The organism is Nocardioides sp., assembly GCF_050246775.1.
Classification (GTDB): Bacteria; Actinomycetota; Actinomycetes; order Propionibacteriales; family Nocardioidaceae; genus Nocardioides.
Genome location: NZ_JBFWVK010000001.1, coordinates 56,763 through 112,638, shown reverse-complemented (window position 1 = coordinate 112,638; position 55,876 = coordinate 56,763). Strand labels below are relative to the sequence as shown.

The following is a 55,876-nucleotide window of genomic DNA, read 5'->3' as shown; positions in this document are numbered from 1 at the left end:
AGGAACAGCGTCGGGCAACTGCCTGCTCGCAGGGTTCGTGGGAAGGGAAGCCAGTGAACAAGACGCAACTCATCGACGCGCTCGCCGCACGTTACGAGGGCAACCGCAAGGCGGCCGCACACGCGCTCGACGCGGTGCTCGACACCATCACCCGCGAGGTCGCGAAGGGTGAGAAGGTCGCCATCACCGGTTTTGGCTCCTTCGAGAAGCGCATCCGCCCCGCCCGTTGGGTCCGCAATCCCCAGACCGGCGAGAAGCTCAAGGCCAAGAAGACCGCCGTCCCCAAGTTCAACCCGGGTGCGGACCTCAAGAACGTCATCTCCGGCGCGAAGAAGCTCCCCGCGCTCACCCTGGCCAGCCTGCCGGCCGTCCCCGGCATGACCCGCAAGCCAGCGGCGTCCGCCAAGCCGGCCGCCACGAAGGCAGCCCCGGCGACGAAGACCGCTGCGGCGCCCGCGAGCAAGCCGGCGGCCAAGAAGGCACCCGCCGCGAAGGCAACGGCCAAGGCGCCCGCCAAGAAGGCGCCCGCCAAGAGGGCGCCCGCCAAGACGGCCACGGCGAAGAAGACCACCGCCAAGACGGCCACCGCCAAGACGGCCACCGCCAAGACGGCCACCGCCAAGACGGCCACCGCCAAGACGGCCACGGCGAAGAAGACCACCGCCAAGAAGGCGCCGGCGAAGAAGACCACTGCGAAGAAGGCGGCTGGGACCGAGGGTTCCTGATCTAGCGGCCGGTGACGCTGCGCGTGTGCGCACCGACGCCCAGCACCAGAGCGCGCCCGAGGTCCCCGACCTCGTCCACATCCTGGCGCAATGAGGGCCAGTCGCCGTCGAGGGCGACTGCGCCACTGTCAAGGTGACGGTTGGCCGAGAGGTGCCCGAAGGTCGGGGCGAAGTCGGTGGCGCGGCGGGCGGCGTACAAGGTGGTGCCGGTGCCGCTGGCGTCTGCCACGAAGGCGGCCCCTGTCGCAGGCACTGCCTGGAGAGCGGATTCGAGCTCCGAGGCGCGCAGCGCAGGGAGGTCGGCGCACAGCGCGACCACACCTGCTTGCGGCCAACGCCGGGCGACCTCGAACGCGGCCTGCGTCAGGTTGGCGTTGAGGTCGTCACTGACCGCATCGGGCATCACCACACATCCCGTGGCCGCCAGCTCGGCGGCCAGCCTGAAGTCGTCAGTCAGGGCCAGCACGGCCACCACCGAGCCGACCTGCTGGGCCGCCATAGCCGTGTCCAGGGCGAACGCCCTGGCGAGCTCGATCCGCTCGGCGTCGGGCAACTGCACCAAGCGGCTCTTGCCTCGTGCGGGGGGCTTGATCGGCACCACGACGACGAACCTGCATCCGGAGTCGTCCATGACCGAGATCCTGCCAGAGAACCGGTAGCCTGCATTCGGTCGAGCAACCCACGAGAAGGCGAGACATGACAGCGTCGAAGGTCCGTCGCGAGAGGCGTGGCTGGGCCGTGCTCACGGCTGTCGCGATCCTCAAGCCGGCGCTGTTCGCCTTCACCAAGCGCGACTGGATCGACATCGACAAGATCCCCGCCACGGGTGGCTGCGTCGTGGTCTTCAACCACGTGTCCCACCTGGACCCGTTCACCTCCGCGCACCTGGTCAACGACGCCGGGCGTACGCCGCGCTACCTGGCGAAGTCCGGCCTCTTCACCAACAAGGCACTCGGCGGCTTCCTCCGCTCAGCTGGCCAGATCCCCGTCTCGCGCATGACCAGCGAGGCCGCAGGGGCCTACGAGGCGGCGGTCCAGGGCATCCGGGACGGCAAGGCCATCATCGTCTACCCCGAGGGCACGCTCACTCGGGATCCCGACGGCTGGCCGATGCGCGGCAAGTCGGGAGCCGCACGCATCGCCCTCGCGACCGGCTGCCCCGTGATCCCCGTGGGGCAGTGGGGAGTCCAGGAGATCCTCCCGGCCTACACCAAGAAGCCGCACCTGCTGCCCCGCAAGACCGTGCACCTCAAGGTCGGCGACCCGGTCGACCTCGAGGACCTGCTGGTCCGGGAGCCGACCCTCGCGGTGGTCCACGAGGCCACGGACCGGATCATGGCGGCGATCACTGGACTGGTCGAGGACCTGCGTCACGAACATGCTCCCGCGCTCCGCTTCGACCCCCGGGCCTCCGGCGTCACCGAGGTCGGCAACCCCCACCGCAAGAAGAAGGACGGATCATGACCAAGGTCGCCGTGTTCGGTGCAGGCTCCTGGGGTACGGCGTTCTCGCTCGTCCTGGCTGACGGGGGCGCCGACGTGACGTTGTGGGCTCGCCGTGAGGAGGTCTGTACGACGATCAACGAGCAGCACGAGAACACCGACTACCTCCCGGGGATCGCCCTGCCGCCAAGCATCTCCGCCACCCACGATCCGGAGCGTGCCCTCGCGGGTGCCGAAATGATGGTGCTCGCGGTGCCTTCCCAGACGCTGCGTGGCAATCTCGTCGACTGGGCGCAGTTCATCCCCGACGACGTCGTGATGGTCTCCCTCATGAAGGGTGTCGAGCTCGGCACCACCAAGCGGATGAGCGAGGTGATCGCCGAGGTCACCGGCGCCGGTCCCGAGCGGATCGCAGTGGTCAGCGGGCCGAACCTGTCCCACGAGATCGCGATGCGGGAGCCCGCCGCCTCGGTCATCGCCTGCACCGACGAGTCGGTCGCTCGGTGGGTGCAGGCGACCTGTCACTCCGCGGCGTTCCGCCCCTACACGTCGGTCGACGTACTCGGGTGCGAGCTCGGTGGGGCCTACAAGAACGTCGTGGCGCTCAGCGTGGGCATGGCGGTGGGCCTCGGATTCGGCGACAACACCACTGCTTCGGTGATCACGCGAGGTCTGGCCGAGACCGCCCGCCTGGCGATGGCTCTGGGGGCAAACCCGTTGACGCTGATGGGCTTGGCCGGCCTTGGCGACCTGGTCGCGACCTGCTCCTCGCCGCTGTCGCGCAACCGCACGTTCGGCGAGAAGCTGGGCAAGGGCATGACCACCGAGGAGATCTACGCCTCGACCCGACAGGTCGCCGAAGGCGCCAAGTCCTGCGCCTCCTTGCTCGACCTGGCAAACGCCACCGGCGTCGATGCGCCCATCGCTCAGCACGTGAAGGCTGTCGTCGACGGCACCATGACCGCACCAGAGATGATGAGTGCGTTCATCGCCCGCGACACCAAGGCCGAGACCGACTGACCCAGGGCTCCGAGGAGAACTCAGGCCAGGTCGTCCAGAGCCTTGCGCAGGTCGTCCCAGAGGTCTTCGACGTCTTCGATCCCGACCGACATCCGGACCAGCCCCTCGGGAATGGTTGCGGGCTCGGTCTTCCAACGCCGTCTGCGCTCGAAGGTGGACTCGACCCCGCCCAGAGACGTGGCGTGGACCCAGAGCTTCGTCTTGTGCGTGAGCAGATCGGCTGCGATCGCACCCTGGGCAAGCACGATGCTCACGATGCCGCCGAAGCCGGGGTAGCGCACCTCGCCCACCGCCGGGTGCTCCGCCAGGCGCCGGACGAGGGTCTGGGCGTTGGACTGGGCCCGCTCGACGCGCAGGTGCAGCGTGCGCAGGCCCCTCAGGGCGAGGAAGGACTCCATCGGCCCGGGCACCGCGCCGATGAGGTCGCGGCGCTTCTTGAGCACGTCGTAGAGCTCGTCATCGGAGGTCACGATCGCGCCCATGAGGACGTCGCTGTGCCCGGAGATGTATTTGGTCGCGGAGTGGACCACGAGGTCGGCGCCCAATGCCAGTGGTTGCTGCAGCAACGGGGTTGCGAAGGTGTTGTCGACCACCAGGTAGGCGCCGGCCTCGTGCGCCGCCGCGATGATCGGCGGAAGATCAGCGACCTCCAGAGCAGGGTTGGTCGGGGACTCGAGAAACACCAACGACGCGCCGTCGCAGGCCTTCACGACCGCATCGGTGTCGGTGAGGTCCACGAGCTCGACCACGATGCGGCCCCGCGCCTCGAGGTCGGCCAACTGGAGCACCGTGCCGTTGTAGGAGTGTCGCGGTGCGACCACCTTGTGGCCCTGCCCGACCAGATCCAGGATCGTGGCGACCGCGGCCAGGCCGGAGGCGAAGGACAGGCAGCGTCCGCCCTCGAGCGACCCGAGCGCGTCCTCGAACGCCGTCCACGTCGGATTGGCGTAGCGGCCGTATTCGAGGTCACCCCCGGCCACATAGGTGGAGGCGAAGGTGACCGGCGTGCTGAACGGATGGTCGGGGGTGTGGTCGGGGCGCCCGGCGTGCACCGCCACCGTGGCCGGCCTGGGTGACGTGGGGGAGTCGCTCATGCCCCCAGCCTAGATCGCGTCTAGGACACCACGTCGAGCTGGTAGCCCGCGATGGCCGGGTGGTGGTCGGAGAACTTCATGTCGAACGCCACGGTCGACGAGGTCGCCCTGGTCGTGGACCAGACCTGGTCGATCAGCGATTGCTGGTGGGTGCCGCGCTTGGTCGTGGGACGGTCAGTGGCCCACATCGAGGGCATGGTCTGGCGCTTGAACGACATGAAGGGCATCCGTGGCAACCGCTCACGCTCGTCGGCGACCCAGCCGATGTTGAAGTCACCCATCACGAAGGTCCGACCCCAGGCGCGCTCGGTCTTGGTGAGTACGGCGACGTTGTGGACCTGGGTGCGAAAGACCCGGTACAGCCGCGGCCGACCCGGCGTGGGGCGGCCCTTCGTCGTCGCTCCTGGCACGAGGTGCACGTTGACGATCGAGATCTTCTGACCCGACTGCAGGTCCTGGAGGTGCACCACCGTGGCGAACATCGACTTCACGTAGTGCTTGGGCATCTCCTTGCCGATGTAGGTGCCGTCGTTGAGCTTGACTGCGCGGCCGTCGAGGAACCGGAAGCGGTTGGTGTCCCAGATCACCGGATTCTGCACGGCGTTGGTCACCTTCGAGCGGAAGTAGTTCCAGCCCCTGCTGCTCAGCGAGGCCAAGACGGCCTCCTTGTCCTTGCTGTTGACCTCCTGCAGCCCGGCGACCTCGACCCGGGTGGTCAGTTCCTCGACCGCAGAGCGGAAGGTACCGACGCCGACGGTGCACAGAATGTTGTAGGAGCCGATCCGGACGCCGACCTGCTCCTTCGCGACGGGCAGAGCCGCGGCATTCATCGGCGTGGCGGGAGCAGGTGCTACCCCTGTCAGCGATAAACTTACGGCGGCAAGACTGCAGGCAAGGAGCGCAAAAGGACGCGTGAAAGGCATAGGACTACTCCGCGAAAGCTGGGGGACTTCTCTTCGGACAGCGCTACGACCACAGACCCGCCGTTGGGCCCGAGGATCGTCCGGTTGACAGTAGGTGTTGGGGGCCGGACGCGTGGCGGATTCGTCGGATTTTACTTTGCATGGCCCTGCCGGTCGAATCCTCGAGGACCCCTTTGGCATGATGACGGCCGTGACCTCAGACCTGGACCAGTTGACAGCGCTCGCCCGCGACATCGATGCCGCGTGCCGGTTGACAGGCGAATTCACGCTCAGATCGGGCCAGACGGCGAGCGAGTACTTCGACAAGTACCTGTTCGAGGCGGACCCGTTGCTGCTCGCACGAGTGGTCGACCAGATGGTCGGTCTGGTGCCCGCCGACACCGAGCTGCTGGGCGGTCTGGAGCTCGGCGGCGTCCCGATCGCCACGGTTCTGAGTGCCCGGACCGGCCTGCCTGGGCTGTTCGTTCGCAAGCAGGCCAAGGAGTACGGCACCTGCAAGCTCGCGGAGGGTGGTGTGGTCGAGGGTCGACGCGTGACTTTGATCGAGGACGTGATCACGACCGGGGGAGCGGTTCGCGACGCCACGCGGGCGCTGCGTGATGAGGGTGCCATCGTGGAGACGGTCATCTGCGCCATCGACCGGAGCCCGGTCGGTGGCAACCCGCTCGCCGACGTCGGCCTCGAGGTGCGCTCGGTGCTGACCAAGGCCCTGCTGGATGCCGTCAACGCCGAAGCGCGCGCGTGAACCATCGCAAACCGCGGGTGGCCGTCGTCTTCGGCGGTCGCTCGAGTGAACACTCGATCTCGTGCATCTCCGCAGGCAGTGTGCTGAAGGCGATCGACAGGGAAACCTACGAGGTGGTCCCGGTGGGGATCACCCGTGACGGTCGGTGGGTGCTGGAGAACCCTGCCACGAACGCGCTCGAGCTCGGTCCCCACGGTGAGCTCCCCGTCGTCACCGGGTCGACCGAGGTGGTCATCGGGTCCGGCCAGGAGATCGTGGTGCACGAACCTGGGGAGTTCCCCCGCACGCTCGGTGAGGTCGATGTGGTGTTCCCGGTGATGCACGGGCCCTGGGGGCAGGACGGCACTCTGCAGGGACTGCTCGAGATGGCCGGAGTTCGCTACGTCGGGGCCGGGGTCCTCTCCTCCGCGGTGGGCACCGACAAGGTGTTCATGAAGCGTCTCTTCGAGGCTCAGGACCTGCCGGTCCTGCCGTACGTCGTCGTGACCCAGCGTGGCTGGGCGACGGAGCAGGCCCGGATCCGGCAGGACATCGCGGCCCTCGGGCTCCCGGTCTTCGTGAAGCCCGCTCGGGCAGGTTCCTCGTTCGGCATCAGCAGGGTCGACACGCTGGACCGCCTGGACGCAGCCATCGACGAGGCGCGCAGGTTCGACCCCAAGGTCGTGGTCGAGGCTGCCGCCGTGGGCGCGCGCGAGATCGAGTGCGGAGTCCTGCAGGGACTCGGGACCGAACCGCATGCCACCAGCGAGCTCGCGGAGATCCGCGTCGACCCCCACCACGAGTTCTACGACTTCGAGGCGAAGTACCTGCCCGAGGAGAACACCGCGCTCGACGTACCCGCCGACGTGGAACCCGCGCTGGCCGCCCGGATCAAGACGACGGCAGTCCAGGCGTTCGAGGCACTCGACTGCGAAGGGCTGGCGCGGGTGGACTTCTTCGTCTTCCCCGACGGCCGGATCGTGCTCAACGAGGTCGAGACGATGCCGGGGTTCACGAGTCTGTCGATGTTCCCACGCATGTGGGCCGCCAGCGGTGTGGACTATCCCGAGCTCGTCGACCGCCTCATCCGGCTGGCTCTCGTGCGTGACACCGGGCTGCGCTGACTCAGCTGCAGGGAGTCGTTGCGCGCAGCGCCTTCTTGATCAGTGGGGCCAGCGCGACCATGACCCCTGCGGGGGGTCGGTAGTCCGCGGGCAGCTCGACCTGGACAGCAGGCGACCACCCGATCGACGTCATGACGACATCGGCGGACTGGTCGTCGAAGGCGGACTCCGGGACGTACCAGCCGACACCGTCGACCTCCTGGCAGGCAGCGACGTCAGGGACGGGCCAGTCGCCGCCACAGGTCAGCACGATGGGCGGGTCCCCCCAACCCGCACCGAGGGCGGCCGCAGGGGAGACGAGGCGCCGTTGCTCGCCGGAGAGCTTGTCGGGCAGAGCCTCGACCAGATCCCGGCAACGTGCCGCGTCGTCCGGGGCCGGGGCAGTGTGCTCGATCGCCACCGGCTCCTTGGCGCAGGCGCCCAACAGCAACAGGAGGGCACACACACTGACGCCCCGGGCCACCAGGGCTCCGGGGCGTCGAGGCGTGGGACCGCTCAGATGTGCACGACCGGGCAGGTCAGGGTGCGGGTGATCCCGTCGAGGTTCTGCACCTTCGAGACCACGAGCTTGCCGAGTTCGTCGACGTTGCGCGCCTCGGCGCGGACGATCACGTCATAGGGGCCGGTCACGTCTTCGGCCAGGGTGACGCCCTTGATCTGGGCAATCGCCTTGGCCACATCGGCTGCCTTGCCGACATCTGTCTGGATCAGGATGTAGGCCTGGACGACCATCGTGACTCCTCATGATTGTTTCGGAGATGTGACTTCCGGCTCAACCTATCGCGCCCGACCGCGAGCCGGTAGGCGCGGGGTCCACCTAGAGCAGCGGGCGTCTGGTGGGATGGGCTCATGCCCTTTCCGCCAGACGCCACGCTCGCCGATGTGGGGGAGTTCGGTCTCATCGACGCACTCACCTCGTTGTTCCCTCAGAGCGAGCAGGTGTTGATCGGTCCCGGGGACGATGCCGCGGTGCTGCGGATCCGCACCGGCCATGTGGTCGTCTCGACCGATCTCATGGTGGAAGGTCGGCACTTCCGGCGGGACTGGGCGACAGCCGAGGACGTCGGCCACCGGGCCGCCGCCCAGAACCTCTCCGACATCAACGCGATGGGCGGCCAGGGCACCGCCCTGACCATCGGACTCGCCGCCCCCGGTGAGCTTCCCGTTCAGTGGGCCCTCGACTTCGCCCGCGGGTTCGCTGACGAGTGCGCCCTGGTCGGGGCCAGCATCGTGGGCGGCGACCTGACCCGCGCCGACCAGGTGATGATCGCTGTCACCGTGCTGGGCGCCTGCACCATCGCCCCGGTCGTCCGCTCCGGGGCCAGACCAGGGGATGTCGTGGCGATCACGGGACGACAGGGCTGGGCGGCGGGCGGCCTCGCCGTACTGGGCCGGGGCTTTCGCTCGCCCCGCGTGCTCGTCGAGGCCTACCGGCGTCCCGAGCCGCCGTACGGCGCTGGGGCGATTGCCGCCGAGGCCGGCGCCACGTCGATGATCGACATCTCCGACGGACTGCTCGCTGAGGCCGGTCACCTGGCGGGAGGCTCGGGCGTGGCCATCGATATCCGCACCGACGCCTTCGAGATCGCCGAGCCGCTCCAGGCCGTCGGTGCGGCCCTGGGGGCGGACCCGATGCAGTTCATCCTGGGCGGCGGTGACGACCATGCCCTGCTCGCGACGTACCCCTCAGCCGACGACCTGCCCGCCGGCTGGCTGCGGATCGGCTCGGTGTCGGAGGGCGAGGGGGTCACGGTCGACGGTGAGGCCTACGAGGGCCCGACCGGCTGGACGCATTTCTGATCGAACGCCGTGAGGGGCCGCCACCTCACGGTGACGGCCCCTCACGGAACGGTTCAGGTCAGCGGCTGACCTTGCCGGCCTTGATGCAGCCGGTGCAGACGTTGAGGCGCTTGGGCGTGCCGTTCACGGTCGCGCGCACCCGCTGGATGTTGGGGTCGAAACGACGCTTCGTGATCTTGCGGGACCACGGACGGTTGTTGCCGAAGCCGGGCTTCTTCGCGCAGATGTCACAGACGGCAGCCACCGGGAACTCCTGGAATGATCGTTGATTCTGGTCTGGATGTGCCCGGGGACCGGTCCGACTGGTCGGAGGAGGTCCCGCAGCGGGCAACCGCACAAGAGTATCCGATGCCCGTCGTACGACGCGAATCGTGGTTCAGCCACTAGCCTGACACCTCCGACGACCGAGTGCACAGAGGACCAGGATGACCGACGAGCAGGTGGCGACGTTCGACCTCGCCGTCCTCCTGCGACTCGCTGATCTTGCCACGACCGAGCTGGGCGAGGCACGCGAGGAGATCGACGCCCTCAACGTCTACCCGGTGCCCGACGGTGACACCGGGACCAACATGTTCCTGACCATGTCCGCGGCCCGTGACGCGCTCCAGGAGGCCACCGGCGGCGACCCGGCTGCCGACCTGCGCAGCGCCCTGGCCGCTTTCGCGCGTGGAGCGCTGCTCGGGGCGCGAGGCAATTCCGGGGTGATCCTTTCCCAGTTGCTGGGGGCCATGGCGCTCCGGGTCGCCCGGTCCCGCCCCGACGACCGCAGCGCCCTGGTCTTCGCACAGGCATTGGCCGAGGCCACCGACGCGAGCTACGCCGCTGTGGGCGTGCCGGTCGAGGGAACGATCCTGACCGTCGCCCGCTCGGCCAGCAACGCGGCCCTCGCGGCAGCTGAGGAGGAGGACCGACGGCTCGGGTTCGTGGTGGAGAAGGCGGCCGCCGAAGCGCGGGCGGCACTGGAACGCACCCCTGACCAGCTGCCCATGCTCAAGCAGGCCGGGGTGGTGGACGCTGGCGGGCGCGGTCTCTGCGTCATCCTCGACGCCGCGGAGACGGTGCTCACCGGGCGGGTTGCCGTCGGCGGCAAGGGTGCCCGCCGTCCGATCCCCGTCCCGCTGCCGACCGGCGACCTGACCGAGGACGGACCCGCCTACGAGGTGATGTACCTCCTGGACGCCGAGGACGACAGCATCGCCGGGCTGCGGACCGATCTCGCCCGCCTGGGTGACTCCCTGGTCGTGGTGGGGGGCGGCGGCTTGTGGAACGTCCACGTGCACGTCGACGACGTCGGGGCAGCCATCGAGGCCGGGATCGAGGCCGGGCGGCCCCACCGGGTGCGGGTGACCCACTTCGCGGACCAACTGGCCGGTTCCCGGAGCAGACCGGCCAGCCGACGAGGACGCAAGGTCGTGGCCGTGGCTGCCGGCCCTGGCCTCCAGCAGCTCTTCGCGCAGGCAGGTGCCCTCGTGGTCGGGGCCGTCCCGGGTCAGCGCCCCAGCGTCGGCATGCTCCTCGAGGCCATCGTGGAGTCGGGCGCCGCCGAGGTGGTCGTCCTGCCCAACGATCCCGACACCCGGCGCAGCGCGGAGATCGCGGCGCGCACCGCCGAGGAGAGCGGCGAGGTCACCGTCGCGGTCATCGCCACTGAGGCGCAGGTGCAGGGCCTGGCTGCCCTGGCCGTCCATGAGCCCGGCCGGACGTTCGAGGCCGACGTACTCGAGATGACGGCCACGGCTCGCCATGCCCGACACGGCGCGGTGACGGTCGCTGCTCGCCGGGCGATCACCAGCGGCGGCCCGTGCGAGCCGGGCGACATCCTGGGGGTGGTGGACGGCGACTTCGTGGCCGTCGGGCATGACCACGACGCTGTCGCCACCGACATCATCGAGCGCCTCATCGGTGGTGGCGGGGAGCTCGTCACCCTCGTCCAGGGAGCCCAGAGCGCCGGACTGGCCGAACGCTGCGCCGCCTACCTCGAGCGCCAGCATCCGCTTGTCGACGTCGTGGTGTACGACGGTGGGCAGGAGCGCTATCCGCTCCTGGTTTCGGTCGAGTAGTCAGGAGAGGCGATGATCGGCCCGGACTCACCCATCGCCACCGTCCTGGGCGACAGCAAGAAGGCCGGGAAGGTGGACAAGCTCGGCCTGCGCACGGTCGGCGACCTGCTGGGCCACTTCCCCCGCCGTTATCTCAAGACCGGTGAGCTCACCGAGGTCAGCACGCTGGAGCCCGGACAGCAGCTCACGGTCGTGGGGCGGATCGCGCGGGTCGACACCCGCACCTATCTGGATCGGCGCACCAACAAGACGGCCTACCGCGTCGACGCGGTCCTGGCCACCAACGGGCCGTCCCTGCGGATGAGCTTCTTCGCCAAGCACGACGCCACGGCGACCTGGCACCGCAAGCGGTTGCCGGTCGGGGTGGAAGGAGTCTTCACCGGCAAGGTGACCCTGTTCCGCAATGAGTGGCAGCTCACCAACCCGGAGATGGTGATGTTCGACCGGTCCGGCGACGAGACCGACGCCGCCCGGGTGGCGGCGGAGCGACTGAAGGGACTGTTCCCGGTCTACCGGGCCACCAAGGGGCTCGAGTCGTGGGACCTGCAACAGGCGATCGGCTTCGCGCTCACGGTGCTCGACGAGGTCCCCGACCTGCTTCCGGAGTCCCTGCGTGAGCAGTGGTCACTGATCGACAGCCGCACGGCTCTGGACTGGATCCACAACCCCGACGACTACTCACAGGTCGGTGCCGCCCAGCGAAGGTTCCGGTTCGAGGAGGCTCTGGTCACCCAACTGGTCCTGGCCCGGCGGCGGGCCGCCACCCGACTGCTCGGCACCAGATCACGGGCCGGTGGAGGCGGGTTGCTGGCGGCGTTCGATGACCGGTTGCCCTTCGAACTGACCGCCGGCCAACGTGAGATCGGCGACCGGATCGAGGCCGACCTGGCCGAGCCCCACCCGATGAACCGGCTGCTGCAAGGTGAGGTCGGCTCCGGCAAGACGCTGGTGGCCCTCAGAGCGATGCTGCGCGTGATCGATTCCGGAGGGCAGGCCGCACTCCTGGCACCGACCGAGGTCCTGGCCCAACAGCATTTCCGATCGATCACCGCGATCCTCGGCGACCTGGCCTCAGGCGGGATGCTCGGGGGAGCCGAGGAAGGCACCAACGTCGCCCTGCTGACCGGCTCGATGGCCAAGCCGGCCCGGCAGGAGAGCATGTTGCGGATCGCCAGTGGTGAGGCGGGCATCGTCATCGGCACGCATGCACTGCTCGAGGATCGGGTCACCTTCGCCGACCTGGGCCTGGTGGTCGTCGACGAGCAGCACAGGTTCGGGGTGGAGCAGCGGGCCGCGCTGACCGGCAAGGCGACGTACCCACCGCACGTCCTGGTCATGACCGCGACCCCGATCCCCAGGACGGTGGCCATGACCGTCTTCGGTGACCTCGAGACGTCGGTGCTCACCGAGCTTCCCGCCGGACGGGCGCCGATCACCACCAACCTGGTGCCACTCCAGGCCCAGCCGCACTGGATCAGCCGGGTCTGGGCACGGGTGCGCGAGGAGGCCGAGAAGGGCCACCAGGTCTACGTCGTGTGTCCCCGGATCGGGGGGGACGTGCTGGAGGAGGGTGAGAGCGACCAGCTCGACTACGACGAGGACGGCCAGCAGGTCACCGTCGCCCCGGCGAGCCTCGCCGCGGTTGAGGAGGTGCTCCCGGAACTGGTCGACGGCCCTCTGGCAGGACTGTCAGTGGCCATGTTGCACGGGCGGATGGCCCCCGACGACAAGGACCGCACGATGCGCACCTTCGCCGCGGGTCAGATCGACGTGCTGGTCTCCACCACGGTGATCGAGGTGGGGGTCGACGTCGCCAACGCGACGATGATGGTGCTGCTCGACGCCGACCGGTTCGGCGTCTCCCAGCTGCACCAGTTGCGCGGCCGGGTGGGGCGAGGGGGCCTACCGGGGCTCTGCCTGCTCGTCACCCGGGCCGAGGAGGGCAGCCCGGCCCTCGAGCGCCTGGCCGCGGTCGCGGCCACCACCGATGGCTTCGAGCTCTCGCGCGTCGACCTCGAGACCAGGCGGGAGGGCGATGTCTTGGGGGCCTCGCAGTCAGGGTTCCGCTCCAGCCTCCAGCAGTTGCGTGTGCTGCGTGACGAGAAGACGATCGTGGCGGCGCGCGAGGCCGCAGAGGCCCTCCTCGTGACCGATCCCACCCTGGCATCGGCGCCTCTTCTGGCCGCAGCCGTAGACGCGCTCGAGGAATCCGGCAAGTCTGGGTTCATGGAGAAGGCATGACGCGGATCATCGGGGGCTCCGCCGGGGGACGTCGGATCAGCACACCGCGGGGGGTCACGACGCGCCCGACCAGTGACCGCGTGCGCGAGGCGCTCTTCTCCGCGGTCGAGTCGTGGTGTGGCTCGCTGGCCGGGCTGCGGGTGCTGGACCTCTACGCCGGGTCCGGCGCGGTCGGTCTGGAGGCGCGCTCTCGAGGCGCCGGAGTGGTGACCCTGGTCGAGCACGACCGCCGTACCGCCCGGCTGATCGCCGACAACATCCGGGCCCTCAACTTCCACAAGCAGGTCGAGGTCGTCATCGGCGCCGTCGCCGCGACTCTGGCGCGCGCCCCCCGGGCGCCCTACGACCTCGTCTTCTCAGATCCCCCCTACCCCCTGTCGACCCCGGAGGTGGACCGGGACCTGGCGGCGCTGGCCGAGCACGGCTGGCTGGTTCCCGGGGCCATGGTCGTGCTGGAGCGGGGCAGCCGAGGTGAGGACCCGACGTGGCCCGACGGGATCACCGGGGTCCGGCACAAGAAGTACGGCGAGAGCGTGCTTTGGTACGGTCACGCGGCTGGATCAGATCAGGACCCGAGCCCCCAGGAAGGGGACTGACCGTGCGCCGAGCCGTCTGCCCCGGATCCTTCGATCCGCCCACCAACGGACACCTCGACATCGTCCAGCGCGCCGCCTCGCTCTTCGACGAGGTCGTGGTCGGGGTCGGCGTCAACGCCTCGAAGAGTCGACTGTTCAGTGCCGACGAACGCATCGACATGCTGACCGAGGCCGTGGCCGACCTGCCCAACGTCACCGTCGCCGGCTTCAGCGGACTGCTCACGACCTTCTGCCAGGAGCGTGGCATCCACGCGATCGTGAAGGGGCTGCGGGCGGTCAGCGACTTCGACTACGAGCTGCAGATGGCTCAGATGAACTCCAGTCTCACCGATGTCGAGACCGTCTTCGTGCCCACCAGCCCCGAGTGGTCCTTCCTGGCCTCCAGCCTGGTCAAGGAGGTGGCCACCTTTGGTGGCGACGTCTCCGGGCTGGTCCCCGACTTCGTGCTCACCCGGCTCACCGCCCGGCTGGCGGAACGAGCCGGCTGACCACCGTGCCGGGTGGCCGGGTGACTCTGTTGTGAGGCTCAACTGGGCCGTTTTGCTCGCGGGGCACGCGCACGCGTAGTATTTCCGGCGATCAGTTGTGCCTGGATACGGAAGCGTGACCCCCTGAGCAGTTTGGACCCGAGAGCGCCGCTCGTGCTCGATACTCGCGAGCTCGGCCGCCGCCCGGGGTCCATGCGAGAGGTGTCGCGCGACGTACCCGCGCCAGTTGATCTTGGCATCGAAGTCCTTCGGGTCCCCGAGGGGTCGCCGGTCTCACTCGACCTGCGCCTCGAGGCGGTCATGGAGGGCGTTCTGGTCACGGGCACCGCCTTGGCGGAGCTCGAGGGCGAATGCGCACGGTGTCTGGAACCGATCTCGGAAGAACTCGAGACCCGGTTCCAGGAACTGTTCGTGTACGACGACGAGGGCGCCGGACATGACCTGGGAGACGAGGACGACGATGTCAGCCGGCTCGAGGGCGACCTGCTCGACCTCGAACCCCTGCTGCGGGATGCGGTGGTGTTGTCACTACCGTTCCAGCCGCTGTGTGAGGACGATTGTCAGGGCCTGTGCACCACGTGTGGTGCACGACTGGCCGATGACCCCGACCACACACATGAAGCGGTGATCGACCCGCGCTGGGCCCGGCTCACCACCTTGAAGCAGGACGAAGACTGAAACCGACCGGACAGCAGAGTCCGGTCGCAATGGAGGAGAGAACTGTGGCAGTCCCGAAGCGGAAGATGTCGCGCAGCAACACGCGCCACCGGCGTTCGCAGTGGAAGGCCGTTGCGCCGACCCTGGTGACCTGCGCCAACCCCGCCTGTGGTGCCAAGCACCTCCCGCACCGTGCGTGTGGCGAGTGCGGCCAGTACGGCGCCCGTGCCGACCGTCGCCAGGTCCTCTGACCTGAACGACTACGACGGGCTTCGTCGAGCGCTCGGTGGTCCGGTTCTGGACCCCGGGCTGCTTGACCGCGCCCTGACGCACCGGTCGTACGCCTACGAGAACGGTGGGCTCCCGACCAACGAGCGACTCGAGTTCCTCGGTGACTCCGTCCTCGGCGTCGTCGTCACCGAGACGCTCTACCTGACGCACCCCGACCTGTCCGAGGGGCGCCTGGCCAAGCTCCGGGCCGCGGTCGTGAACGCGCGAGCACTCGCCGGAGTGGCCCGGACCATCGGACTCGGCGAGCACATCAAGCTCGGCCGCGGCGAGGAGACCACGGGGGGACGCAACAAGTCCTCGATCCTCTCCGACACCGTCGAGGCCGTGATCGGGGCCGTGCACCTCAGTGGCGGTTTCGTCGCAGCCACCGAAGTCGTCCACCTCCTGTTCGACCCGTTGATGGAGGAGGCCGCCGGGCTCGGTGCGGGCCTGGACTGGAAGACCTCACTGCAGGAGCTCTCCGCCGAGAACCAGCTCGGCGTGCCGGACTACGTGATCCAGGACGACGGGCCGGATCACCTCAAGACGTTCACCGCGCAGGTGCGGGTGGGTGACAAGCTCTACGGTCACGGCGTCGGGCGTTCGAAGAAGGAAGCCGAGCAGCAGGCTGCCGAGACGGCGTACAACGAGATCGCCGCCGCCGTCGCCGAGGCCAAGCCCGGTCGCCGCTGACCCGTGCCGGAGCTGCCCGAGGTCGAGGTCGTGCGTGCCGGGATCGAACGGCACGTGGTGGGCCACACCATTGTCGGCGTCGAGGTGCTGCACCCGCGTCCGGTACGCCGCGAGCCCGGTGGTCCGACGTCGTTCGTCGCGACGCTGGTCGGGCGCACCGTCACCGCGGCCAGGAGGCGCGGGAAGTACCTCTGGCTGCCACTAGACAGCGGTGACGCGATCCTGGGTCATCTCGGCATGAGCGGGCAGATGCTGATCCAGCGGGTCGGCGCGCCGGACGAGCGTCACCTCCGGGTGCGCTTCGCGTTGCGTGCACCGACCGGCGGGCAGACCTCTGAGCTCCGATTCGTGGACCAGCGCATGTTCGGGGGGCTGTCGGTGTCGCTCGGCGGGGCAGAGCTGCCTTCCGAGATCAGCCACATCGCCCGTGACCCACTGGATCCGCTCTTCGACGACACGGCCTTCGTCCGTCGGGTGCGTGCTCGACACTCGGCGATCAAGCGCCAGCTGCTCGACCAGAACCTGATCTCCGGGGTCGGCAACATCTACGCCGACGAAGCCCTCTGGCGCTCCCGTATCCACGGCGAACGTCCGGGCGACCGGCTCACCGGGCCCCAGGTCGGCGTACTGCTGGCTCACGCGCGTCAGGTGATGCTGGAGGCTCTGGGGCAGGGCGGCACGAGCTTCGATGCGCTCTACGTGAACGTCAACGGGCAGAGTGGCTACTTCGACCGGTCGCTGAACGCCTACGGCCAGGAGCACCGGCCATGTCCCCGTTGCGGGACCCCCATCCGCCGGATCTCGTTCATGAACCGGTCGTCGTTCTTCTGCCCGGTCTGCCAGCGTGCACCTCGGCGGGTCGCGGTGCCAGATTGACCGGGCGGGATTCGGGTGGGACGCTTGGAGACGGCCCGGAAGCCCGGGCGAAACCAGCGATGACTGAAAGAAGGCCCGCATGGCCAAGGCGCTGATCGGCTACCTGAGCAGCGACCTGCAGACCACCGCTCGGCTGACCGCGGAGAACCGCCGTCTGCGCGAGCGAGTGCTCGACCTGGAGGCCATCGTCCTCCGGCTGAAGGAGGAGAACGACGCATTGACGGCCGCTCAGGCTGCCTCGATGCTCGACCTCGACTCGAGCGCCCTGCAGGAGATGCAGCCCGTCTGAGCTGCCCCCTCGCGCGCCATGTCGGCGCGGGTGTGTTGGTCGACCCCTGAGGTCGGTGCGCTGACCGACGGGTGCCGGTTTCGCGCCTCAGGTTTCACCGGTCGACCGGTGAAACTCGCGGTTGTCAGCCATTGCAATGCCTGACCAGCGCGAGTCTCCCCGGCCAACCGGTGAAACATGTGACTGGTGGGGTTCGCGCTGACCAGGACCGGCATGGGTCGCGATGGTGATCTGCTTCGTCTTCGGCGCCCACGCCTACATCTGGGGGGTTCGGCACTCCTCGTCATGCTGATCTGGAAGCGGTTGCGACACATCGCTCACGACGACGAACGACTACCATCTCGTTCGTGACCCGACGTTTCCGTGCGACCCCGGGCGGCCGCGGACCCCAGGACCCCTGGTTCCGCATCGGCTCCCTCGACGTCAACACCACGATGCTCGTGGTGCTGCTCAGCGTGGCCGCCTTCGTGGTGTTCGCGATCGAGCCGGTCACCAAGCCGATCATGTGGTCGCTGCTGCTCGACCCTGAGGCTGTCCTGCGCGGCCAGCTCTGGCGGGTGGTCACCTACCCGGTCGCGTATCCCACCATCAGCATCTGGTCGGTGCTGACCCTGTTCTTCTTCTGGTACTTCGGAAACGACCTCGAGACCAACGACCTCGGTCGCACCAAGATGCTGCGCTTCTTGATCGGGGTGACCCTGGTCCTCGGACTGTTGACCGTGGCGCTGGCCGCACTGTTGCCGATCTCGGGGCTTCTCTTCGGCCTGGACGAGGTGCAGATCATGGTGCTGCTCGCCTGGATCGCCGAGCACCCGCAGCGACGCTTCCTGTTCAACGTGCCTGCCTGGGGGTTCGGTGTCGTCATCGTCGGGATCCAGGTCCTGCAGCTGCTGGGCTACCGGATGTGGTTCGAGCTGCTCACGCTGCTGCTCGGCATCGTGCTGTGTGCGCTCGTGGCCCGCTCGGTGGGTCTGCTGTCGGCGTACTCATGGCTGCCGACGGCGCCTCGCGCGCGGCGTCCGCGTCGTGGGCGGGCCCAGCAGCAGGGCCGCTCCACCACGAACGGCCCCACCGTCGTTGTCGGCCCGTGGGGTCCACCGCCCTCGAAGCACCAGGCCCGCATGGACGCGCTCCTGGAGAAGATCCATGAGAGTGGGACCGAGTCGCTGAGCGACGCCGAGCGCCGTGAGCTCCTGGAACTGCGTGACCGCCTCCGGGGGAGCTGACCCACGCATGGTCGTCGTCGCGGACCTCGTCGCTGCCCTTCCTGAGGGGGTGGTGATCACCGATCCGGTCGCGATGGAGAAGTACCGCCATGACTGGTCGCGCGAGGCCTCAGCCGGTACGCCGGCCGCTGTGGTGCGCGCCGAGGACGCGGGGCAGGTCCAGACGGCCGTGCGATGGGCTGCCCAGCACGCGATCCCGGTCGTGCCCCGCGGTGCGGGCAGCGGTCTCTCGGGCGGTTCCAGCGCCCTCGACGGTGGGATCGTGCTCAGCCTCGAGCGGATGCGAGCAGTGCAGATCGACACCGATTGCCAGGTCGCGGTGGTCGAGCCCGGGGCACTCAACATCGAGGTCAAGGCAGCCGCAGCAGGACATGGGCTGTGGTACCCACCTGATCCGTCGTCCTACGAGATCTGCTCGATCGGCGGCAACATCGCCACCAACGCGGGCGGACTGTGCTGCGTGAAGTACGGCGTCACCACCGACTACGTCCTGGGCCTCGACGTGGTGCTGGCCGACGGCACCCTGATCACCCTGGGCGGAAAGCGGATCAAGGATGTCGCGGGGCTGAGCCTGCTGAAGTTGTTCGTCGGCAGTGAGGGCACCCTGGGCGTCGTCACCCGCGCGATCCTGCGGTTGGTGCCCGCCCAGGCTCCGCGCTCCACGCTGGTGGCCTCATTCCCCGACGTGGCCGCGGCAGCCCGAGCCGTCGTCGAGGTACGGCGGACCCGGCGGCCCTCGATGATGGAGCTCATGGACCGGGCTTCGATCAACGCGGTGGAGGACTACAAGTCCATGGGCCTGGACCGCAGTGCCGGCGCCCTGCTGGTCGTGCAGTCCGACGCTCCTGGCGCAGCCCGGGTCGAGGAGATCGACGCGATCCGGGTGACCTGTGCCGGTGCCGGCGCTGAGGAGGTGTTCATCACCGACGACCCGGACGAGGGCGAGCTGTTCGTGGAGGCCAGGCGCATCGCCTTCCCCGCGATCGAGGCGCGCGGCGCACTGTTGCTCGAGGACGTCGGCGCACCGATCCCCCTGCTGCCCGACCTGCTCGCCGCGATCGCCGGGATCGCCGTGCGGCACGACGTCGAGATCCCGGTGGTGGCGCACGCCGGCGACGGCAACACCCACCCGATCATCGTCTACGACGCCGGTGATCCGGCGGCCGAGAGGCGCGCCCGCCTGGCCTTCGCCGACGTCATGGCCGCGGCCATCGCGCTGGGTGGCACCATCACCGGCGAGCACGGCGTGGGCCGGGCCAAGAAGGCGGCGCTGCCCGACCAGCTGGGCCCTGACGTGATGGCGCTGACCCACCGCATCAAGAACGCGCTGGATCCCCAGGGGATCCTGAACCCGGGGGCGGTTCTGTAGCGTCGTCACCATGATCACCGAGCGCTTCCTCTTCGGTCCCGGCCCGTCGAACCCCTATCCGGAGGCAACCGCCGCCCTGGGGCTGCCGCTGCTCGGACACCTCGATCCCGCCTTCCTCGAGATCATGGACGAGACCTGCGAGATGTTGCGGACGGTCTGGGGGACCGACAACGCTCGCACACTGCCGATCTCCGCCACGGGGTCGGCCGGCATGGAGGCGGCGTTCGTCAACACCGTCCATCCCGGTGACGTGGCCGTGGTCGCGGTGAACGGACTGTTCGGCAAGCGGATGTGTGACGTCGCCTCCCGTGCTGGCGCGGAGGTCGTCGCGGTGGAGCACGACTGGGGCCAGCCGGTCGACGTCGAGAGGGTCCTCGCAGCCCATCCGGCGCCGGCGATCATCGCGGCCGTCCATGCCGAGACCTCCACGGGCGTGCGCTCCGACATCGCCGCCCTCGGCGCAGGCAAGGGCGATGCCCTGCTCATCACCGACGCGGTCACCAGCATCGCCGGCATCGAGCTCCGGGCCGACGATTGGGGCATCGACGTCGGTTACGCCGGCACCCAGAAGTGCCTGGGGGTGGCTCCGGGGCTCGCCCCCTTCACGATCAATGACCGGGCCTTCGCCCGACGGGTGGAGAGGCCGCAGTCCTGGTACCTCGACCTGGGCCTGCTGGGCGGCTACGTCGGCGAGGCCAGTGGGAGCGGTGGGCGCACCTACCACCACACCGCTCCGGTGGCGATGGTGGCCAGCCTGCACGGTGGCCTGACCCGTGTCCTCGAAGAAGGGCTGCCGGCGGTGTGGGCCCGCCACGAGGAGGCCGGCCGGTTGCTGCAGGACGGTCTCGAGGAGATCGGACTCGAGCTGTTCGCAGCCAAGGGCAGTCGGTTGCCCGAGCTGACGACGGTGAAGGTCCCCGAGGGCGTCGACTCCGCCGCCGTACGCCGACAGCTGCTGGAGCGTCACAACATCGAGATCGGCGCGGGTGCCGGCGCCTACGCGAGCACGGTGTGGAGGATCGGGCTGATGGGACACAACGCCCGGCCCGATGCCGCGATGCTCGTGCTCGCCGCGCTGAAGGAAGCACTGCGACGCTGAACCTCGAGATCCACCGATCGAGCCTGCGGTGCCGGTAGTCTGAGCGGCGCTGAACTTCCCCCCGACGGCGTCTGACAGGATGCCCCGGTCAGTGACAGGTGAGTCGTCCGCTGTCGCAGTGATCAGGGAGCCGCACGTTGTACCTCAAGAGCCTCACGCTCAAGGGCTTCAAGTCCTTCGCCTCCTCGACGACCCTTCAGCTCGAGCCCGGCATCACCTGCATCGTGGGCCCCAACGGCTCAGGCAAGTCCAACGTCGTCGACGCGCTCGCCTGGGTGATGGGGGAGCAGGGGGCCAAGTCCCTGCGCGGCGGCAAGATGGAGGACGTCATCTTCGCCGGCACATCGGGTCGCCCGCCGCTGGGCCGCGCCGAGGTCCAGCTCACGATCGACAACTCCGACGGCGCGCTTCCGATCGAGTACGCCGAGGTGACGATCAGCCGCACGATGTTCCGCAACGGCGGCTCCGAATACGCCATCAACTCCCAGACCTGTCGCCTGCTCGACGTCCAGGAGCTGCTGAGCGACTCCGGGATCGGCCGCGAGATGCACGTCATCGTGGGCCAGGGGCAGCTCGACACCATCCTGCACGCCACGCCGGAGGATCGGCGCGGGTTCATCGAAGAGGCTGCGGGGGTGCTCAAGCACCGCAAGCGCAAGGAGAAGGCGCTACGCAAGCTCGACTCCACCGACGGCAACCTGACCCGTCTCGGTGATCTGCTCAGTGAGATCCGGCGCCAGCTCAAGCCCCTGGGACGTCAGGCGGAGGTCGCCCGGCGGGCGGCCACGGTCCAGGCCGAGGTCCGTGACGCCCGGGCCCGACTGCTGGCCGACGACCTGGTGACCGTGCGCACCTCGCTGCACCAGGAACTGGCCGACGAGACCGTGCTGCTCGAGCGTCGTGCGGAGGTGGAGGCCGAGGTCGAGACCGCGCGGCTCCGCGAGGCCGAGCTGGAGGCAGCACTACGCGAGGACCTCCCGGCTCTGGCGAAGGCCCAGGAGACCTGGTTCGCCCTGTCCGGCCTACGTGAACGACTCCGGGGGACCCAGTCCCTGGCCGGTGAGCGGATCCGCAATGCCGCAGGCAGCGAGGAGTCCGTGGAGCAGGGTGGTCGCGACCCCGACCAGCTCGAGGCCGAGGCCGAGCGCGTCCGCACCCAGGAGGCGGAGATCTCAGCCGAGGTCGAGCGGCACCGGGCCGCCATGGACGCAGCAGTCACCGCCCGCAAGCAGGCCGAGGAGGCCGCGGCGGAGGAGGAACGTCGCATTGCTGGTCTCCAGCGGGCCGCGGCGGACCGGCGCGAGGGCCTCGCCCGTCTCCACGGACAGGTCAACGCGTTGAAGAGCCGGGCCGCGGCCGCCGAGGACGAGGTGGGTCGGCTCTCCCTGGCGCGCGAGGACGCCGTAGCCAGGGCCGACCGCGCCCAGCGCGACTTCACCGCACTCGAGACCCGGGTGGCTGGACTCGATGCCGGCGAAGAGGGACTGGATGCTGAGCATGAGGGCGCCACGGCCGCGCTCGACGATCTCGACGAGCGCTTGGCCAAGCTGCGCGACGAGGCCACCCAGGCCGACCGGGACCGCTCCAGTCTGGCTGCGCGCAAGGAGGCCCTCGAGCTCGGCCTCAGTCGCAAGGACGGTGCCGGCGCCCTGCTGGCTGCCTCGGAGCCGGTCTCGGGGCTCCTGGGGTCGGTCGCGGCGCTGCTGACGGTGCGCGCCGGTTACGAAGCAGCCGTTGCCGGTGCGCTCGGATCTGCCGCGGACGCGGTGGCCTTCTCCGGCGCTGACGGTGCGATCGATGCCATGGCACACCTGCGGTCCCAGGACCTGGGCCGAGCCGGGATGCTGATCGCCGGCGCACCCTCGGCTTCGCGCGACTGGCCGGACCTGCCAGGTGAGGCACGCTACGCAGCCGACGTCGTGGACTGTCCCGACGACCTGCGCGGCGCCCTGGACCGACTGCTCTTCAAGGTGGCGGTGGTCGATGACCTGGCGACGGCCCAGGGTCTGGTGGCGTCCCTGCCCGACGTCAGTGCGGTGACGCGTGAGGGCGACCTCCTGGGCGCTCACTTCGCCTCGGGCGGCTCCTCGGCGCAGCCGTCACTGATCGAGATCCAGGCGGCCGCCGACGAGGCGGCCCGAGCCCTCGACGAGGCCGTCGCCTCTGCGGAGCGCCTCGGCTTCGAGATGGCGCGCGTGGAGTCCGAACGGCTCGACGCCCGACACCGCGTCGACGTCGCACTGGCCCGGTTGCACGAGTCCGACGCCACGCTGGCGGCCGTGGCGGAGGAGCTGGGCCAGTACGGCTCCCAGAGTCGCTCGGCCCGCGGCGAGGCCGACCGGCTGGAGAAGGCCATCGCCGCTGCGCGCGAGGCCCGCGACAAGGACATGGCGGGCCTGGCCGACCTGGAGGCGCGGCTGGCCCAGGCCGAGGACTCCCCCGACGAGGAGCCGGACACCAGTCTCCGTGAGGAACTCGTCCAGGCCGCCCGCACCGCCCGCCAGGGTGAGATGGACACCCGGCTGGCCTTGCGCACCTCCGAGGAGCGCGCCCGAGCGCTGCACGGGCGTGCCGACTCCCTGCTGCGGGCCGCGCGCACCGAGCGTGAGGCCCGCGCCCGCGCGGCGGAACGACGCGAACGACTGATCCGCGAGGGCAGAGCCGCCCAGGCCGTTCTCACCGGCGTGGGCGTCGTACTCCCAAGGCTGGAGGTGTCGGTCCACCGCGCTGCCGAAGCCCGTGCGGAAGTCGAACGCTCCCGCCAGAGCAGGGAGAAGGACCTGCTCGACATCCGGGGACGGCTGCGCGATCTGGGTCGCCAGCACGACGAGCTCGTCAACTCGGTGCACCGCGACGAACTGGCACGCGCCCAACAGCGGATGCGCATCGAACAGCTCGAGGAACGCGCACTGGAGGAGCTCGGGCTCGACTCGGAGTCGCTGGTGTCCGACTACGGGCCCGAAGTGCTCGTGCCGTTCTTCGGCGAGGTCGCCGAGGGCGACGACACGCCCGAGCCGGTGCCGTTCGTGCGCGAGGACCAGCTCAAGCGGATGCGCAACGCCGAGCGTGCCCTGTCGATGCTGGGCAAGGTCAATCCGCTGGCGCTCGAGGAGTACTCCGCCATGGAGGAGCGACACACCTTCCTCGGTGAACAGCTCGAAGACCTCAAGCGCACCCGCAAGGATCTCCTCGACATCGTCAAGGAGGTCGACTCCCGGGTCGAGCAGGTCTTCACCGAGGCCTGGGAGGACGTCCGCGTCGCCTTCGACCACGTCTTCAAGCGGCTGTTCCCCGGCGGCGAAGGCAACCTGATCCTCACCGATCCCGCCGACATGCTCAACACCGGCATCGAGGTCGAGGCCCGCCCCGCCGGCAAGAAGGTCAAGCGGCTCTCCCTGCTCTCGGGCGGCGAACGCTCCTTGGTGGCGGTCTGCTTCCTCGTGGCGCTGTTCAAGGCCAGGCCCTCACCGTTCTACATCCTCGACGAGGTCGAGGCGGCCCTCGACGACACCAACCTCGGACGGCTGCTGGAGATCTACGAGGAGCTGCGGGAGAATTCGCAGCTGCTGGTGATCACCCACCAGAAGCGGACCATGGAGGTCGGCGATGCGCTCTACGGCGTGACGATGCGAGGTGACGGCGTGTCGGCCGTGATCAGCCAGCGGTTGCGCGACAGCGCCTGATGGACTCGACTGGCTCGAGCGACGAGCGCGGCACTGCGAGCCGGGGCGGCGCGCCCACCCGGGACGACTACGTGGCCTGGCGCACGGTCACCACCCGCTGGCGTGACGACGACGCCTACGGCCATCTCAACAACGCCACCTACTACGAGATCTTCGACACCGCCGTCAACGCGCACCTCTACGAGGCGACCGGCCTGGACATCCGCGGTCTCCCGCAGGTCGGGGTCGTGGCCGAGACCGGCTGCCGCTACTACCGCGAACTCGGCTTCCCGGCGCCCATCGAGACCGGACTGGTGGTCGACAAGGTCGGCACGTCGTCGGTGATCTACCGCATCGGGCTCTTCCAGGGCGAGTCCGCACAAGCGGCTGCCGAGGGGCGCTTCGTGCATGTGTACGTCGACAACACCCGCCCCGACGGTCAGCGGCCCGTCGTACCCCTCCCTCCGGAGATCCGGGCGGCCGCCGTACCCCTCCTGCGCCCCGCACGTGGCGAGCAGCCCCGCTGATCCGGGATACGATGGTGCTTCGTCTCTGAACACCGTTCTCGGGAGTGATCCACCGTGCTGGCCATCGTCCTGCTGATGATCTTCATCCTGCTCGTCGCCTCCACGATCGTGGTCTACGTCGCGTTTCCGCACCGCGGTGAAGAGATTCCGAACGCCGCCTGGCTGGGCGACGCCATGAGCAAGGCAGTCGAGTCCCTGCCCACGCTCGACGAGAGCGACTCGCCGCGCCGTTGAGGTCCACCAGCGTCTGGTTGGATTGACCCATGAGTTCTCTGGGTGACTGGCTGTTCCTGATCATCGGCATCGCCGTCGTCGGCCTGATCGCGGTCGTCGGTCTGGTCTCGAGCGGCCGCCGCAGATCCCTGCGTCAGGGCAGCACGGACGTCCTGGCCCCACCGCGGCCGCCGAGCGCCGACCCGACCGATGTCGAGCAGCTGGACGCCCCGATCCTGATCCCGGAGCCCGAGGCGCCGGCTCTGGAGCGGCCCGAGGGCACGGCGTCGCGACTGGTGCGCCTGCGTGAGCGGCTCGCGCGCTCCCAGGGCACGCTGGGGCGTGGCCTGCTCGCCCTGCTGAGTCGCGATCGCCTCGATGACGACACTTGGGAGGACATCGAGGACACGCTGATCACCGCCGACATCGGTGTCGGACCGACCCAGGAGCTTGTCGACAAGCTTCGGACCCGACTGCGAGTGGGGGGTCCCGATGCCGGTCACCCGCGCGACGTGCTGCGTGAGGAACTGATCAACCTGGTGGACCCGACCATGGACCGACGCCTGGCGATCAGCGGGGCTGACGGCAGTCCCGGGGTCGTCCTGGTGGTCGGGGTCAACGGCGCCGGCAAGACGACCACGGTCGGCAAGATCGCCCGCATCCTGGTGGCCGAGGACCGGTCCGTCGTGCTCGGTGCGGCGGACACCTTCCGCGCGGCCGCGGTCGAACAGCTGGCCACCTGGGGCGCTCGCGTCGGGGTGGAGGTCATCCGGGGTCCCGAGGGCACCGATCCGGCCAGTGTGGCCTTCGAGGCCGTCAAGGAGGGCGTGGACCGCGGAGTCGACACCGTGCTCGTCGATACCGCCGGCCGACTGCAGAACAAACAGGGTCTGATGGACGAGCTCGGCAAGGTCAAGCGGGTCATCGAGAAGCAGGTGCCCGTCACCGAGGTGCTCCTGGTCCTCGACGCCACGACCGGCCAGAACGGGCTCATCCAGGCACGGGTCTTCCGCGAGGCGGTCGACGTCACCGGGATCGTGCTCACCAAGCTCGACGGCTCCGCCAAGGGCGGGATCGTCGTCGCCGTCCAGCGCGAGCTCGGGGTGCCGGTCAAGCTCGTCGGCCTCGGCGAGGGCGCCGACGACCTCGCGCCCTTCGACCCGGCGACCTTCGTCGACGCCCTGCTGGACTGACGGCTCGACTCGCGGCGCGAGCGAGGGCGCCACCGCCTCCCACTCGTTAACACGCACGTAACAAATCCGGGGAACTCGTTTCCTGCCCGCAACATGGCGGCGGCGACGGTGAAACAGCGACGGGTGAGTGTTCATACATCTGGGGTGGGTGAAGTCCCGACAACGTTGTCGGCTGTCGTACCTGCCCCTCCATGATGTTCTCCTGGAGGTTTTCTGTGGACGGCTATTACGCCTTCATGCTGGTGGCGACTGCCTTCGTCCTGATGATGACGGTGCCCGCGCTGGCCCTCTTCTACGGCGGCATGTCGCGCTCCAAGTCCGTGCTCAACATGATCATGATGTCGTTCGTCGCAGCGGCGATCGTCGGCATCCTCTATGTCGCGGTCGGCTGGTCGATGGGCTTCGGCGGGGACGGCACCTTCTTCGCCAACCCGTTCGAGCTGCTGTGGCTCGACGGTGTCACGACTGACAACTACATCTACGTGATGTTCCAGATGACCTTCGCGATCATCACCGCAGCCCTCATCAGCGGTGCTGTCGCCGACCGGCTGAAGTTCTCGGCCTGGGTGATCTTCGTGCCGCTGTGGGCCCTCATCGTGTACTTCCCGATGGCCCACATGGTGTTCAGCTGCACCGAGGACTCGCTCATCTGTGGCCGCATCGGCGCACAGGACTACGCCGGTGGTACGGCGGTCCACATCAACGCCGGTGTCGCGGGCCTGGTCCTCGTCCTGCTGTTGGGCAAGCGGATCGGCTGGCCCAAGGAGCAGATGCGTCCGCACAACCTGACCCTGACCATGCTCGGCGCAGGCATGCTGTGGCTGGGCTGGTACGGCTTCAACGTCGGCTCGATCGTCTTCACCGGCGCCACCGACGAGGAGAACATCGCGCAGTTCTTCTCCGAGACCGGACGCACGTTCGCCAACACCACGCTCGCGACCATGGCCGCGCTGCTCGGCTGGCTGATCATCGAGCGCCTGATCCACGGCAAGGCCACGTCGCTGGGTGCGGCCTCCGGCATCGTCGCGGGTCTGGTCGCCATCACACCTGCCTGTGGTGCGGTGGACATCGGTGGCGCCGTCGCGATCGGTCTCATCGCCGGCGCCGTGTGTGCCTGGGCGGTGAGCCTGAAGTACAAGCTCGGCTACGACGACTCGCTCGACGTGGTGGGTGTCCACCTCGTCGGCGGCATCATCGGCACCGTGCTGATCGGCATCTTCTCGACCTCCGAGGGTGCCGGTGGGATCGACGGCCTGTTCTACGGCGGCGGGCTCGGCTCGCTCGGCGACCAGACCCTCGGTGTCCTGGTGGCCGTCACCTACTCCGGTGTCCTGACCGCCATCATCGGCCTGGCCATCAAGTACACGCTCGGCCTGCGCCTCGACGAGGAGGACGAGGTCAACGGCATCGACCTCGCCGAGCACGGTGAGACCGCCTACGACCTGCACTCCGGGGTCAGCGGCGGTGGGTCCGGCGTCCTCGCCGCGAACACCTCCAGCCAGCAAGGAGTCAACGCATGAAGCTGATCACCGCGGTCATCAAGCCGCACAAGTGGGAAGACGTGCGCGAGGCCCTCGAGACCTTCGGGGTCACCGGCATGACGGTGTCCGAGGTCAGCGGCTACGGCCGTCAGAAGGGTCACACCGAGGTCTATCGGGGCGCGGAGTACGACATCGCGCTCGTGCCCAAGATCCGTATCGAGATCGTCGTCGACGGCGATGATGCCGATGACGTCGTCGGCATCATCGTCAAGACGGCCCAGACGGGTCGCATCGGCGACGGCAAGGTCTGGGTCAGCAGTGTCGACACTGTCGTCCGGGTCCGCACCGGCGACCGGGACGAAGCGGCAATCTGATCACTACGCTGGGGCTCGGTCCGTTGATCCGGACCGGGCCCCAGTCGTGTCCCGCCCGCACACACCTGTTGGGAGAAACGCATGAAGCTCGTGACCGCAGTGGTCAAGCCGCACAAGTGGGAACAGGTCCGTGAGGCCCTCGAGACGGTCGGAGTGACCGGGATGACGGTCTCGGAGGTCAGTGGCTACGGTCGTCAGAAGGGTCACACCGAGGTCTACCGGGGCGCGGAGTACGACGTCGCGCTGGTGCCGAAGATCCGGATCGAGATCGTGGTCGACGATGCCGACGCCGCCAGCGTCCTTGACACGATCACCACCGCAGCCCGGACGGGCAAGATCGGTGACGGCAAGGTCTGGGTCTCGACCGTGGAGTCGGTGGTGCGCGTGCGCACCGGCGACCGCGACGAGGCCGCGATCTGACGTGACAGCGCCGTGACTGCAGCCGAACGCGCCACGCGCACCGCTGCAGCCGACGAACTGTGTGTGCAGGCGTACGCCGCCTGCGACGGTCCGGACACCCGGGTGGCCATGGTGGCCGTCGGGGGATACGGACGCGGTGAGTTGGCCCCCTTCTCGGACCTCGACGTCGTGCTGATCCACGAGGACGACGTCGAACCCGGCCCCCTCGCCGAGCAGTTGTGGTATCCGCTCTGGGACGCCGCGGCCGACCTCGATCACTCGGTGCGGTCGGTCTCGGAGACGACCTCGGCAGCTCAGGGCGACCTCCGGGTGGCCCTGGGACTGCTCGACATGCGTCATCTGGCGGGGGACCCCAGCCTGACGCTGCGGGTGCGCACCACCATCCTGGCCAACTGGCGCCGCTCGGCTCGCGAACGTCTCGCCGAACTCCGGTCCATGGTCGAGGGACGCCATGAGCTCATGGGGGAGGTGGCCCACGCCTCCGTCCCCGACCTCAAGGAGTCCGAAGGCGGACTGCGCGACGCCACCGTCCTCAAGGCCCTGGTCGCGACCTGGCTGGTCGACGTGCCCCACGTCGAGCTGGAGCGGTGTCGACAGAGTCTGCTCGACGTCCGCGACGTGCTTCAGGACACGGCAGGCCGCTCGACCGACCGGGTGGCACCAGAGCTCTGGGACCAGATGGCGCCGGCGCTGGACCTGGAAGACGCCCTCGCCGTCCAGGTGCACGTGCGAGTGCTCGGCCGTCGGATCACCCACCTGTCTCGGCTCACGTGGCGCCGGGTCGAGGCGGTGTTGGAGCGACCCACCTCGGTGCGGGTGCGCAAGCCCTCCCTGACCACGATCGCGCCCGGAGTGGCGATCTCAGGGGCGGAGGTGGTGCTCGACGCCAGGGCCAGGCCCGAAACGGACCCGCTGCTGCTGCTACGCGCCGCGGCCGAGGCAGCCGAACGCAACGCGGTCCTCGCGCCGGCGACGGCGGCCCGGTTGGTGCGCGAGTGTCCGGACCTCCCGGTCCCGTGGCCCGCGGCCGCGCAACAGCTCCTGGTCCGGCTGCTGGCCGCCGGACCGGGCCTGCTGGGGGTCTGGGAGACCCTTGAGGAGACCGGCGCGCTCCACCGGATCCTGCCCGAGTGGGAGCGCATCCGGATGTTGCCCCATGCGAGCGCGATCCATCGCTTCACCGTCGACCGGCACGTCGTGGAGACCTGCATCGAGGCTGCGGCGCTGATCCGCAAGGTCGCCCGGCCGGACCTTCTCGTGGTCGCCGCGCTGCTGCACGACATCGGCAAGGGCGGGCTGCAGTCCCACAGCGCCGCCGGGGAGCCGATCGCCCGCGAGATCGCCATCCGCATGGGCTTCGAGCCCGAGGAGGTCGAGCTCATCGCCATGCTGGTGCGCTGGCACCTGCTGCTCGCCGAGACCGCTACGACGCGCGATCCCGACGACCCGGCCACCGTGGAGCTGGTGATCTCGCGGATCACCTCTCCCGAGGCCCTGTCCCTGCTGGCGGCCTTGAGCGAGGCCGACGCGAAGGCGGCGTCCCCCAAGGCCTGGTCGACCTGGCGTGCGAGCCTGGTCCACCAGCTGGCGCGTCGCTGCCTGGCGGCCCTGATCGCCACGGCGGCCGGCTCGTCTGCCCCCCGGGTCCCCGATGTCGAGGTCCCCATCCCGAAGGAGGTACGGCGCGATCCGGCCGCCATCGCGATCGAGGTCGAGTCGGCGCCGGAGGGGTCCCGGGTGACGGTGATCTCCGGCGACCGGGTGGGGTTGCTCGCGGATGCGGCGGCCATGTTCGCCTTGCAGCGCACCTCGGTGCAGGCGGCCCGTGCCTGGGTGCAGGACACCGTCGGGGTGTCGGTCTGGCAGGTCGCCGAGCACGATCTCGACCCGCGGGTGTTGCGGCAGCGGATGGCCGCCATCGGCGAGGGCAGGGTGGACGCCAGCCGGCTGTCCCGGCCGGCCCCCGCGCGCCTCGAGCCCGCGGTCGCCGTACGCCCTGAGGCCTCGCGGCGCGCGACGGTCCTGGAGGTCCGCATGGACAACCGCCCCGGAGTCGTCCACCTGGTCTGCGCCGCCCTCGCCTCACTGGACCTGTCGGTGAAGTCGGCCCACATGTCGACCCTGGGTCCCCAGGCGGTCGATGTCTTCTACGTCCAGGAGAGCGGCGCCGGCGCGCTGTCGGAGGAGCGGGCGGCCTCTGCGGCGCACGCGGTGCGCGACGCCCTGCAGGCGACGATCAAACGTCCCGCGGAGGCTGAGGAGGCGGTCGTCGGATCCTGACGATCCGCCGACCACCCGCATCGATCACCCGGATCGGGACATCGTCGTCATCCGGCGAGGGAATCACCGGTCCCTGGTTCTGGTGTGACTTCAGGTCGCGGTCGGCGCGGGCTCGGGCCGGGTCGAAGACGTCGATGAAGTTGCCCAGGGCGTCGCCCATGCCACTCGAAGCGTTGCCCGACTTCGTCAGGGTGTGGTGGGCCACCGCCACCACCACGAGGAAGAGCACCACAAAGGCAGCCGTGCCGAAGACCCATCCCGCCATGTCGGCAACCCTAGGACGCCGCCGGTTACCCTTGTCCCTGATCCTGCCAACTCCAGCCCTGAGGTCGCCGTCTTGTTCGCAACACTTTCCGACCGGCTTGCCGACACCTTCAAGAACCTGCGGGGGAAGGGCAAGCTCTCCGAAGCCGACATCGACGCCACGGCCCGCGAGATCCGCATCGCGCTCCTCGAGGCCGATGTCGCCCTTCCGGTGGTCAAGGACTTCGTGGCCGCTGTCAAGGAGCGCGCTCGCGGCGAAGAGGTCAGCGGGGCGCTGAACCCGGCCCAGCAGGTCGTCAAGATCGTCAACGAGGAGCTCGTCACCATCCTGGGCGGTGAGACCCGTCGCCTGCGGTTCGCCAAGACCGGGCCGACGGTGATCATGCTGGCGGGGCTCCAGGGTGCCGGCAAGACCACCTTGGCGGCCAAGCTGGCGCTGTGGCTCAAGGAGCAGGGCAAGACACCGATCCTGGTGGCCGCCGACCTCCAACGGCCCAACGCCGTGAACCAGCTGCAGGTCAACGGTGAGCGGGTCGGCGTCCCCGTCTTCGCACCCGAGGCAGGCAACGGCACCGGCGACCCGGTCGCCGTGGCGCGTCAGTCGATCGAGGAGGCCAGGCGCAAGCTCCACGACGTCGTCATCGTCGACACCGCGGGTCGACTCGGAGTCGATGCCGATCTGATGCAACAGGCCTCCGACATCCGTGACGCCGTCCACCCTGACGAGATCCTCTTCGTCGTCGACGCGATGATCGGTCAGGACGCCGTCAACACGGCACTGGCCTTCCAGGAGGGCGTGGGGTACGACGGTGTCGTGCTCACCAAGCTCGACGGTGACGCCCGCGGCGGTGCCGCGCTGTCCATCGCCTCGATCACGGGCAAGCCGGTCATGTTCGCCTCCAACGGCGAGAAGATGACCGACTTCGACCTGTTCCACCCCGACCGGATGGCATCGCGCATCCTCGACATGGGCGACATGCTCACCCTGATCGAGCAGGCCGAGAAGACCTTCGACTCCGAGGAGTCCCGCAAGGCGGCCGAGAAGCTGGTCTCCACGGGAGACTTCACCCTCGACGACTTCCTCAAGCAGATGCAACAGATCCGCAAGCTGGGCTCGCTGTCGAAGATCATGGGGATGCTGCCGGGCATGGGGCAGATGCGCGAGCAGCTGGAGAACTTCGACGAGCGCGAGATCGACCGCATCCAGGCAGTCATCCAGTCGATGACGCCGGCTGAGCGGGACAACCCCAAGATCATCGACGGCTCACGTCGCGCCCGCATCGCGAAGGGCTCGGGGCGCCAGGTCTCGGACGTCAACCAGCTCGTGGACCGGTTCTTCGAGGCCCGCAAGATGATGCAGTCGATGGCGCGTGGCGGTGGGGTCCCAGGCATGCCAACCGTGCCCGGGATGGGCATCGGTGCCGGCAAGCGTGGCAAGGGCAAGGCGCCGGCGAAGGGCAAGAAGCGGGTGTCGGGCAACCCTGCCAAGGCGGCAGCCCAGCAGAAGGCCATCGCCTCGCGGGCGGAGAAGAACCCTGCCAATCCCTTCGGCAACCCCGAGCAGATCGATGTCGATGCCGCTGCTGCCGACCTGCAGCTGCCGAAGGACTTCTCCAAGTTCCTGAAGTGAGTGAGGCCCGGCGTCCCTCGTCGACCGCGCAGAAACGGCCGAACGAGGTCGCCCCGGACGCCCCCACCCTCGGGGACTGGGGTGACCGCGTGCAAGACACCTTCGGGTCATCGACACCCCGGACTCGCTGAACCGCGCACCCGATAGCGTCTCGCCCATGGTGCTGAAATTTGCTGGGCCTGTGCTCCCTGAGGCAGAGGCTCGTGAGCTCTACGTGGTCGGCGGTCACGTGACCTACGAGAAGCAGTCGGGCGTCGAGTCCGTCATCGAGGGCTGGATCGTGCCCGGGCTGGTGGATGCCCACTGCCACATCGGTCTCGGTCCCGACGGCGCCGTCGAGGACGACGAGACCGAGCGGCAGGCAGTGGCCGATCGTGACTCGGGGGCGTTGCTGCTGCGCGACTGCGGCTCGGCCAGCGACACCCGGTGGGTCCAACAGCGCGATGACCTCCCCAGGCTCATTCGGGCCGGACGTCATCTCGCGCGCACCCGGCGCTACATGCGTGGCTATGCCCACGAGATCGAGCCGGAGGACCTGACGGCGTTCGCCATCGCCGAGGCCGAGCGAGGCGACGGTTGGATCAAGCTCGTGGGGGACTGGATCTCGCGAGATGCTGGTGATCTGGCGCCGAGCTGGGACGGCGAGGCGGTGACGGCGGCGATCAGCGCAGCGCACGAGCACGGCGCGCGCGTCACCGCCCACGTGTTCGGTGAAGCCGCCCTGCCTGCTCTCATCGCTGCGGGCATCGACTGCATCGAGCACGGGACCGGACTGTCCACCGACCTGATCGATGAGATGGTGGCGCAGGGCACCGCCTTGGTGCCCACGGTCAAGCAGCTCGACAACTTTCCCGCCTTCGCCGCGGCCGGAGCCGAGAGGTTTCCCGAGTACGCCGCCCACATGCTGGATCTGCATGCGCGGCGCCGCGACACGATCATGGCTGCCTTTGAGGCTGGGGTGGCGATCTACGCCGGGACCGATGCGGGAGGGATCCTCCCGCATGGGGGCATCGCCGACGAGGTGCTGGAGCTGGCCGCGTTCGGGATGCCGGCTGAGGACGCCCTCGGGGCCGCCAGCTGGCGCGCCCGTGAGTGGCTGGGCTGGAACGCCACCCTGGAGGAGGGGGCGCCGGCCGACTTCGTGGTCTTCGACCGCAACCCGCTGGAGGACCTCAGCGTGCTGCGCACTCCCAGCCGGGTCGTCCTGCGCGGCGTCGTCGTGGCGTGAGCACGACATGACCCGGGTCCGCCCGACCGCTGAGGAGGTGGCCGCCCACCTGCCCGGGGACGACCTCATCCACCGGCCGGACGTGGTGATGGACCGGGCCTTCACCTTGCCGGCCCCACCTGAGAGCGTCTGGCCCTGGCTGGTCCAGCTCGGCAAGCGGCGCGCGGGCTGGTACCTGCCTCGTGCCGTCGAGCGGTTCGTCCCAGTCTCGCGTCGGGCGCTGAGACGCCTCGACGACGCCTGGCTGCACCTGCGGGCCGGGGACGTGATCCCCGACTGGGGAGGGGCGCGGGCCACGTTCACGGTGACGGCGATCGAGCCCTCGTCGTACCTGCTGCACACCTCGCAGCGGGGGCGGACCTTTGTGACCTGGTGCCTGTTCCTGACGCCGGTGGCGGGAGACCGGTCCCGGCTGCACCTGCGGTTGCGGCTGGCTCCCGTGCGCCATCGCAGACTGGCAGCCACCCTGGGAGGGCTGATCGACCTGATGACCGTTCAGGGCCTGGCCGGAGGCCTGGACGAACGACTCAGAACTCGAGGTTGAAACCGGCGCGTCGCGTTGACAATTCATTCGTTCTGTCACTCGAGCCCCACAACTTCACTAGACTCCCGCTCGTGACCCGACTTGTACCCCGACTCGTCCGCGCCCTGGCCACGCTCGCCGTCGTCCTCCTGCCCGCGACCGGGCTGGCGTTCGTGGCCTCTCCCGCGTCGGCGACCTCGACCACCTTGTGCACCGGATACGCCGCGTGCACCAAGCTCGGGATGTCGGCGCACGGCTACCGCAAGGTCGACCACACCATGTTCTGGCGCATGTACTCGGGTCACAACTGCACCAACTACGCGGCCTTCCGGATGGTCGACAGCGGCATGCCCAACGTCCGGCCGTGGTCGGGCGGCGGCAACGCCACCTTCTGGGGCACCGAGAACCCCGACATCACCGACGGCATCCCGGCCGTGGGCGCCGTGGCCTGGTGGAAGGCCAACGTGAAGCCGGCCGGGTCGGCCGGCCACGTGGCGTATGTCGAGCAGGTCATCTCACCCGACGAGATCATCGTCTCCCAGGACAGCTGGGGCGGTGACTTCTCCTGGGCCCGGATCACGCGCGCCGGGGGAAGCTGGCCGAGCGGATTCGTGCACTTCAACGACGTCGACCTCACGAACACCGCGCGCCCGGCCGTGTCCGGGACCGCGAAGGTGGGTGCGGTCCTGACCGCATCGCCGGGCACCTGGTCGCCCGGCGGCGCCAGTTACACCTACCAGTGGCGCTCCGGTGGCGAGATCATCCCCGGCGCCACCGCGCCGACGTACAAGATCAAGCTCGCCCAGCAGGGCCAGAGAGTCGCCGTTCGGGTGACCGCGACGAAGCTGGGCTTCCCCTCTCATGACGCCTCCTCGACCCTGACTCCGGCGGTCCTCCCCGGGGTGATCACCAACACCGTGGCTCCCGTCATCTCCGGAACCCCGGTCGTGGACGGCACCCTCACCGCGTCGGCCGGGACCTGGTCCCCGGCGCCGACATCGCTGACCTACCAGTGGTCCGCCGACGACCAGCCGATCGCCGGCGCGACCGCGGCCCGACTCAAGCTCGACGCGACCATGGTCGGGAAGCAGCTCTCGGTCGCGGTGAAGGCGACCCGTGAGGGGTACGTCGACGTGACCTCCCGAGCCACCGCCAGCGCCCTGGTGGCGCCGGGCACCCTGACCCAGACCCGGGCGCCGGTGCTCACCGGTGAGCCACGGCTGGGTGCCACGCTCAGCGTGGACCCGGGTGCCTACTCGCCAGCAGGTTCGGCGGTGATCGTGCGCTGGATCCGCGACGGCGTATGGCTCCCCGACACCGGTCTGTCCACCTACACGCTCACTGCCGCTGATCTCGGCACGCGCCTGCAGGCCCGGGTCGCCGTGGTGCGGCCGGGCTACACCACACTGGCGGCGCGGACACCGAGCACGGCGCGAGTGCTCGCGGTGTCCCGGCTCCAGATCCAGGCCAGCAGCCCGCACCCGGGCCGGGCCCGCTTCGACCTCACCGTCACCGCGCCAGGGGTCGACCAGGTGACCGGGATCGTCCGGATCCGTGCCGAGGGCAAGGTCGTGGCCGAGGTGACGCTACGCCGTGGCGTCGGGCACGCGGTCCTGACCGGCCTGCCCGCCGGCCGGGCCACCTACACACTGCGGTTCCTGGGCGGCGAGACGCTGACAGCCACCGTCCCGGTGACCCGCACCGTGCGCATCTCCTGACGTCAGTCCACGAGGTCGATGATCCGCTGCTCGTCGGGCAGGTACTTGACCAGCGCACAGTTCGACTTGACCCGTTCCTCGAAGGCCCGCAGGCCGGTGTCACGGGCGATCGCCGTACGCCAGATCTCGTTGCGCCGGTAGACCCGCCCGTCATAGCGCAGGAACGCCTCGTCGCGTGCCTGCACGCGGTAGCGGAAATCACCGGGGGAGTCGGCGCGCAGCTCCCCGCGCAGGTGCCTCTCATCGACCCAGCAGCGCAGCTGGAACGTGGTGGCGGTGTCGTTGCGCACCACCAGGTCGACATAGTTGTAGACGATCGAGCAGCCCACACCCCACGGCAGCACCCGGCCCTTGTCGGGGAACGGGTCGAAGCTGTGCTCCGAGCGCTCGACCACGGTGAGCGGGCTGTGCAGGAACATCCAGTGCAGCAGGTTCGCCAGCTGGCAGATCCCGCCACCGACACCGGATCCGGCCTCGCCGTTGGACAGGCGCATGCCCTCGAGGTACCCCTTGCGGCGGCTGCAGTTGCCGACCACCTTGTTGAAGGAGAAGCTCTCGCCGGGCCGGATCAGCACTGTGTCGACCCTGGCCGCGGCCAGAGCGAGGTTGGTGACCTTGTTGTGCTGCCAGAGCATCTGATCCGGCGCGAGGTCGCGCAGGAGCAACGAGCTGTGCTTCTTGATGCGTTCGGGCAGCGGCTCGGCCTGGCGGGCCGCGGCCCACGGTCCCGTCGAGCACAGCCACCGCAGGCGGCGTCTGGCGCGGTGGGTGCGGACCGCAAGGGGATAGAGGGCCGGGACACGTTCGCTGAGCCGGGGTGGAGCGGTGAGTCGCTCAGGCACCGCGAACCCGGTGGCCCGCGCCTGTGCCAGACTCATCGTCGCTGTCGTCGTGCTCGTGGACATCGCACTCCCGTTCCCCGTCGTCGCGGTTTTGTTGCCGCGCTTCACCATTGCGACGCGGCCCGGTGGCGAGTGGTTGGGGCGATCGGGCTCCCGATTGTTCTGCGTGCGTGGCTGTCTGGCAGAATGTGCGGCTGAGTCCTGCGCCTCCGGACCCTCTCATCCTGAGGACGCAGCGCCCATGGAGATTCGCCGACCTGGTGTCCCCACCCGGCCCCGGAGAATCTCACCCACATCTAATTTCGAGGAGACACCACAAACGTGGCCGTCAAGATCCGTTTGAAGCGCCTGGGCAAGGTCCGGGTTCCGCAGTACCGCATCGTCGTCGTCGACGCCCGCAAGAAGCGTGACGGCCGCGTCATCGAAGAGATCGGCAAGTACCACCCCAAGGAGGACCCGTCCTACATCGACGTCGTCTCCGAGCGGGCGCAGTACTGGCTCGGGGTCGGCGCACAGCCGACCGAGGCCGTCGAGGTCATCTTGAAGATCACCGGTGACTGGCAGACGTTCAAGGGCCTGCCCGGCACCGAGGGCACCTTGAAGGTCAAGGAGCCGAAGCGCGACAAGCTCGAGATCTTCAACGAGGCCCTCAAGGAGTCCAGCGCCGAGCCCAAGGCCGGCGCCACGACCAAGAAGGCCGCGAAGAAGTCCGAGCCGAAGGCCGAGGAGGCTCCTGCCGAGGTTCCGGCCTCTGAGACTCCCGAGGTTGCCGCTGAGGTGGCCGAGGCCGCCGAGACGACCGACGCACCCGCCGAGGCCTGAGCATGCTGGCTGACGCTCTGGAGCACCTTGTCCGGGGAGTCGTCGACAACCCTGACGACGTCTCGGTGCGCGACAAGCAGTTGAGGCGCGGCTCGATCCTCGAGGTTCGGGTGCACCCTGACGACCTCGGCAAGGTGATCGGCCGCAACGGCCGCACCGCCACGGCGTTCCGCACCGTGATCTCGGCGCTTGCCGGTCGCAGTGGTGCTCGCATCGACTTCGTCGATGTCGACCGCCGACGCTGAGGCCCACTTCGCAGCACCAACGGGTGCCACACCTTCGGGTGTGGCGCCCGTTGTGCGTTTCATCGTGACGGTTCCCCAGATGATCGCGGAAGCTCGCCGAGCCCCTACCCTTTTGCCGTGAACACCATCGAGGTCGTCGTCGGCCGGATCGGCAAGCCCCACGGGCTTCGGGGCGAGGTGAGCATCGATGTCCGCACCGACGAACCGGACCGACGGTTCGCCCCGGGGACGGTGCTGCGCGCCGAACCACCCAAGGGCAGCACGAACCCGCTGCGCTCGGTCACCGTGCAGAGCGTGCGGTGGCATTCGTCGCGCCTGCTGGCGCGGTTCGTCGAGGTCCCCGGGCGCACCGAGGCCGAGGCGGCCCGCGGTCTGCTGCTCCACGCCGACGTCGACGCGTCCGAGTCACCTGCCGACCCTGACGAGTTCTACGACCACCAGCTGATCGGATTGGCGGCGTACGACGAGGAGGGCGTGCACCTCGGTGAGGTGACCACGCTCGTGCACGGGGGTGCCCAGGACCTGCTCACGATCCGCACGTCCGACGGTCGCGACACCCTGGTGCCGTTCGTCAAGGCGCTCGTCCCCGTGGTCGACCTCCCGGGTGGACGGATCGTCGTGGCCGACCGTCCTGGGCTGGTCACGCCGCTGCCGGAGGACGCGTGATGAAGGTCGAGATCCTCTCGATCTTCCCGGACTACTTCGCACCCCTGTCCCTGTCCCTGCCCGGCAAGGCGCAGGAGAAGGGTCTGCTGGAGGTCGCCGTCCATGACCTCCGCGACTGGACCCACGACCGACACCGCACTGTCGACGACACGCCCTACGGGGGTGGCGCCGGCATGGTCATGAAGCCCGAGCCGTGGGGCGAAGCGCTCGAGGCCGTCGCGGGCCCCGACAGCACCGTGGTGGTCACCACCCCGAGCGGCGAGCCGTTCACCCAGGCTCTCGCCAGGGAGCTGGCCACCCACAAGCACCTGGTCTTCGCCTGTGGGCGCTACGAGGGCATCGACCAGCGGGTGGTCGACGAGGCCGCAGTACACCACGAGGTTCGCGAGATCTCCGTGGGCGACTACGTGCTCAACGGGGGAGAGGTGGCCGCGCTGGTCATCATCGAGGCAGTGATCCGCCTCCTCCCCGGATTCATGGGCAACCCCGCGTCCTTGAGCGAGGAGTCCCACGAGGACGGGTTGCTGGAATACCCCGTCTACACCAAGCCGGCGACCTGGCAGGGTCGCGCCGTACCCGAGGTGCTGCTGTCCGGAGACCACGGCGCCATCGCTGCGTGGCGACACGAGCAGGCAGTACGCCGCACGGCGGCGCGTCGTCCCGATCTCGTCCCGGCCAGCCATCTGGTCGAGGAGGCAGAGCTGGCCCTGGCCACGCGGGCGGACGCGGGGGAGATCCTCACCCTGCAACGCGCCTGCTGGCTTCAGGAAGTGATGTCGAACGAGACCCTCGCGATTCCCACCATCCACGAGTCGCTCGCCGACGTGGAGGCGAGCCTGGCCAGCTGGCAGACCTACGTCCTGCGCAGCGCCGGGCGCCTCATCGGGTCGGTCCGGGGCACCCTGGAGGGCGACGTCTGGGAGATCGGCCGCCTGATGGTGGCTCCGGACCTCCAGGGCCGCGGTCTGGGTCGTCGCCTGCTGGAACACATCCAGGAGGTTGCTCCTCCCCAGGCCACGTCGTACCGCCTCATCACCGGGGAACGCAGCCTCGAGAACCTCCGGATGTACAAGAAGGCGGGCTTCTCCGTGTATGGACCCCTGGGGGACTCGGTCGCGGTCGTCCTGGGCAAACGACGCTGATTTCCACCGCACCCCGCCACTGTGGCAAACTTGCCCCTCGGTCGAGTCGACTGAACCATCACCTCGCGCGCAGCACGGGGGATGAGCGCGCACACCTGCCACAGGGGGCGTCGCGCACCAGTCATCACACCCGGCCCACACCATCGAGACATCTGATCCGCGGCTGACCTGTGGCACTCGTCAGGAGCACATCATGACCAACGTCATCACCGAACTCGCAAGCGTCCACAAGCGCGACGACGTCCCGGCCTTCCGCGCCGGTGACAACATCAAGGTCCACGTGAAGGTCGTCGAGGGCAACCGCTCGCGCATCCAGATCTTCCAGGGCGTCGTCATCCGCATCCACGGCGCGGGCATCGGTCGCACCTTCACGGTGCGCAAGGTCTCCTTCGGTGTCGGCGTCGAGCGCACCTTCCCGCTGAACTCCCCGATCTTCGAGAAGATCGAGGTGGTCACTCGTGGTGACGTGCGCCGCGCCAAGCTCTACTACCTGCGCAACCTGCGCGGCAAGGCTGCCAAGATCAAGGAACGCCGCGAACTCTGAGCGTCTGCTGGTTAGGCTTCGGCCGTGACCACCGAGGACCGCGACACCCAGACCGACGAACAGTCCGGTCCGGGGTCGCGGTCTTCGCGTTCTCGTCAGCATCTGCCCGTGTGGCAGGAGTCGATCCTGCTGCTCGGGGTCGCCGTGGTCCTCGCGGTGGTGATCAAGTCATTCTTCGTGCAGGCGTTCTACATCCCGTCGGCGTCGATGGAGCCCGGCCTGGTCAGGAACGACCGGATCCTGGTGGAGAAGTGGTCCTACTGGGGGTCGGGCACACCGCAACGGGGCGACGTGGTCGTCTTCAAGGATCCCGGCGGCTGGCTGCCGGCCGCGGACGCGCAACCGGGCTTCGTGCAATCGGCCCTGGAGAAGGTAGGTCTCTACCCGGCCGGAGGACACCTGGTGAAACGGGTGATCGGGGTTGCCGGGGACACGATCACCTGTTGCGACGACCAGGGTCGCATCGAGGTCAACGGTGTCGCCCTTGACGAGCCTTACCTGAAGAACGCAGCCAACTGCAACGGGCCCATGATCGGCTGTCACTGGTCGGCCGGGCCGGTCCCTGCTCGCCACATCTTCGTGATGGGTGATCACCGCGACCACTCCGGCGACTCCACGGTGCACCTGTGTCGATCCACCGAGACCGAGTGCGTGCCCGGGAACGAGTACGTCGGCAACTACCTGGTCGTGGGCAAGGTGTTCGCGTTGGTCTGGCCGGTATCGCACGCCGGATGGGTCAAGCGCCCGGCCACCTTCGCCGATCTCGACGGGGGCTGAACGTCATGGTCACCGCAGGCTCAGTAGGCTTCGCCGCGTGAGTATCGAGGACCGCGACCCGGCAGCCGACGAGGTCGAGGCGGCGGAGGCAGAGTCGGCCCCACGCTCCACCCGGTCCCAGCGACGCTCAAGGCGTCGGGCGGACAAGAAGGCCACCAAGAAGCACCTCCCGGTCTGGCAGGAGTCGATTCTGCTCCTCGCCGTCGCGCTGGTGCTGGCCGTGGTCATCAAGGCCTTCTTCGTCCAGGCGTTCTACATTCCGTCGGAGTCGATGGAGCCCGGCTTGGTCAAGAACGACCGGATCCTGGTGGAGAAGTGGTCCTACTGGGGCTCCGCCACGCCCCAGCGTGGTGACGTCGTCGTGTTCAAGGACCCGGGGGGGTGGCTGGACCCCTCCGAGTCCAACGCGCCCAGCAGCCTGTTCCAGAAGGCTCTCGAGAAGGTGGGGCTCTACCCCTCCGGCGGCCACCTGGTGAAGCGGGTGATCGGTGTCGCAGGTGACACCGTCGTCTGTTGTGACGACGAGGGCCGGATCAGCGTCAACGGCGTGCCTCTCAACGAGCCCTACCTGAAGAACCAGGCCCGGTGCAACGGGCCCATGGTCAGTCCCCAGTGCCAGCGCGACTGGAAGGCCGGCCCCGTGCCGGCCGGCAAGATCTTTGTGATGGGCGATCACCGCGACATGTCGGCCGACTCCTCCTACCACCTGAAGAATCCAGGGCCGACCTATGTCTCGGCGAGCCTCGTGGTCGGCAAGGTCTTCGTGCTGGTCTGGCCACGCGACCACTTCGGCTGGATCAAGCGGCCCGCGACCTTCGAGGACATCCCGGACGCCTCATGAGCGACCTTCCACGGGGTGTGACACTGCGCCGTGACGCCGGGCTCTACGGCTTCGAGCGGGCGCTGCGCCGCAGCGGCCTGGATCCGATCGCCGGGGTCGACGAGGCTGGTCGAGGCGCTTGCGCCGGGCCCCTGGTCGCCGGCGCCGCCATCCTGCCCGAGGGGCGCGCCGGGGTCATCCCCGGCCTCGCGGACTCCAAGCTTCTCACCGAGAAGGCTCGCGAGAGGTGCTACTCCCACATCGTGCGCCGGGCACTGGCGTGGTCGGTGGTGATCATCGAGCCCGAGGAGTGCGACCGTCTCGGCATGCACGTCGCCAACATCGAGGCGCTGAGGCGAGCTGTCGCCCTGCTCGAGCTGAAGCCGGGCTACGTGCTCACCGACGGGTTCCCGGTCGACGGCCTCGGGGCGCCCGGCCTGGCGGTCTGGAAGGGCGATCGGGTGGCGGCCTGCGTCGCGGCCGCGTCGGTTCTGGCCAAGGTGACCCGTGACCGGATCATGGTGCGGCTCGATGCCGACTACCCGTCGTACGACTTCAAGACGCACAAGGGTTACATCACCGAGGTGCACAGTGCTGCCCTCCTGGAGCACGGTCCGTGCGAGATTCATCGCAGGCGCTTCGTCAACGTACGGCGGGCCGCGGGGCAGGGTCTCGACCCGGACGGGCAGAATGGGGAGTCGGTGGTCTTGCCAGCCGAGATCGCGTCCAGGACTGAGGAGTCGAGATGAGTGCCGAGGATCTCGAGAAGTACGAGACCGAGATGGAGCTCAACCTCTATCGCGAGTACCGCGACGTGGTCGCCATCTTCAAGTATGTCGTGGAGACCGACCGTCGCTTCTACCTGTGCAACCAGGTCGATGTGAAGGCGCGCACCGAGGCCGGAGACGTGTTCTTCGAGGTGTCGATGACCGATGCCTGGGTGTGGGACATGTACCGGCCCGCCCGGTTCGCCAAGAACGTCAAGGTGCTGACCTTCAAGGACGTCAACGTCGAGGAGCTCAGCCCGCAGGACATCGACCCGCCGAAGGCCTGATCGGCGTCACTGGCTGGTGCTGCTGCTGCGGCGCCTGCGTGCCGAGCGTGTGTGGAACGGGCCGACCATCCGGGGACCCGCGAGCCGGCTCTCGAGGCGTCGGGCCTCACGTTTGAGGGGTTGGGCGATGTACTCCCCGAGGAACACTCCAGACGACAACGCGATCGCCACCGCCGCCGCGTTGACCATCGACAGGAGTCCCGTCTCGGAGCCCTCGGCGAGCTGCGCCAGTCCCCGGAAGATCGACAGACCCGGGAGCAGCGGGACCACGGCGGACACGACGATGATCAGGGCCGGGACGCGGACCCGTCCGGCGACCGAGTAGCTGACCAGACCGACCAGGAGCGCGCCGGTGGCCGAGGCCCAGGCCACCCCGAGGTCACGCTCGAGGACGAGCCCGTAGAGCGCCGTGGCCACTGCTCCGGTGGCCGCGATCGGCAGCAGCGAGCGCAGGGGCGCGTAGGAGGCGAAGGCGAACGCCCCTGCCGAGATCGCTCCGCCCAGGGCCATCAGCGGAAGGTCGGAGAGACTGAACGCCCCGGGATTGAGCGGGCCGAAGTCGATGTTGAGCACGCGGGCGAGGGTGAGCCCGCCGCTGACTCCGGCGATCACCCCCGACGTGGCCAGGATGGCCTCGAGGATGCGTGCCCCGGCGGTGAGCGGGTAGCCGATCAGGGCGTCCTGGATCGCACCCATGAAGTTCACCCCGGACAGCAACAGGATGATGCTCGCGGTGACGACCTGGCTGGGATTGGCGTTCACGCCGGTTGCCGCCACCGCCGATGCGATCAGGGTGGCGAGCATTCCACCGGCCACCTGCTGGTAGAACGACGGCAACCGGCGGCGGGTCAGCTGCCTCTGGGTCAGGTCGATGGCCACGGCTGCCACGAACGCGACCAGCGTGACGACGGCATCGCCGCCCAGCATGAGTCCGACGCCTGCGCCCATGAGGCCGTAACCCAGGGTGACCGCCCACCGGGGCAGCTGGTGTCCCGACGACACGATCCTGGCCAGTCGGGCGCTCGCCTCCTCGCGGGTGCAGCGTCCTTCGACGACATCGCGGATCAGGTGGTCGACCAGCGTGAGGTCGCCGTAGTCGATGTCTCGGTGACGGACCTGGCGCAGCTGGATCAGGGCCGGCTCGTCGTACTGCGGTTGGTGGCTCATCGCCAGCTCGGTGAACGTGACGTCCGCCGTGACCCGCCGCAGTCCGCAGGCATAGGCCACGTTGAGCATCTGAGCAGCCACGTCGGCTGCCCCAGCACCGGAGGACAGCAGCAGTTCGCCGACCCGTAGCGACAGGTCGAGGGTCTGGTAGGTCTCGTTGCTCTCAGCCATCGCAGCACAAGTGTGGACCCCGACCCGGCCCGGACACCAAACCGGGACACGAGCTCGGACCGAGAGCCCGCTTTCCGTGCACAGGCACCCTTTCGGAGCGGTCCTGTCCACAGGTTCGCGACCTTGCATGTCGCCACGATCCGGTGCAGGGGAGGCTCGAGAGCAGGAGGTCTTCGATGACGACACAGGCGGGCCGGCAGGCCCTGGGACAGTACGGCGAGTCGCTGGCGGCTCGACACCTCAAGGACCTCGGCATGGTGGTGCTGGACCAGAACTGGAGGGGGCCGGCCGGCGAGATCGACCTGGTGCTGCGCGACGGCCAGGTGCTGGTCATCTGCGAGGTGAAGACCCGCAGCTCCACGGTCTGCGGATCGCCGCTCGAGGCCGTCACGGCGGTCAAGGTCAGCCGGTTGCGGCGTCTCGCGGCCCAGTGGCTGGAGGCTCACGAGGTGAGAGTCCCCGAGGTTCGCATCGACATGGTCGGCGTTCTCCGGCCGCGACGCGGCCCGGCAGTGCTCGAGCACGTTCGGGGGATCGGCTGACATGCCTTACGCCACTGCCCGCACGATCACGCTCCAGGGAGCGGTGGGGCACCTGATCGACGTCCAGGTCGACGTGTCCGCCGGCGTGGTCGGCACCACGCTCGTGGGGCGACCCGACGCGGCCATCAACGAAGGCCGTGACCGGTGCCGGATGGCCATCCAGAACAGCGGTCTGACGTGGCCGGCGACGCGGCGCATCACCATCCTCCTGTCGCCTGCCGACCTTCGGAAGTCCGGCCCACACCTCGACCTGGCGATGGCCCTGGCCATCGTGTCCGCGGGCGGTGGTCTGGCTCCCGGTTTGCTCGAGGACACCGCGTTCATCGGTGAGCTCACCCTCGACGGCCGCCTTCGACCCGTGCCGGGGGTGCTGCCGATGACGATGGCAGCAGCGGGTCGGGGGCTCTCGAGGGTGTTCGTGCCGGAGTCGCAGGCCAGGGAGGCGGCCATGGTGCCGGGGCTGCAGGTGATCGGGGTGCGGTCGCTGAACCAGGCGGTGGCCGCTGTCCTCGGGGTGCCGTGGCCCAGCGCCCCTCCTGTCGAGCCCATGTCGGGAAGCCAGCTCCTGTCATGGCGTGGCGAGAGCCGCGTCGACGACATGGACCTGCGCGACGTCCAGGGCATGGAGGACGCTCGCTACGCGCTGGAGGTTGCGGCGGCCGGCGGCCACCACCTGATGCTGAGCGGACCGAAAGGGTCGGGCAAGACCACCCTGGCTGAGCGGCTCCCGGGGATCATGGCGGATCTGGGTGCGGAGGAGGCGCTGGAGCTGGCCGCCATCCACTCGTTGGCTGGGGTGCTCGAGCCGGACGCCGACCTGCTCGTCCGCCCGCCCTTCTCGGCGCCACACTCCTCCTCCACCCGCGCGAGCGTCCTGGGCGGCGGGTCCGGGAAGGTCCGGCCCGGCGAGATCAGCCGGGCCCATTGCGGTGTGCTGTTCATGGACGAGTTCCCGCACTTCAGCAGCGACATCATCGAAGCGCTGCGTCAACCGCTGGAGAACGGCGAGATCAGCATCGGCAGGGGTGAGGAGTCGGCGACCTTCCCAGCGCGCGGCATGTTCGTGTTCGCCTGCAACCCGTGCCCATGCGGCAACTACAGCCCGTCGGTGCTGCTGAGCACCTGCGACTGCCTGGAGGTCAGACGTCGCGACTACCAGCGCAAGGTCGCCGGGCCGATCGCCGACCGCATCGACATCACTCGGCACGTCGAACCCCTGGTGCCGGTCGCCGACGGCCACGGTGCTCGTGATCCACTGGCTCCCGCGCCGGAGTCCTCGGCCAGCGTCAGGGCCCGGGTGACCTCGGCGCGGGAGCGACAGCGCGCCCGCTACCGCGAGCAGCCGTGGCGCACCAACGGGCAGGCGCCCGGCCCGGCGTTGTCGCAGTCGTGGCCGCTGCTCGATCCGGCTGCGCGCCGGCTCGATGCCGAGTTCCACGCCGGGCGGCTGACCCGGCGGGGGGCCGTGCGGGTGCACCGGCTGGCCTGGACGATCGCGGACCTCCACGAGGTCACGGTGCCCGGCGTCGACGAGCTGGACGTCGCGCTGCGTCTGCGCAGCGGTGGCCCACTCCTGCTCAGCACGCTTACCCGACGGCAGGCCGGATGAGCCTCGAGGAACGGCTGGCCCGGGTGGCGTTGAGTCGGCTCGTCGAGCCCGGAGAGCCTCGGGTGGGCAATCTCCTCGCCGAGCTGGGAGCGAGCCGACTGCACCGGATGCTGGCCGAGGAGAGGGATGCGACCGGGCTGTTGACCGACGTGGCGGCCCGGCTGGTCGCCCTGGACCCCGAGGCCGAGATCGCAGCTGCGAAGGCGAAGGGCCTGCGGTTCGTCATTCCGAGCGACGACGAGTGGCCATCGCAGCTCGATGACCTGGCGGCGACCGAGCCACTGCAGGGCCGCGGTGGTGTTCCGGTCGGGCTGTGGGTGCGCGGCCCCGTGCGCCTCGATGAGCTGAGTGGCTCGGTGGCCGTCGTCGGTGCCCGTTCGGCTACGACGTACGGGGCCTCGGTGGCCAGAGACGTCGGGACGGCCCTGGGCGGCGAGGGCATCTGCGTGGTCTCGGGCGCCGCCTTCGGGATCGACCAGGCAGCTCATCGGGGGGCGCTCGTGGGTGGGGGGCCGACCGTGGCGGTGCTCGCTTGTGGCGCCGATCGGGTCTATCCGGCCGCCCACCGAGAGCTGATCGAGCACCTGGCTCGACACGGTGCGGTCGTGTCCGAGGCGGCGCCGGGATGCGCGCCCATGAGGGTTCGGTTCCTGAGCCGCAACCGGATCATCGCTGCTCTGTCGAGGGCCACGGTCGTCGTCGAGGCGGCTGCTCGCAGCGGCGCCCTCAACACAGCCAACTGGGCGGGTCGGCTGAATCGGGTCGTGTTGGGGACACCGGGGCCGGTCACCAGTGCACAGTCCGAAGGGGTCCACCACCTGATCCGTTCAGGTGCCGCCACGCTGGTGACCAACGGCCCTGACGTGCTCGAGTCGATCGGTCGACCCGGTGAGCACCTACAGCTCGACCCACGGGGACCGACAAGGGTCCGTGACCACCTCACCGGCCGACAGGCGCAGGTGCTTGACGCGGTCCCGGTCGCCACAGCCGCCAGCACCTCCTCGATCGCCCGCACCGCCGGGGTGGGGGAGTCCGAGGTCGCCGCGGCCCTGCAGCACCTGCACGCGCAGGATCTGGTGACGCGAGGCGAGGGTGGCTGGATCCTCGGTGCGGCCGCGCTCGACTAGCGTCGCCAACCATGTGCTGGCGTTCGTGGCCCGCTCGACGGCGAGCCTGAAGCCGCAGCAGCACGGTCTTCCTAGACTCGACCCGTGACCAGCCACGCCCCACCTCACGAGGAATCCTCAGGGGAGGAGCTCCCCGAGGCGATGGCCAGGACGTTGGCCGACTACGAACGCCACCTCGCCTCCGAACGGGACCTCTCCGCGCACACCGTGCGCGCCTACGCCGGTGACCTCGCCAGCCTCCTGCGGCATGCCGCTCGCTCGGGCCAGCGCGACGTGGACTCACTCGACCTGCGCACCCTGCGCAGCTGGTTGGCCCTGCAGCAGACCACCGGCAAGTCTCGGACCACGATGGCGCGCCGGGCCACGGCCGCCCGGGTCTTCACCGCGTGGCTGGTGCGCACCGGACGCGCGAGCCAGGACGCCGGTGCCCTGCTCGCCTCACCCCGGGCGCACACCACGCTGCCGCCCGTGCTGCGCGCCGACGAGGCTCGACTGCTGCTCGACGCAGCCACCGAGCAGGCCAACGACGGGAGCCCGGTGGGAGTGCGCGACGTGGCCATGCTCGAGCTGCTCTACGCGACCGGCGTCCGGGTGGGGGAGCTCTGCGGCCTCGACATCGACGACCTCGACCCTGAGCGCAGGGTCCTGCGGGTCCTGGGCAAGGGACGCAAAGAGCGATCGGTCCCCTACGGCACCCCGGCCGCCGCCGCACTGCACCGCTGGCTCGTGGACGGCAGGCCGGCACTACGGACCAGTGGCGCTGGGGCGGCGTTGTTCCTCGGGGCTCGAGGTCAGCGCATCGACCAGCGCGCCGTACGCCGTCTGGTCCACCGACGCATCGCCGACGTCCCAGGGGCGCCCGACATCGGACCGCACGGCCTGCGGCACACGGCCGCCACCCATCTCCTCGAGGGTGGGGCCGATCTGCGCAGCGTCCAGGAGCTCCTCGGCCATGCCTCCCTCGCCACCACCCAGCTCTACACCCATGTCACCACTGATCGCCTCCGTCGGGCCTACCAACAGGCGCACCCCCGCGCCTGAACCAGCGGGTGGCGGGTCAGTGCGCGGTCAGCTGGTCCTCGATCTGGAGCGGACGGGAGACGTAGACGGCTGCCGCGGACAACGGCACCAGCAACACGAGCAGACAGACCAGAGGCACTGTCCAGCCTCCGGTGCGTTCATAGAGGAAGCCCATGCCGAAGGGCCCGATGGCTGAGATGAGGTAGCCGACGGACTGGGTGAAACCGGACAGCGCTGCCGTGCCGGCCTCGGTGCGCGAACGCAGCCCGATCAGCGTGAGGACCACCGGGAAGACACCGGTGCCGATCCCGATGAGCGCCGCCCACCACCACGCGCCCGCACGCGGAGCGAGCAGGAGTCCGGTGTAGCCGACGGCATAGGTCGCGATGAGACCCAGGAACAGCACACTCTGGTTCGGCAGACGCGCGGCCAGACCTGGGGTGAAGAACGCCACCGGGATCGAGATCCCGGTGATCACCCCGAGCAGGAGGCCGGCGGTCGTGCTGGTGAAGCCCGAGTCCTGGAAAAGCTGCGCGAACCAACCGAAAACGGCGTAGGCCTGCAACGACTGGAGCCCGAAGCAGAGCGCCATCGCCCAGCCGAGGCGGGTCCGCGCCACGTCGCCCAACGTGATGTTGCGCGGGCGGTCGCTCAGTGCCACGTCCTGCACCCGGTCGTGACGCAGCAGTCCCACCCAAGGGAGGGCAGCGAGCGCGGCCGTGGCTGCCCAGGCCAGCAGGCCCCAGCGCCATGAGCCGAACGCCGTGGACAGAGGCACCGTCAGGATCGAGGCCATCGTGAGGCCTACCGACAGCGCCGTCGTGTACGCCGCGGTGAGCAGGCCGATCCGGTCCGGGAAGTGCACCTTGATCAGGGAAGGCAGCAGCACGTTGGCCGTCGCCATCCCGGCCAGGGCCACCACCGAGAAGACCAGGAAGAGCGTCACCGACGTGGTCCAGGACCGCAGGGCCAGGCCGACCACCACCCCCAAGAGGGCGATGAACGAGGTGCGATGGACGCCTAGTCGACGGGCCGCCCGCGGAGCCAGAGCACCGAACATGGCGAAGGCCAGCACAGGCAACGAGGTCAGCACCCCCGCCTGGGTGGGTGTCATCCCCAGCCCGGCGCGGATGTCGTGCAGCACCGGTCCGACGCTCACGGCGGCAGGTCGCAGGTTGAAGGAGAGCGCGACGATCCCGACGACGAGCAGGGCTGTGGGGGCTCGTCTGGTCGAGGTCGGCACCTGCCCATCCTGCCGTCCTGGCTCCACGGTGCTCATGGTGGGCCGGGCAAGCTCCCCTCGAGCGGCAACAGGCGCACCGGCCGACGGCCGAGCAGGTCGAGCGGGTCGAGGTAGGTCCGGTCCCGCAGCCAACCCCAGTGCAGGCACGCGGCCGGAAAGCAGTGCGACCCCGACAGTTCCAGCGTGCCGAGCCGGTCTCCGGCCTCCACCACGTCGCCACGGTGCACGTCGGCTGCAACCGGCTCGTAGGTCGTGCGGGTGGCTCCGTGGTCAACCACCACCACGCCTCGGCCGGCCAACGCAGCGGCGTAGGCGACCCGGCCAGGGAGCGCGGCGCGCACTGTCTGGCCGACCCTGCCTGCGAGGTCGACTCCGCGATGCCCCGGCCCGAACGGCCCTGAGGGCGGGGCGAACGGGTGCACCACGGCCGGCTCCGGCTGCATCGGCCACACTCCCACGGGGTCGACCTGTTCCCTCCCGACGTCGCCCGCAAGGGCCGACACGAGCGGGAGCAGCATCCCGACCGCCACGGACGCGCCGCGCCTGACCAGGGGGACGGGGAGTCGTTGGGCACGTGTCGTCATGTCGAGAAGTCTGTGAGCCGGCAGGTGGAGGACCAGAGCCCGTGACCCGACCTGTGGACAACATGGCCGGAGCGGGCGGCTGTGGACCGAGAGGGGGCTGGTCTGGGCACCCACCTCAATTGGTGGGCAGCGTGAGCGTCGAGTACGCTGGGCCCAGCAACCCTCCGGGGTTGACTACGCACGTTCGCAGACCACGACGTAGCCACCTGGTGGATACGACCTCCCGTGGGCGACGATCCTCAGTCCCGACCGTTGGTCGGGTTGGCTCGCGCGCGGCGTCAGGGCAGCAGGCTCCCGTTTGCTGTAGCAACTGAAAACCTCATGGCCGGTGCACCGGTCCGCCTCTCCTGCAGGAGTCAAGGTGGACATCGACGGTGTGCCGCCACAGACCAGGAAGACACATCATGGCAGTCGTGACCATGCGCCAGCTCCTCGAGAGCGGCGTCCACTTCGGACACCAGACCCGTCGTTGGAACCCCAAGATGAAGCGCTTCATCATGACCGAGCGCAACGGCATCTACATCATCGACCTCCAGCAGTCGCTGGCCTACATCGACCGCTCCTACGCTTTCGTCAAGGAGACTGTCGCCAAGGGCGGCACGGTCATGTTCGTCGGCACCAAGAAGCAGGCCCAGGAAGCGATCGCCGAGCAGGCGATGCGCGTCGGGATGCCTTACGTCAACCAGCGTTGGCTCGGTGGCATGCTCACCAACTTCCAGACGGTGCACCAGCGGATCAACCGGCTCAAGGAGCTCGACGAGGTCGACTTCGACGACGTGGCCGGCAGCAGCCGCACCAAGAAGGAACTCCTCCAGATGAAGCGCGAGCGCGACAAGCTGGAGAAGACCCTCGGCGGCATCCGTGAGATGACCCGCACCCCCTCCGCGGTGTGGATCGTCGACACCAACAAGGAGCACCTCGCCGTCGAGGAGGCCCGCAAGCTGCGGATCCCGATCATCGGCATCCTGGACTCCAACTGCGACCCCGACCTGGTCGACTTCCCGATCCCCGGCAACGACGACGCGATCCGCGCTGTCGGTCTGCTGACCCGCGTGGTCGCCGACGCCGTGGCCGAGGGCCTGATCGCGCGTTCTGGAGTCAAGACCGAAGGCGCCGAGGCCGGCGCTGCGGAGCCACTGGCCGAGTGGGAGCGCGAGCTTCTCGAGACCAAGAACGCCGAGGCAGCCGCTGCGCCCGTTCCGGTCGCGCCCGAGGCTCCTGCCGCCGACGCGCCGGTCGCTGAGGCACCTGTTGCCGAGGAAGCCGCTGCCGAGGCACCTGTTGCCGAGGAAGCCGCCGTCGAGGCTCCGGCCGAGATCAAGCCCCTGGCCGACGTCGTGACCGAGGCTCCCGCCGAAGAGGTCCTCGAGACCGAGGCTCCCGCCGACGCCTCCTCGCCGTACGGCGCCGACTCGGCCGCCCCGCTCGAGGACGGTTCGGCCCCCGAGGGCTTCGAGATCAAGGGCAACGCCGACTCGATGAAGTTCCACGCCCCGACCAGCCCCTGGTTCGGCCGCACCAAGGCCGAGGTGTGGTTCCGCACCGTCGAGGCAGCCGAGGCCGCCGGGTTCGTCAACGCCGAGATCAAGGCCTGACAAACCCCACACGACAACCACCCACTTCGAGGAAGAAGGACAATGGCGAACTTCTCCGCCGCCGACGTCAAGAAGCTCCGTGAGCTGACCAGCGCCGGCATGATGGACTGCAAGAAGGCCCTCGACGAGAGCGACGGCGACCTGGAAAAGGCCGTCGAGATCCTGCGGATCAAGCTTGGCAAGAAGGCCGGTGAGCGCGCCGAGAGCCGTGAGGCGACCGCCGGCCTGGTCGCCAACGCCGGAGGTGCTCTGGTCGAGCTCAACTGTGAGACCGACTTCGTGGCCAAGAACGACGACTTCGTCGCGACCGCTCAGCAGATCGCCGAGGCGGCCGACGCGGCCAAGGCGGTCGACGCGGAGGCGCTCAAGGTCGTGGCGCTCGGTGACTCGACCGTCGGCGAGGTCGTGGCCAACATGGCGATGACCATCGGCGAGAAGATCGAGCTCGGCCGCGTCGCCTACTTCGACGGTCCGAGCGTGGTCTACCTGCACAAGCGTGCCGCGGACCTGCCGCCCGCGGTTGGCGTCCTGGTGGAGTACGACGGCGACAACGCCGACGCCGCCCGGGCCGCCGCGATGCAGGTGGCCGCGATGCGTCCGAAGTACCTCACCCGTGACGAGGTGCCCGCCGACGTCGTGGCCAAGGAGCGCGAGATCGCCGAGGCCACTTCACGCGAGGAGGGCAAGCCTGAGCAGGCGATCGCCAAGATCACCGAGGGTCGCCTCAACGGCTTCTTCAAGGACACCGTGCTGCTCGAGCAGCCGTCGGTCGTGGAGAACAAGAAGACCGTCAAGGCAGTGCTCGACGAGGCCGGTGTGACCCTCAAGCGGTTCGCCCGCTTCGAGGTCGGCGCCTGAGGCGTAAGGTCGCACACCAGTTCGATCACCGAAGACTCATGAGGAGGCCGGTCCGATGAATCACACCACGATCATCGGGCCGGCCTTCTGCTGTGCCCCCACCCCCGTGCCTGCTGGAAGGATCCCCACGTGCTCGCCTACAAACGCGTCCTGATCAAGCTCTCCGGTGAGGTGTTCGGTGGCGGCAAGGTCGGCGTCGACCCCGATGTGGTTCAGAAGATCGCCAAGGAGATCGCCATCGTGGCGCGCACCGGCGTCCAGGTCGCCATCGTGACCGGAGGGGGCAACTTCTTCCGTGGTGCCGAACTCCAGCAGCGGGGCATGGACCGCGCGCGCGCCGACTACATGGGCATGCTCGGCATCGTCATGAACTGTCTGGCTCTCCAGGACTTCTTGGAGAAGGAGGGCATCGAGACCCGGGTCCAGACCGCCATCACGATGGGTCAGGTGGCCGAGCCCTACATCCCGCGACGCGCGATCCGTCACCTGGAGAAGGGTCGCGTCGTCATCTTCGGGGCCGGCGCCGGGATGCCTTTCTTCTCCACCGACACCGTCGCCGCACAGCGGGCTCTGGAGACCCACTGCGAGGTGGTCCTGATGGGCAAGAACGGGGTCGACGGCGTCTACACCGCGGATCCGCGCAAGGATCCCACCGCGACGAAGATCGACGAGCTCACGTTCGCCGACGCGCTGCAGAAGGGGCTCAAGGTCGCCGATGCCACGGCCTTCGCACTGTGCATGGAGAACAAACTGCCCCTGATCGTCTTCGGGATGCAGGAGGAGGGTGCCATCCTGCGCATCGTCCAGGGTGAGAAGATTGGCACGCTCGTCAGCGCCTGAGGGCGCGTGCCCTAACGTGGGGCTGATGAGCATCACAACCAAGGAGCAGCAGTGATCAACGAAACCCTTCGTGAGGCCGACCAGAAGATGGGCAAGTCGGTCGAGGCGACCCGTGAGGACTTCGCCGCCATCCGCGCCGGTCGCGCGACCCCGAGCATGTTCAGCAAGATCACTGCTGAGTACTACGGCACCCCGACCCCCCTGCAGCAGCTGGCGACCTTCACCGCTCCCGAGGCGCGCATCATCCTGATCTCGCCCTACGACCAGTCGGCGATCGGCGCGATCGAGAAGGCCATCCGCGACTCCGACCTCGGGGTGAACCCGGCCAACGACGGCAAGGTGCTGCGCTGCGTGTTCCCCGAGCTCACTGAGGAGCGCCGCAAGGAGTACATCAAGATGGCGCGCGGCAAAGCCGAGGACGGCAAGGTGTCGGTGCGCAATGTCCGGCGTACCGCCAAGCAGGGCCTGGAAAGGCTGGAGAAGGACGGCGAGGTCGGCAAGGACGATGTGGCGGGCGCCGAGAAGCGGCTCGATGCCATGACCAAGAAGCACACCGACGCCATCGACGACCTGCTCAAGCACAAGGAAGCCGAACTGCTCGAGGTCTGAGCGGGTTCTCCCCATGACGACCACGCCCCCCGTCCCCGCCCCGCAGCAGAACCACGGCCGGGCCGGACGCGACCTGCCAGCAGCGATCGGCTCGGCCGTCGTCCTGCTCTCCGCGATCGCGCTGTCGCTCTTCTTCTGGAAGACCGCGTTCATGTTCATCGTGGCCGCCGCGGTCGTCGTCGCCGTGTGGGAGCTGCGCAAGGGCTTCCTCGCCAAGGGCATCGACCTGCCCGAACAACCGTTGATGGCCGGCGGCGTGATCATGGTGGTCGTCGCGTACTTCTACGGCGCCCCCGCTCTGGTCACCGCGACGGCGGTCAGCGCCCTGGTGATCATGCTGTGGCTGCTGCGGCGCGGCATCGACGGTTACGTCATGAACGCGACCGCCTCGGTGTTCACGCTCGTCTACGTGCCCTTCCTCGGCTCGTTCGTCGCCCTCCTGCTGGCCGAGGGTGGTGCGACCGACTTCGAGCGAGGTGACGACGGGGTCAACGCGATCATCGTGTTCATCCTGGTCACGATCGCCTCCGACATCGGTGGCTACGTGGCCGGAGTGACGCTCGGCAAGCACCCGATGGCACCGGTGATCTCGCCCAAGAAGTCCTGGGAGGGTTTTGCGGGGTCAGTGGTGTTCTGTGTGGCGGCCGGGATGGCGCTGGTGGTCTACCTGCTCGAGGGTGACTGGTGGGTCGGGGTGGCGCTGGGCCTGATCGCGGCCGGGATGGCGACCCTCGGTGACCTGTGTGAGTCGGTCATCAAGCGTGACCTCGGCATCAAGGACATGTCCCACGTCATCCCCGGTCACGGCGGATTGATGGACCGCCTCGACTCACTCCTCGCGACTGTGGCCCCGATCTGGCTGTTGCTGCACTACCTCGTCTTCTGAGCCTGTCAGGCGCAGCACCGACGGGGGCACCGGCAGGTGTTGTGCCCACGGCGCCGGTACGGCGGGGTCCAGGATCGTGCGCACGGGGACGAGCCCGCTCCAGACGTCGTCCGAGGCGCCCGAGTCCTCAGGTGTGGTGGGCCAGTCCGCCGCGATCTTGAGCAACCAGTTGTCCGCCTCGATGCGCAGCGACAGGGCCACCGAGGCCGCAAGCTCTTTGCCACTGCTCGCACGCACCTCGCTGGTGCGGCCGGGGATGAGACTCTCGGAGAACAGGTCGAGCGTGTCGCCCTTGTGGGGCACCTGGTCGAGGCGGCCCCGGATCGTGGCCGAGCGGTAGTTGACCGACGACTCGAAGGTGGTGGGGGCGACGACCAGCGCGTCGAGGGCGAACACCGTCAGGACCGCGGGGGCTCCGCCTGCCACCTGACGCAGTGCCCCCGCACCCGTCGAGCCGTGCAGGATCACCTCGTCCCCGAGTCGG

At 69.1% G+C, this 55,876-nt stretch carries 60 protein-coding genes (1 of these 60 running past the window's edge); 48 read left to right on the top strand and 12 right to left on the bottom strand.

The window, feature by feature from the left end; translation table 11 throughout:
- The first annotated feature begins 53 nt into the window (after nt 1-53).
- The gene (locus AB7I40_RS00560; RefSeq protein ID WP_428346441.1) at nt 54-725 is read left to right on the top strand and encodes an HU family DNA-binding protein; all 672 of its coding nucleotides are present in this window, start codon (nt 54-56) and stop codon (nt 723-725) included.
- 1 nt (nt 726) lies between these two features.
- On the opposite strand, the gene cofC is transcribed toward AB7I40_RS00560, so the two are convergent.
- Nucleotides 727-1,356: a 2-phospho-L-lactate guanylyltransferase gene (gene cofC, locus AB7I40_RS00555; RefSeq protein WP_428346440.1), complete on the bottom strand. Its 630-nt coding sequence runs from the start codon at nt 1,354-1,356 to the stop codon at nt 727-729.
- Nucleotides 1,357-1,421: 65 nt separating this feature from the next.
- Here cofC and AB7I40_RS00550 point away from each other — a divergent pair, with 65 nt between their 5' ends.
- Nucleotides 1,422-2,189, top strand: a complete 768-nt coding sequence (locus AB7I40_RS00550) for a lysophospholipid acyltransferase family protein (RefSeq protein ID WP_428346439.1) — start codon at nt 1,422-1,424, stop codon at nt 2,187-2,189.
- The gene (locus AB7I40_RS00545) at nt 2,186-3,187 is read left to right on the top strand and encodes an NAD(P)H-dependent glycerol-3-phosphate dehydrogenase (RefSeq protein ID WP_428346438.1); all 1,002 of its coding nucleotides are present in this window, start codon (nt 2,186-2,188) and stop codon (nt 3,185-3,187) included. Before AB7I40_RS00550 ends, AB7I40_RS00545 begins: the two co-directional genes overlap by 4 nt.
- A gap of 20 nt (nt 3,188-3,207) precedes the next feature.
- Here the strand turns inward: AB7I40_RS00545 and AB7I40_RS00540 are convergent, their stop codons facing one another.
- Both AB7I40_RS00540 and AB7I40_RS00535 read right to left on the bottom strand, forming a co-directional pair.
- Nucleotides 3,208-4,281 carry a trans-sulfuration enzyme family protein gene (locus tag AB7I40_RS00540; protein WP_428346437.1) on the bottom strand — a complete coding sequence of 358 codons (1,074 nt, stop codon included), beginning with the start codon at nt 4,279-4,281 and terminating at the stop codon, nt 3,208-3,210.
- Nucleotides 4,282-4,301: 20 nt separating this feature from the next.
- A complete protein-coding gene (locus AB7I40_RS00535) occupies nt 4,302-5,111 on the bottom strand; it encodes an endonuclease/exonuclease/phosphatase family protein (protein WP_428346436.1) in 810 nt (269 codons plus the stop codon).
- A 283-nt stretch (nt 5,112-5,394) separates the two neighbouring features.
- Here AB7I40_RS00535 and pyrE point away from each other — a divergent pair, with 283 nt between their 5' ends.
- Nucleotides 5,395-5,949 (top strand): orotate phosphoribosyltransferase, encoded by a 555-nt coding sequence (gene pyrE, locus AB7I40_RS00530; protein WP_428346435.1) that lies wholly within the window; start codon nt 5,395-5,397, stop codon nt 5,947-5,949.
- Entirely contained in the window at nt 5,946-7,052 is a 1,107-nt protein-coding gene (locus AB7I40_RS00525; RefSeq protein WP_428346434.1) for a D-alanine--D-alanine ligase family protein, read from the top strand. Before pyrE ends, AB7I40_RS00525 begins: the two co-directional genes overlap by 4 nt.
- Before the next feature lies 1 nt (nt 7,053).
- Here the strand turns inward: AB7I40_RS00525 and AB7I40_RS00520 are convergent, their stop codons facing one another.
- Nucleotides 7,054-7,515: a DUF3515 domain-containing protein gene (locus AB7I40_RS00520; RefSeq protein WP_428346433.1), complete on the bottom strand. Its 462-nt coding sequence runs from the start codon at nt 7,513-7,515 to the stop codon at nt 7,054-7,056.
- A gap of 32 nt (nt 7,516-7,547) precedes the next feature.
- Entirely contained in the window at nt 7,548-7,784 is a 237-nt protein-coding gene (locus AB7I40_RS00515; RefSeq protein WP_428346432.1) for an Lrp/AsnC family transcriptional regulator, read from the bottom strand.
- A 117-nt stretch (nt 7,785-7,901) separates the two neighbouring features.
- On the opposite strand from AB7I40_RS00515, the gene AB7I40_RS00510 reads away from it, so the two are divergent.
- Entirely contained in the window at nt 7,902-8,852 is a 951-nt protein-coding gene (locus tag AB7I40_RS00510; protein ID WP_428346431.1) for a thiamine-phosphate kinase, read from the top strand.
- Nucleotides 8,853-8,910: 58 nt separating this feature from the next.
- Here the strand turns inward: AB7I40_RS00510 and rpmB are convergent, their stop codons facing one another.
- A complete protein-coding gene (gene rpmB / locus AB7I40_RS00505; protein WP_428346430.1) occupies nt 8,911-9,096 on the bottom strand; it encodes a 50S ribosomal protein L28 in 186 nt (61 codons plus the stop codon).
- A 181-nt stretch (nt 9,097-9,277) separates the two neighbouring features.
- Here rpmB and AB7I40_RS00500 point away from each other — a divergent pair, with 181 nt between their 5' ends.
- The 20 genes from AB7I40_RS00500 (at nt 9,278) to AB7I40_RS00405 (ending at nt 30,866) form a co-directional block, all read left to right on the top strand.
- Entirely contained in the window at nt 9,278-10,912 is a 1,635-nt protein-coding gene (locus AB7I40_RS00500; RefSeq protein WP_428346429.1) for a DAK2 domain-containing protein, read from the top strand.
- 12 nt (nt 10,913-10,924) lie between these two features.
- Complete coding sequence (locus AB7I40_RS00495; protein WP_428347907.1) at nt 10,925-13,153, top strand: ATP-dependent DNA helicase RecG; 2,229 nt, start codon at nt 10,925-10,927, stop codon at nt 13,151-13,153.
- Complete coding sequence (gene rsmD / locus AB7I40_RS00490) at nt 13,150-13,749, top strand: 16S rRNA (guanine(966)-N(2))-methyltransferase RsmD (protein WP_428345465.1); 600 nt, start codon at nt 13,150-13,152, stop codon at nt 13,747-13,749. The genes AB7I40_RS00495 and rsmD overlap by 4 nt, the downstream gene beginning before the upstream one ends.
- Before the next feature lie 2 nt (nt 13,750-13,751).
- On the top strand, nt 13,752-14,237 hold the full coding sequence (gene coaD, locus AB7I40_RS00485) for a pantetheine-phosphate adenylyltransferase (RefSeq protein WP_428345464.1): 486 nt from the start codon (nt 13,752-13,754) through the stop codon (nt 14,235-14,237).
- 153 nt (nt 14,238-14,390) lie between these two features.
- Nucleotides 14,391-14,915, top strand: a complete 525-nt coding sequence (locus AB7I40_RS00480) for a YceD family protein (RefSeq protein ID WP_428345463.1) — start codon at nt 14,391-14,393, stop codon at nt 14,913-14,915.
- Between the two features lie 44 nt (nt 14,916-14,959).
- Nucleotides 14,960-15,145: a 50S ribosomal protein L32 gene (rpmF, locus tag AB7I40_RS00475; RefSeq protein ID WP_110181743.1), complete on the top strand. Its 186-nt coding sequence runs from the start codon at nt 14,960-14,962 to the stop codon at nt 15,143-15,145.
- Nucleotides 15,120-15,857: a ribonuclease III gene (rnc, locus tag AB7I40_RS00470; protein ID WP_428345462.1), complete on the top strand. Its 738-nt coding sequence runs from the start codon at nt 15,120-15,122 to the stop codon at nt 15,855-15,857. Before rpmF ends, rnc begins: the two co-directional genes overlap by 26 nt.
- Before the next feature lie 3 nt (nt 15,858-15,860).
- Nucleotides 15,861-16,733, top strand: a complete 873-nt coding sequence (mutM, locus tag AB7I40_RS00465; protein WP_428345461.1) for a bifunctional DNA-formamidopyrimidine glycosylase/DNA-(apurinic or apyrimidinic site) lyase — start codon at nt 15,861-15,863, stop codon at nt 16,731-16,733.
- A 79-nt stretch (nt 16,734-16,812) separates the two neighbouring features.
- The gene (locus AB7I40_RS00460) at nt 16,813-17,022 is read left to right on the top strand and encodes a hypothetical protein (RefSeq protein ID WP_428345460.1); all 210 of its coding nucleotides are present in this window, start codon (nt 16,813-16,815) and stop codon (nt 17,020-17,022) included.
- A 347-nt stretch (nt 17,023-17,369) separates the two neighbouring features.
- A complete protein-coding gene (locus tag AB7I40_RS00455; protein ID WP_428345459.1) occupies nt 17,370-18,248 on the top strand; it encodes a DUF6576 domain-containing protein in 879 nt (292 codons plus the stop codon).
- Complete coding sequence (locus tag AB7I40_RS00450; RefSeq protein ID WP_428345458.1) at nt 18,208-19,617, top strand: FAD-binding oxidoreductase; 1,410 nt, start codon at nt 18,208-18,210, stop codon at nt 19,615-19,617. Before AB7I40_RS00455 ends, AB7I40_RS00450 begins: the two co-directional genes overlap by 41 nt.
- A gap of 10 nt (nt 19,618-19,627) precedes the next feature.
- A complete protein-coding gene (locus tag AB7I40_RS00445; protein ID WP_428345457.1) occupies nt 19,628-20,716 on the top strand; it encodes a pyridoxal-phosphate-dependent aminotransferase family protein in 1,089 nt (362 codons plus the stop codon).
- A 137-nt stretch (nt 20,717-20,853) separates the two neighbouring features.
- On the top strand, nt 20,854-24,399 hold the full coding sequence (gene smc / locus AB7I40_RS00440; RefSeq protein WP_428345456.1) for a chromosome segregation protein SMC: 3,546 nt from the start codon (nt 20,854-20,856) through the stop codon (nt 24,397-24,399).
- Nucleotides 24,399-24,905 (top strand): acyl-CoA thioesterase, encoded by a 507-nt coding sequence (locus AB7I40_RS00435; protein ID WP_428345455.1) that lies wholly within the window; start codon nt 24,399-24,401, stop codon nt 24,903-24,905. Before smc ends, AB7I40_RS00435 begins: the two co-directional genes overlap by 1 nt.
- A 54-nt stretch (nt 24,906-24,959) precedes the next feature.
- A complete protein-coding gene (locus AB7I40_RS00430; protein ID WP_428345454.1) occupies nt 24,960-25,139 on the top strand; it encodes a hypothetical protein in 180 nt (59 codons plus the stop codon).
- 29 nt (nt 25,140-25,168) lie between these two features.
- The gene (gene ftsY, locus AB7I40_RS00425) at nt 25,169-26,311 is read left to right on the top strand and encodes a signal recognition particle-docking protein FtsY (RefSeq protein WP_428345453.1); all 1,143 of its coding nucleotides are present in this window, start codon (nt 25,169-25,171) and stop codon (nt 26,309-26,311) included.
- Nucleotides 26,312-26,526: 215 nt separating this feature from the next.
- Nucleotides 26,527-27,831 carry an ammonium transporter gene (locus AB7I40_RS00420; protein ID WP_428345452.1) on the top strand — a complete coding sequence of 435 codons (1,305 nt, stop codon included), beginning with the start codon at nt 26,527-26,529 and terminating at the stop codon, nt 27,829-27,831.
- Nucleotides 27,828-28,166, top strand: coding sequence for a P-II family nitrogen regulator (locus tag AB7I40_RS00415; RefSeq protein ID WP_428345451.1), 339 nt, complete (start codon nt 27,828-27,830; stop codon nt 28,164-28,166). Before AB7I40_RS00420 ends, AB7I40_RS00415 begins: the two co-directional genes overlap by 4 nt.
- Nucleotides 28,167-28,247: 81 nt before the next feature.
- Nucleotides 28,248-28,586 carry a P-II family nitrogen regulator gene (locus AB7I40_RS00410; RefSeq protein ID WP_428345450.1) on the top strand — a complete coding sequence of 113 codons (339 nt, stop codon included), beginning with the start codon at nt 28,248-28,250 and terminating at the stop codon, nt 28,584-28,586.
- A 12-nt stretch (nt 28,587-28,598) separates the two neighbouring features.
- Nucleotides 28,599-30,866: a [protein-PII] uridylyltransferase gene (locus tag AB7I40_RS00405; RefSeq protein WP_428345449.1), complete on the top strand. Its 2,268-nt coding sequence runs from the start codon at nt 28,599-28,601 to the stop codon at nt 30,864-30,866.
- Here AB7I40_RS00405 and AB7I40_RS00400 read toward each other — a convergent pair.
- Entirely contained in the window at nt 30,823-31,131 is a 309-nt protein-coding gene (locus AB7I40_RS00400) for a hypothetical protein (RefSeq protein ID WP_428345448.1), read from the bottom strand. The two genes, AB7I40_RS00405 and AB7I40_RS00400, sit on opposite strands and share 44 nt — an antisense overlap.
- Nucleotides 31,132-31,203: 72 nt before the next feature.
- On the opposite strand from AB7I40_RS00400, the gene ffh reads away from it, so the two are divergent.
- The 4 genes from ffh (at nt 31,204) to AB7I40_RS00380 (ending at nt 36,229) form a co-directional block, all read left to right on the top strand.
- Nucleotides 31,204-32,760 carry a signal recognition particle protein gene (gene ffh / locus AB7I40_RS00395; RefSeq protein ID WP_428345447.1) on the top strand — a complete coding sequence of 519 codons (1,557 nt, stop codon included), beginning with the start codon at nt 31,204-31,206 and terminating at the stop codon, nt 32,758-32,760.
- A 157-nt stretch (nt 32,761-32,917) separates the two neighbouring features.
- Nucleotides 32,918-33,988: an amidohydrolase family protein gene (locus AB7I40_RS00390; RefSeq protein WP_428345446.1), complete on the top strand. Its 1,071-nt coding sequence runs from the start codon at nt 32,918-32,920 to the stop codon at nt 33,986-33,988.
- 7 nt (nt 33,989-33,995) lie between these two features.
- A complete protein-coding gene (locus AB7I40_RS00385; protein ID WP_428345445.1) occupies nt 33,996-34,532 on the top strand; it encodes a hypothetical protein in 537 nt (178 codons plus the stop codon).
- Nucleotides 34,533-34,603: 71 nt separating this feature from the next.
- Nucleotides 34,604-36,229 carry a CHAP domain-containing protein gene (locus AB7I40_RS00380; protein ID WP_428345444.1) on the top strand — a complete coding sequence of 542 codons (1,626 nt, stop codon included), beginning with the start codon at nt 34,604-34,606 and terminating at the stop codon, nt 36,227-36,229.
- Nucleotides 36,230-36,231: 2 nt separating this feature from the next.
- Here the strand turns inward: AB7I40_RS00380 and AB7I40_RS00375 are convergent, their stop codons facing one another.
- Entirely contained in the window at nt 36,232-37,107 is an 876-nt protein-coding gene (locus AB7I40_RS00375) for a VanW family protein (protein ID WP_428345443.1), read from the bottom strand.
- 285 nt (nt 37,108-37,392) lie between these two features.
- Here AB7I40_RS00375 and rpsP point away from each other — a divergent pair, with 285 nt between their 5' ends.
- The 9 genes from rpsP to AB7I40_RS00330 all read left to right on the top strand — a co-directional run bounded on the left by rpsP (nt 37,393) and on the right by AB7I40_RS00330 (nt 43,141).
- Complete coding sequence (gene rpsP, locus AB7I40_RS00370) at nt 37,393-37,893, top strand: 30S ribosomal protein S16 (protein WP_428345442.1); 501 nt, start codon at nt 37,393-37,395, stop codon at nt 37,891-37,893.
- Between the two features lie 2 nt (nt 37,894-37,895).
- Nucleotides 37,896-38,138, top strand: coding sequence for an RNA-binding protein (locus tag AB7I40_RS00365; RefSeq protein WP_428345441.1), 243 nt, complete (start codon nt 37,896-37,898; stop codon nt 38,136-38,138).
- Between the two features lie 117 nt (nt 38,139-38,255).
- Nucleotides 38,256-38,804 (top strand): ribosome maturation factor RimM, encoded by a 549-nt coding sequence (gene rimM / locus AB7I40_RS00360; RefSeq protein ID WP_428345440.1) that lies wholly within the window; start codon nt 38,256-38,258, stop codon nt 38,802-38,804.
- A complete protein-coding gene (gene trmD, locus AB7I40_RS00355; RefSeq protein ID WP_428345439.1) occupies nt 38,804-39,946 on the top strand; it encodes a tRNA (guanosine(37)-N1)-methyltransferase TrmD in 1,143 nt (380 codons plus the stop codon). Before rimM ends, trmD begins: the two co-directional genes overlap by 1 nt.
- Nucleotides 39,947-40,139: 193 nt before the next feature.
- Nucleotides 40,140-40,490: a 50S ribosomal protein L19 gene (gene rplS, locus AB7I40_RS00350; RefSeq protein WP_428345438.1), complete on the top strand. Its 351-nt coding sequence runs from the start codon at nt 40,140-40,142 to the stop codon at nt 40,488-40,490.
- 24 nt (nt 40,491-40,514) lie between these two features.
- The gene (gene lepB / locus AB7I40_RS00345; protein ID WP_428345437.1) at nt 40,515-41,267 is read left to right on the top strand and encodes a signal peptidase I; all 753 of its coding nucleotides are present in this window, start codon (nt 40,515-40,517) and stop codon (nt 41,265-41,267) included.
- A 37-nt stretch (nt 41,268-41,304) separates the two neighbouring features.
- Nucleotides 41,305-42,108, top strand: a complete 804-nt coding sequence (lepB, locus tag AB7I40_RS00340) for a signal peptidase I (RefSeq protein WP_428345436.1) — start codon at nt 41,305-41,307, stop codon at nt 42,106-42,108.
- Nucleotides 42,105-42,836, top strand: coding sequence for a ribonuclease HII (locus tag AB7I40_RS00335; RefSeq protein ID WP_428345435.1), 732 nt, complete (start codon nt 42,105-42,107; stop codon nt 42,834-42,836). The genes lepB (AB7I40_RS00340) and AB7I40_RS00335 overlap by 4 nt, the downstream gene beginning before the upstream one ends.
- Complete coding sequence (locus AB7I40_RS00330) at nt 42,833-43,141, top strand: DUF2469 domain-containing protein (protein ID WP_428345434.1); 309 nt, start codon at nt 42,833-42,835, stop codon at nt 43,139-43,141. Before AB7I40_RS00335 ends, AB7I40_RS00330 begins: the two co-directional genes overlap by 4 nt.
- Nucleotides 43,142-43,147: 6 nt before the next feature.
- Here the strand turns inward: AB7I40_RS00330 and AB7I40_RS00325 are convergent, their stop codons facing one another.
- On the bottom strand, nt 43,148-44,479 hold the full coding sequence (locus AB7I40_RS00325; RefSeq protein WP_428345433.1) for a threonine/serine ThrE exporter family protein: 1,332 nt from the start codon (nt 44,477-44,479) through the stop codon (nt 43,148-43,150).
- 176 nt (nt 44,480-44,655) lie between these two features.
- Between AB7I40_RS00325 and AB7I40_RS00320 the strand changes: the two genes are divergently transcribed.
- The 4 genes from AB7I40_RS00320 (at nt 44,656) to AB7I40_RS00305 (ending at nt 48,798) form a co-directional block, all read left to right on the top strand.
- Nucleotides 44,656-45,021, top strand: coding sequence for a YraN family protein (locus tag AB7I40_RS00320; protein ID WP_428345432.1), 366 nt, complete (start codon nt 44,656-44,658; stop codon nt 45,019-45,021).
- A 1-nt stretch (nt 45,022) separates the two neighbouring features.
- Nucleotides 45,023-46,630, top strand: coding sequence for a YifB family Mg chelatase-like AAA ATPase (locus AB7I40_RS00315; protein ID WP_428345431.1), 1,608 nt, complete (start codon nt 45,023-45,025; stop codon nt 46,628-46,630).
- Nucleotides 46,627-47,757, top strand: a complete 1,131-nt coding sequence (dprA, locus tag AB7I40_RS00310; protein ID WP_428345430.1) for a DNA-processing protein DprA — start codon at nt 46,627-46,629, stop codon at nt 47,755-47,757. Before AB7I40_RS00315 ends, dprA begins: the two co-directional genes overlap by 4 nt.
- A gap of 141 nt (nt 47,758-47,898) precedes the next feature.
- Nucleotides 47,899-48,798 carry a tyrosine recombinase XerC gene (locus tag AB7I40_RS00305; protein ID WP_428345477.1) on the top strand — a complete coding sequence of 300 codons (900 nt, stop codon included), beginning with the start codon at nt 47,899-47,901 and terminating at the stop codon, nt 48,796-48,798.
- A 16-nt stretch (nt 48,799-48,814) separates the two neighbouring features.
- Here AB7I40_RS00305 and AB7I40_RS00300 read toward each other — a convergent pair whose 3' ends face one another.
- The gene (locus tag AB7I40_RS00300) at nt 48,815-50,020 is read right to left on the bottom strand and encodes a CynX/NimT family MFS transporter (protein ID WP_428345429.1); all 1,206 of its coding nucleotides are present in this window, start codon (nt 50,018-50,020) and stop codon (nt 48,815-48,817) included.
- Nucleotides 50,021-50,052: 32 nt separating this feature from the next.
- Complete coding sequence (locus tag AB7I40_RS00295) at nt 50,053-50,604, bottom strand: murein hydrolase activator EnvC family protein (protein ID WP_428345428.1); 552 nt, start codon at nt 50,602-50,604, stop codon at nt 50,053-50,055.
- A 404-nt stretch (nt 50,605-51,008) separates the two neighbouring features.
- Here AB7I40_RS00295 and rpsB point away from each other — a divergent pair, with 404 nt between their 5' ends.
- The 5 genes from rpsB (at nt 51,009) to AB7I40_RS00270 (ending at nt 55,392) form a co-directional block, all read left to right on the top strand.
- Nucleotides 51,009-52,199 carry a 30S ribosomal protein S2 gene (gene rpsB, locus AB7I40_RS00290; protein ID WP_428345427.1) on the top strand — a complete coding sequence of 397 codons (1,191 nt, stop codon included), beginning with the start codon at nt 51,009-51,011 and terminating at the stop codon, nt 52,197-52,199.
- A gap of 42 nt (nt 52,200-52,241) precedes the next feature.
- Entirely contained in the window at nt 52,242-53,057 is an 816-nt protein-coding gene (gene tsf, locus AB7I40_RS00285; RefSeq protein WP_428345426.1) for a translation elongation factor Ts, read from the top strand.
- A 129-nt stretch (nt 53,058-53,186) separates the two neighbouring features.
- On the top strand, nt 53,187-53,897 hold the full coding sequence (gene pyrH, locus AB7I40_RS00280; protein ID WP_428345425.1) for a uridine monophosphate kinase: 711 nt from the start codon (nt 53,187-53,189) through the stop codon (nt 53,895-53,897).
- A 54-nt stretch (nt 53,898-53,951) separates the two neighbouring features.
- Complete coding sequence (frr, locus tag AB7I40_RS00275; RefSeq protein WP_428345476.1) at nt 53,952-54,506, top strand: ribosome recycling factor; 555 nt, start codon at nt 53,952-53,954, stop codon at nt 54,504-54,506.
- 13 nt (nt 54,507-54,519) lie between these two features.
- A complete protein-coding gene (locus tag AB7I40_RS00270; protein ID WP_428345424.1) occupies nt 54,520-55,392 on the top strand; it encodes a phosphatidate cytidylyltransferase in 873 nt (290 codons plus the stop codon).
- On the opposite strand, the gene AB7I40_RS00265 is transcribed toward AB7I40_RS00270, so the two are convergent.
- A protein-coding gene (locus tag AB7I40_RS00265; protein WP_428345423.1) for a pyridoxamine 5'-phosphate oxidase family protein crosses the window boundary here: on the bottom strand, nt 55,336-55,876 show its 3' portion. It continues 146 nt past the right edge of the window; 541 of the gene's 687 nt are visible here — the last part of the coding sequence; its start codon lies off the right edge, out of view; its stop codon occupies nt 55,336-55,338. The genes AB7I40_RS00270 and AB7I40_RS00265 overlap by 57 nt on opposite strands.

Bases quoted from the DNA above. Each gene is read 5' to 3' on its own strand.
- cofC (WP_428346440.1), bottom strand. From the start codon at position 1,356: ATGGACGACTCCGGATGCAGGTTCGTCGTCGTGGTGCCGATCAAGCCC.
- AB7I40_RS00550 (WP_428346439.1), top strand. From the start codon at position 1,422: ATGACAGCGTCGAAGGTCCGTCGCGAGAGGCGTGGCTGGGCCGTGCTC.
- AB7I40_RS00545 (WP_428346438.1), top strand. From the start codon at position 2,186: ATGACCAAGGTCGCCGTGTTCGGTGCAGGCTCCTGGGGTACGGCGTTC.
- AB7I40_RS00540 (WP_428346437.1), bottom strand. From the start codon at position 4,281: ATGAGCGACTCCCCCACGTCACCCAGGCCGGCCACGGTGGCGGTGCAC.
- AB7I40_RS00535 (WP_428346436.1), bottom strand. From the start codon at position 5,111: ATGAATGCCGCGGCTCTGCCCGTCGCGAAGGAGCAGGTCGGCGTCCGG.
- AB7I40_RS00515 (WP_428346432.1), bottom strand. From the start codon at position 7,784: ATGGTCGTCCAGGCCTACATCCTGATCCAGACAGATGTCGGCAAGGCA.
- AB7I40_RS00510 (WP_428346431.1), top strand. From the start codon at position 7,902: ATGCCCTTTCCGCCAGACGCCACGCTCGCCGATGTGGGGGAGTTCGGT.
- AB7I40_RS00500 (WP_428346429.1), top strand. From the start codon at position 9,278: ATGACCGACGAGCAGGTGGCGACGTTCGACCTCGCCGTCCTCCTGCGA.
- AB7I40_RS00495 (WP_428347907.1), top strand. From the start codon at position 10,925: ATGATCGGCCCGGACTCACCCATCGCCACCGTCCTGGGCGACAGCAAG.
- rsmD (WP_428345465.1), top strand. From the start codon at position 13,150: ATGACGCGGATCATCGGGGGCTCCGCCGGGGGACGTCGGATCAGCACA.
- AB7I40_RS00460 (WP_428345460.1), top strand. From the start codon at position 16,813: ATGGCCAAGGCGCTGATCGGCTACCTGAGCAGCGACCTGCAGACCACC.
- AB7I40_RS00445 (WP_428345457.1), top strand. From the start codon at position 19,628: ATGATCACCGAGCGCTTCCTCTTCGGTCCCGGCCCGTCGAACCCCTAT.
- AB7I40_RS00435 (WP_428345455.1), top strand. From the start codon at position 24,399: ATGGACTCGACTGGCTCGAGCGACGAGCGCGGCACTGCGAGCCGGGGC.
- ftsY (WP_428345453.1), top strand. From the start codon at position 25,169: ATGAGTTCTCTGGGTGACTGGCTGTTCCTGATCATCGGCATCGCCGTC.
- AB7I40_RS00415 (WP_428345451.1), top strand. From the start codon at position 27,828: ATGAAGCTGATCACCGCGGTCATCAAGCCGCACAAGTGGGAAGACGTG.
- AB7I40_RS00410 (WP_428345450.1), top strand. From the start codon at position 28,248: ATGAAGCTCGTGACCGCAGTGGTCAAGCCGCACAAGTGGGAACAGGTC.
- AB7I40_RS00400 (WP_428345448.1), bottom strand. From the start codon at position 31,131: ATGGCGGGATGGGTCTTCGGCACGGCTGCCTTTGTGGTGCTCTTCCTC.
- AB7I40_RS00390 (WP_428345446.1), top strand. From the start codon at position 32,918: ATGGTGCTGAAATTTGCTGGGCCTGTGCTCCCTGAGGCAGAGGCTCGT.
- AB7I40_RS00385 (WP_428345445.1), top strand. From the start codon at position 33,996: ATGACCCGGGTCCGCCCGACCGCTGAGGAGGTGGCCGCCCACCTGCCC.
- AB7I40_RS00375 (WP_428345443.1), bottom strand. From the start codon at position 37,107: ATGAGTCTGGCACAGGCGCGGGCCACCGGGTTCGCGGTGCCTGAGCGA.
- AB7I40_RS00365 (WP_428345441.1), top strand. From the start codon at position 37,896: ATGCTGGCTGACGCTCTGGAGCACCTTGTCCGGGGAGTCGTCGACAAC.
- trmD (WP_428345439.1), top strand. From the start codon at position 38,804: ATGAAGGTCGAGATCCTCTCGATCTTCCCGGACTACTTCGCACCCCTG.
- rplS (WP_428345438.1), top strand. From the start codon at position 40,140: ATGACCAACGTCATCACCGAACTCGCAAGCGTCCACAAGCGCGACGAC.
- AB7I40_RS00335 (WP_428345435.1), top strand. From the start codon at position 42,105: ATGAGCGACCTTCCACGGGGTGTGACACTGCGCCGTGACGCCGGGCTC.
- AB7I40_RS00330 (WP_428345434.1), top strand. From the start codon at position 42,833: ATGAGTGCCGAGGATCTCGAGAAGTACGAGACCGAGATGGAGCTCAAC.
- AB7I40_RS00325 (WP_428345433.1), bottom strand. From the start codon at position 44,479: ATGGCTGAGAGCAACGAGACCTACCAGACCCTCGACCTGTCGCTACGG.
- AB7I40_RS00320 (WP_428345432.1), top strand. From the start codon at position 44,656: ATGACGACACAGGCGGGCCGGCAGGCCCTGGGACAGTACGGCGAGTCG.
- AB7I40_RS00315 (WP_428345431.1), top strand. From the start codon at position 45,023: ATGCCTTACGCCACTGCCCGCACGATCACGCTCCAGGGAGCGGTGGGG.
- dprA (WP_428345430.1), top strand. From the start codon at position 46,627: ATGAGCCTCGAGGAACGGCTGGCCCGGGTGGCGTTGAGTCGGCTCGTC.
- AB7I40_RS00305 (WP_428345477.1), top strand. From the start codon at position 47,899: ATGGCCAGGACGTTGGCCGACTACGAACGCCACCTCGCCTCCGAACGG.
- AB7I40_RS00295 (WP_428345428.1), bottom strand. From the start codon at position 50,604: ATGACGACACGTGCCCAACGACTCCCCGTCCCCCTGGTCAGGCGCGGC.
- rpsB (WP_428345427.1), top strand. From the start codon at position 51,009: ATGGCAGTCGTGACCATGCGCCAGCTCCTCGAGAGCGGCGTCCACTTC.
- tsf (WP_428345426.1), top strand. From the start codon at position 52,242: ATGGCGAACTTCTCCGCCGCCGACGTCAAGAAGCTCCGTGAGCTGACC.
- AB7I40_RS00270 (WP_428345424.1), top strand. From the start codon at position 54,520: ATGACGACCACGCCCCCCGTCCCCGCCCCGCAGCAGAACCACGGCCGG.